The 54690-nt window shown below is 72.7% G+C and carries 56 protein-coding genes and 1 pseudogene (1 of these 57 only partly in view); 30 read left to right on the top strand and 27 right to left on the bottom strand.

Going from position 1 to position 54690, the window contains the following annotated elements; translation table 11 throughout:
• On the bottom strand, positions 1 to 424 hold the start of the coding sequence (locus tag ACWDZ4_RS21005; protein ID WP_451509924.1) for an ATP-binding cassette domain-containing protein. The gene continues 542 nt to the left of window position 1, outside the view; only the first 424 of its 966 coding nucleotides appear in the window; its start codon is at positions 422 to 424; its stop codon lies beyond the left edge, outside the window.
• Positions 425 to 522: 98 nt separating this feature from the next.
• Between ACWDZ4_RS21005 and ACWDZ4_RS21000 the strand changes: the two genes are divergently transcribed.
• Positions 523 to 1311, top strand: coding sequence for a TetR/AcrR family transcriptional regulator (locus ACWDZ4_RS21000; RefSeq protein ID WP_451509923.1), 789 nt, complete (start codon positions 523 to 525; stop codon positions 1309 to 1311).
• A gap of 47 nt (positions 1312 to 1358) precedes the next feature.
• Here the strand turns inward: ACWDZ4_RS21000 and ACWDZ4_RS20995 are convergent, their stop codons facing one another.
• The 3 genes from ACWDZ4_RS20995 to ACWDZ4_RS20985 all read right to left on the bottom strand — a co-directional run bounded on the left by ACWDZ4_RS20995 (position 1359) and on the right by ACWDZ4_RS20985 (position 4326).
• Positions 1359 to 2648, bottom strand: coding sequence for an ATP-binding protein (locus tag ACWDZ4_RS20995; RefSeq protein WP_451509922.1), 1290 nt, complete (start codon positions 2646 to 2648; stop codon positions 1359 to 1361).
• A 326-nt stretch (positions 2649 to 2974) separates the two neighbouring features.
• Positions 2975 to 3166, bottom strand: coding sequence for a DUF6381 family protein (locus ACWDZ4_RS20990; protein WP_450258595.1), 192 nt, complete (start codon positions 3164 to 3166; stop codon positions 2975 to 2977).
• Positions 3167 to 3297: 131 nt separating this feature from the next.
• Positions 3298 to 4326 (bottom strand): WD40 repeat domain-containing protein, encoded by a 1029-nt coding sequence (locus tag ACWDZ4_RS20985; RefSeq protein ID WP_451509921.1) that lies wholly within the window; start codon positions 4324 to 4326, stop codon positions 3298 to 3300.
• Between the two features lie 58 nt (positions 4327 to 4384).
• On the opposite strand from ACWDZ4_RS20985, the gene ACWDZ4_RS20980 reads away from it, so the two are divergent.
• Positions 4385 to 5074, top strand: a complete 690-nt coding sequence (locus ACWDZ4_RS20980) for a GDSL-type esterase/lipase family protein (RefSeq protein WP_451509920.1) — start codon at positions 4385 to 4387, stop codon at positions 5072 to 5074.
• Between the two features lie 150 nt (positions 5075 to 5224).
• On the opposite strand, the gene ACWDZ4_RS20975 is transcribed toward ACWDZ4_RS20980, so the two are convergent.
• Both ACWDZ4_RS20975 and ACWDZ4_RS20970 read right to left on the bottom strand, forming a co-directional pair.
• On the bottom strand, positions 5225 to 6526 hold the full coding sequence (locus tag ACWDZ4_RS20975) for an alpha/beta hydrolase family protein (protein ID WP_451509919.1): 1302 nt from the start codon (positions 6524 to 6526) through the stop codon (positions 5225 to 5227).
• Between the two features lie 74 nt (positions 6527 to 6600).
• Entirely contained in the window at positions 6601 to 6852 is a 252-nt protein-coding gene (locus ACWDZ4_RS20970) for a hypothetical protein (protein ID WP_451509918.1), read from the bottom strand.
• Positions 6853 to 7033: 181 nt separating this feature from the next.
• Here ACWDZ4_RS20970 and ACWDZ4_RS20965 point away from each other — a divergent pair, with 181 nt between their 5' ends.
• Positions 7034 to 7528, top strand: a complete 495-nt coding sequence (locus tag ACWDZ4_RS20965) for a MarR family winged helix-turn-helix transcriptional regulator (RefSeq protein ID WP_451509917.1) — start codon at positions 7034 to 7036, stop codon at positions 7526 to 7528.
• Between the two features lie 52 nt (positions 7529 to 7580).
• Here the strand turns inward: ACWDZ4_RS20965 and ACWDZ4_RS20960 are convergent, their stop codons facing one another.
• Positions 7581 to 7889, bottom strand: a complete 309-nt coding sequence (locus ACWDZ4_RS20960) for a hypothetical protein (RefSeq protein WP_451509916.1) — start codon at positions 7887 to 7889, stop codon at positions 7581 to 7583.
• 95 nt (positions 7890 to 7984) lie between these two features.
• Here ACWDZ4_RS20960 and ACWDZ4_RS20955 point away from each other — a divergent pair, with 95 nt between their 5' ends.
• The gene (locus ACWDZ4_RS20955) at positions 7985 to 8389 is read left to right on the top strand and encodes a peptidase inhibitor family I36 protein (protein ID WP_451509915.1); all 405 of its coding nucleotides are present in this window, start codon (positions 7985 to 7987) and stop codon (positions 8387 to 8389) included.
• Between the two features lie 170 nt (positions 8390 to 8559).
• On the top strand, positions 8560 to 9558 hold the full coding sequence (locus ACWDZ4_RS20950; protein WP_451509914.1) for an aldo/keto reductase: 999 nt from the start codon (positions 8560 to 8562) through the stop codon (positions 9556 to 9558).
• 186 nt (positions 9559 to 9744) lie between these two features.
• Here ACWDZ4_RS20950 and thpR read toward each other — a convergent pair whose 3' ends face one another.
• A complete protein-coding gene (gene thpR / locus ACWDZ4_RS20945) occupies positions 9745 to 10314 on the bottom strand; it encodes an RNA 2',3'-cyclic phosphodiesterase (RefSeq protein WP_451509913.1) in 570 nt (189 codons plus the stop codon).
• A 99-nt stretch (positions 10315 to 10413) separates the two neighbouring features.
• On the opposite strand from thpR, the gene ACWDZ4_RS20940 reads away from it, so the two are divergent.
• Positions 10414 to 10692 (top strand): hypothetical protein, encoded by a 279-nt coding sequence (locus ACWDZ4_RS20940; protein WP_451509912.1) that lies wholly within the window; start codon positions 10414 to 10416, stop codon positions 10690 to 10692.
• The gene (locus ACWDZ4_RS20935; protein ID WP_451509911.1) at positions 10689 to 11063 is read left to right on the top strand and encodes a fic family toxin-antitoxin system, toxin component; all 375 of its coding nucleotides are present in this window, start codon (positions 10689 to 10691) and stop codon (positions 11061 to 11063) included. Before ACWDZ4_RS20940 ends, ACWDZ4_RS20935 begins: the two co-directional genes overlap by 4 nt.
• Before the next feature lie 69 nt (positions 11064 to 11132).
• Here the strand turns inward: ACWDZ4_RS20935 and ACWDZ4_RS20930 are convergent, their stop codons facing one another.
• Complete coding sequence (locus ACWDZ4_RS20930) at positions 11133 to 12506, bottom strand: MFS transporter (protein ID WP_451509910.1); 1374 nt, start codon at positions 12504 to 12506, stop codon at positions 11133 to 11135.
• Between the two features lie 43 nt (positions 12507 to 12549).
• A complete protein-coding gene (locus ACWDZ4_RS20925; protein ID WP_451509909.1) occupies positions 12550 to 12987 on the bottom strand; it encodes a MarR family winged helix-turn-helix transcriptional regulator in 438 nt (145 codons plus the stop codon).
• A 119-nt stretch (positions 12988 to 13106) separates the two neighbouring features.
• Here ACWDZ4_RS20925 and ACWDZ4_RS20920 point away from each other — a divergent pair, with 119 nt between their 5' ends.
• On the top strand, positions 13107 to 13292 hold the full coding sequence (locus ACWDZ4_RS20920) for a toxin-antitoxin system HicB family antitoxin (protein WP_451509908.1): 186 nt from the start codon (positions 13107 to 13109) through the stop codon (positions 13290 to 13292).
• Between the two features lie 69 nt (positions 13293 to 13361).
• Here the strand turns inward: ACWDZ4_RS20920 and ACWDZ4_RS20915 are convergent, their stop codons facing one another.
• Positions 13362 to 14813, bottom strand: coding sequence for an NCS2 family permease (locus ACWDZ4_RS20915; protein ID WP_451509907.1), 1452 nt, complete (start codon positions 14811 to 14813; stop codon positions 13362 to 13364).
• 217 nt (positions 14814 to 15030) lie between these two features.
• On the opposite strand from ACWDZ4_RS20915, the gene ACWDZ4_RS20910 reads away from it, so the two are divergent.
• Complete coding sequence (locus ACWDZ4_RS20910) at positions 15031 to 15402, top strand: DUF2530 domain-containing protein (protein WP_451509906.1); 372 nt, start codon at positions 15031 to 15033, stop codon at positions 15400 to 15402.
• A 68-nt stretch (positions 15403 to 15470) separates the two neighbouring features.
• The gene (locus ACWDZ4_RS20905) at positions 15471 to 17939 is read left to right on the top strand and encodes an HAD-IC family P-type ATPase (protein ID WP_451509905.1); all 2469 of its coding nucleotides are present in this window, start codon (positions 15471 to 15473) and stop codon (positions 17937 to 17939) included.
• Between the two features lie 54 nt (positions 17940 to 17993).
• Here ACWDZ4_RS20905 and ACWDZ4_RS20900 read toward each other — a convergent pair whose 3' ends face one another.
• From ACWDZ4_RS20900 to ACWDZ4_RS20890, 3 genes are all read right to left on the bottom strand, one after another.
• The gene (locus ACWDZ4_RS20900) at positions 17994 to 18827 is read right to left on the bottom strand and encodes a DUF5707 domain-containing protein (protein WP_451509904.1); all 834 of its coding nucleotides are present in this window, start codon (positions 18825 to 18827) and stop codon (positions 17994 to 17996) included.
• 107 nt (positions 18828 to 18934) lie between these two features.
• Positions 18935 to 22141 carry a sacsin N-terminal ATP-binding-like domain-containing protein gene (locus tag ACWDZ4_RS20895; protein WP_451509903.1) on the bottom strand — a complete coding sequence of 1069 codons (3207 nt, stop codon included), beginning with the start codon at positions 22139 to 22141 and terminating at the stop codon, positions 18935 to 18937.
• A gap of 305 nt (positions 22142 to 22446) precedes the next feature.
• Positions 22447 to 23370, bottom strand: a complete 924-nt coding sequence (locus ACWDZ4_RS20890) for a DUF3027 domain-containing protein (protein WP_451509902.1) — start codon at positions 23368 to 23370, stop codon at positions 22447 to 22449.
• A gap of 387 nt (positions 23371 to 23757) precedes the next feature.
• On the opposite strand from ACWDZ4_RS20890, the gene ACWDZ4_RS20885 reads away from it, so the two are divergent.
• The 4 genes from ACWDZ4_RS20885 to ACWDZ4_RS20870 are packed head-to-tail and all read left to right on the top strand — an operon-like array spanning position 23758 to position 27198.
• Positions 23758 to 25152 carry an MFS transporter gene (locus ACWDZ4_RS20885; protein ID WP_451509901.1) on the top strand — a complete coding sequence of 465 codons (1395 nt, stop codon included), beginning with the start codon at positions 23758 to 23760 and terminating at the stop codon, positions 25150 to 25152.
• Between the two features lie 27 nt (positions 25153 to 25179).
• On the top strand, positions 25180 to 25674 hold the full coding sequence (locus tag ACWDZ4_RS20880; RefSeq protein ID WP_451509900.1) for a DUF2771 domain-containing protein: 495 nt from the start codon (positions 25180 to 25182) through the stop codon (positions 25672 to 25674).
• A 2-nt stretch (positions 25675 to 25676) separates the two neighbouring features.
• Complete coding sequence (locus tag ACWDZ4_RS20875; protein WP_451509899.1) at positions 25677 to 26360, top strand: futalosine hydrolase; 684 nt, start codon at positions 25677 to 25679, stop codon at positions 26358 to 26360.
• Positions 26347 to 27198: a 1,4-dihydroxy-6-naphthoate synthase gene (locus ACWDZ4_RS20870; RefSeq protein WP_451509898.1), complete on the top strand. Its 852-nt coding sequence runs from the start codon at positions 26347 to 26349 to the stop codon at positions 27196 to 27198. The genes ACWDZ4_RS20875 and ACWDZ4_RS20870 overlap by 14 nt, the downstream gene beginning before the upstream one ends.
• A 66-nt stretch (positions 27199 to 27264) precedes the next feature.
• Here ACWDZ4_RS20870 and ACWDZ4_RS20865 read toward each other — a convergent pair whose 3' ends face one another.
• On the bottom strand, positions 27265 to 27648 hold the full coding sequence (locus ACWDZ4_RS20865; RefSeq protein WP_451509897.1) for a cold-shock protein: 384 nt from the start codon (positions 27646 to 27648) through the stop codon (positions 27265 to 27267).
• Positions 27649 to 27803: 155 nt separating this feature from the next.
• Here ACWDZ4_RS20865 and ACWDZ4_RS20860 point away from each other — a divergent pair, with 155 nt between their 5' ends.
• A complete protein-coding gene (locus ACWDZ4_RS20860) occupies positions 27804 to 28052 on the top strand; it encodes a hypothetical protein (RefSeq protein ID WP_451509896.1) in 249 nt (82 codons plus the stop codon).
• Here ACWDZ4_RS20860 and ACWDZ4_RS20855 read toward each other — a convergent pair.
• Positions 28028 to 28675: an HAD family hydrolase gene (locus ACWDZ4_RS20855; protein ID WP_451509895.1), complete on the bottom strand. Its 648-nt coding sequence runs from the start codon at positions 28673 to 28675 to the stop codon at positions 28028 to 28030. The genes ACWDZ4_RS20860 and ACWDZ4_RS20855 overlap by 25 nt on opposite strands.
• A gap of 76 nt (positions 28676 to 28751) precedes the next feature.
• Between ACWDZ4_RS20855 and ACWDZ4_RS20850 the strand changes: the two genes are divergently transcribed.
• The 4 genes and pseudogenes from ACWDZ4_RS20850 to ACWDZ4_RS20835 all read left to right on the top strand — a co-directional run bounded on the left by ACWDZ4_RS20850 (position 28752) and on the right by ACWDZ4_RS20835 (position 32858).
• Positions 28752 to 29777 (top strand): FecCD family ABC transporter permease, encoded by a 1026-nt coding sequence (locus ACWDZ4_RS20850; RefSeq protein WP_451509894.1) that lies wholly within the window; start codon positions 28752 to 28754, stop codon positions 29775 to 29777.
• The gene (locus ACWDZ4_RS20845; protein WP_451509893.1) at positions 29774 to 30838 is read left to right on the top strand and encodes a FecCD family ABC transporter permease; all 1065 of its coding nucleotides are present in this window, start codon (positions 29774 to 29776) and stop codon (positions 30836 to 30838) included. Before ACWDZ4_RS20850 ends, ACWDZ4_RS20845 begins: the two co-directional genes overlap by 4 nt.
• Positions 30799 to 31650, top strand: a pseudogene (locus tag ACWDZ4_RS20840) (ABC transporter ATP-binding protein); the annotation flags it as partial. The gene ACWDZ4_RS20845 and the pseudogene ACWDZ4_RS20840, both read left to right, overlap by 40 nt.
• Before the next feature lie 224 nt (positions 31651 to 31874).
• The gene (locus tag ACWDZ4_RS20835) at positions 31875 to 32858 is read left to right on the top strand and encodes an ABC transporter substrate-binding protein (RefSeq protein ID WP_451509892.1); all 984 of its coding nucleotides are present in this window, start codon (positions 31875 to 31877) and stop codon (positions 32856 to 32858) included.
• An 8-nt stretch (positions 32859 to 32866) separates the two neighbouring features.
• Here ACWDZ4_RS20835 and ACWDZ4_RS20830 read toward each other — a convergent pair whose 3' ends face one another.
• Positions 32867 to 33907: a hypothetical protein gene (locus tag ACWDZ4_RS20830; RefSeq protein ID WP_451509891.1), complete on the bottom strand. Its 1041-nt coding sequence runs from the start codon at positions 33905 to 33907 to the stop codon at positions 32867 to 32869.
• A gap of 78 nt (positions 33908 to 33985) precedes the next feature.
• Here ACWDZ4_RS20830 and ACWDZ4_RS20825 point away from each other — a divergent pair, with 78 nt between their 5' ends.
• The gene (locus ACWDZ4_RS20825; RefSeq protein WP_451509890.1) at positions 33986 to 36535 is read left to right on the top strand and encodes a helicase C-terminal domain-containing protein; all 2550 of its coding nucleotides are present in this window, start codon (positions 33986 to 33988) and stop codon (positions 36533 to 36535) included.
• Positions 36536 to 36557: 22 nt separating this feature from the next.
• Here the strand turns inward: ACWDZ4_RS20825 and ACWDZ4_RS20820 are convergent, their stop codons facing one another.
• Positions 36558 to 37082 carry a VanZ family protein gene (locus tag ACWDZ4_RS20820; RefSeq protein ID WP_451509889.1) on the bottom strand — a complete coding sequence of 175 codons (525 nt, stop codon included), beginning with the start codon at positions 37080 to 37082 and terminating at the stop codon, positions 36558 to 36560.
• Between the two features lie 103 nt (positions 37083 to 37185).
• Between ACWDZ4_RS20820 and ACWDZ4_RS20815 the strand changes: the two genes are divergently transcribed.
• On the top strand, positions 37186 to 38841 hold the full coding sequence (locus tag ACWDZ4_RS20815) for a DNA repair helicase XPB (RefSeq protein WP_451509888.1): 1656 nt from the start codon (positions 37186 to 37188) through the stop codon (positions 38839 to 38841).
• Positions 38842 to 38903: 62 nt separating this feature from the next.
• On the opposite strand, the gene ACWDZ4_RS20810 is transcribed toward ACWDZ4_RS20815, so the two are convergent.
• From ACWDZ4_RS20810 to ACWDZ4_RS20800, 3 genes are all read right to left on the bottom strand, one after another.
• Entirely contained in the window at positions 38904 to 39524 is a 621-nt protein-coding gene (locus tag ACWDZ4_RS20810; RefSeq protein ID WP_451509887.1) for a flavodoxin family protein, read from the bottom strand.
• A 108-nt stretch (positions 39525 to 39632) separates the two neighbouring features.
• A complete protein-coding gene (locus ACWDZ4_RS20805) occupies positions 39633 to 40955 on the bottom strand; it encodes a glycosyltransferase 87 family protein (RefSeq protein ID WP_451509977.1) in 1323 nt (440 codons plus the stop codon).
• A 144-nt stretch (positions 40956 to 41099) separates the two neighbouring features.
• Positions 41100 to 41297, bottom strand: coding sequence for a hypothetical protein (locus ACWDZ4_RS20800; protein WP_451509886.1), 198 nt, complete (start codon positions 41295 to 41297; stop codon positions 41100 to 41102).
• Positions 41298 to 41759: 462 nt separating this feature from the next.
• Here ACWDZ4_RS20800 and ACWDZ4_RS20795 point away from each other — a divergent pair, with 462 nt between their 5' ends.
• Entirely contained in the window at positions 41760 to 43742 is a 1983-nt protein-coding gene (locus ACWDZ4_RS20795; protein WP_451509885.1) for a HelD family protein, read from the top strand.
• Between the two features lie 213 nt (positions 43743 to 43955).
• On the opposite strand, the gene ACWDZ4_RS20790 is transcribed toward ACWDZ4_RS20795, so the two are convergent.
• Complete coding sequence (locus ACWDZ4_RS20790; RefSeq protein ID WP_451509884.1) at positions 43956 to 44651, bottom strand: copper homeostasis protein CutC; 696 nt, start codon at positions 44649 to 44651, stop codon at positions 43956 to 43958.
• Positions 44652 to 44841: 190 nt separating this feature from the next.
• Here ACWDZ4_RS20790 and ACWDZ4_RS20785 point away from each other — a divergent pair, with 190 nt between their 5' ends.
• Positions 44842 to 45570, top strand: coding sequence for an HD domain-containing protein (locus ACWDZ4_RS20785; protein ID WP_451509883.1), 729 nt, complete (start codon positions 44842 to 44844; stop codon positions 45568 to 45570).
• 121 nt (positions 45571 to 45691) lie between these two features.
• Positions 45692 to 46918, top strand: coding sequence for a Cmx/CmrA family chloramphenicol efflux MFS transporter (locus ACWDZ4_RS20780; protein ID WP_451509976.1), 1227 nt, complete (start codon positions 45692 to 45694; stop codon positions 46916 to 46918).
• Positions 46919 to 46986: 68 nt separating this feature from the next.
• Here the strand turns inward: ACWDZ4_RS20780 and ACWDZ4_RS20775 are convergent, their stop codons facing one another.
• Complete coding sequence (locus tag ACWDZ4_RS20775) at positions 46987 to 47259, bottom strand: DUF4031 domain-containing protein (protein WP_451509882.1); 273 nt, start codon at positions 47257 to 47259, stop codon at positions 46987 to 46989.
• Entirely contained in the window at positions 47256 to 47615 is a 360-nt protein-coding gene (locus ACWDZ4_RS20770; RefSeq protein ID WP_451509881.1) for a hypothetical protein, read from the bottom strand. Before ACWDZ4_RS20770 ends, ACWDZ4_RS20775 begins: the two co-directional genes overlap by 4 nt.
• A gap of 75 nt (positions 47616 to 47690) precedes the next feature.
• Here ACWDZ4_RS20770 and ACWDZ4_RS20765 point away from each other — a divergent pair, with 75 nt between their 5' ends.
• Genes ACWDZ4_RS20765 through ACWDZ4_RS20755 form a run of 3 tightly spaced genes read left to right on the top strand, consistent with a single transcriptional unit; the run spans position 47691 to position 51273 of the window.
• Positions 47691 to 48653 carry a MurR/RpiR family transcriptional regulator gene (locus tag ACWDZ4_RS20765; RefSeq protein WP_451509880.1) on the top strand — a complete coding sequence of 321 codons (963 nt, stop codon included), beginning with the start codon at positions 47691 to 47693 and terminating at the stop codon, positions 48651 to 48653.
• Between the two features lie 41 nt (positions 48654 to 48694).
• Positions 48695 to 49687 (top strand): N-acetylmuramic acid 6-phosphate etherase, encoded by a 993-nt coding sequence (gene murQ / locus ACWDZ4_RS20760; protein ID WP_451509879.1) that lies wholly within the window; start codon positions 48695 to 48697, stop codon positions 49685 to 49687.
• Positions 49688 to 49743: 56 nt separating this feature from the next.
• Positions 49744 to 51273, top strand: a complete 1530-nt coding sequence (locus ACWDZ4_RS20755; RefSeq protein ID WP_451509878.1) for a PTS transporter subunit EIIC — start codon at positions 49744 to 49746, stop codon at positions 51271 to 51273.
• A 255-nt stretch (positions 51274 to 51528) separates the two neighbouring features.
• On the opposite strand, the gene ACWDZ4_RS20750 is transcribed toward ACWDZ4_RS20755, so the two are convergent.
• From ACWDZ4_RS20750 to ACWDZ4_RS20740, 3 genes are all read right to left on the bottom strand, one after another.
• The gene (locus ACWDZ4_RS20750) at positions 51529 to 51801 is read right to left on the bottom strand and encodes a Uma2 family endonuclease (protein ID WP_451509877.1); all 273 of its coding nucleotides are present in this window, start codon (positions 51799 to 51801) and stop codon (positions 51529 to 51531) included.
• A 76-nt stretch (positions 51802 to 51877) separates the two neighbouring features.
• Positions 51878 to 52099: a hypothetical protein gene (locus tag ACWDZ4_RS20745; RefSeq protein ID WP_451509876.1), complete on the bottom strand. Its 222-nt coding sequence runs from the start codon at positions 52097 to 52099 to the stop codon at positions 51878 to 51880.
• Positions 52096 to 52311 carry a hypothetical protein gene (locus tag ACWDZ4_RS20740; RefSeq protein ID WP_451509875.1) on the bottom strand — a complete coding sequence of 72 codons (216 nt, stop codon included), beginning with the start codon at positions 52309 to 52311 and terminating at the stop codon, positions 52096 to 52098. The genes ACWDZ4_RS20745 and ACWDZ4_RS20740 overlap by 4 nt, the downstream gene beginning before the upstream one ends.
• Positions 52312 to 52427: 116 nt before the next feature.
• Here ACWDZ4_RS20740 and ACWDZ4_RS20735 point away from each other — a divergent pair, with 116 nt between their 5' ends.
• From ACWDZ4_RS20735 to ACWDZ4_RS20725, 3 genes are all read left to right on the top strand, one after another.
• Positions 52428 to 53270, top strand: a complete 843-nt coding sequence (locus tag ACWDZ4_RS20735) for a helix-turn-helix domain-containing protein (protein WP_451509874.1) — start codon at positions 52428 to 52430, stop codon at positions 53268 to 53270.
• On the top strand, positions 53251 to 53517 hold the full coding sequence (locus ACWDZ4_RS20730) for a DUF397 domain-containing protein (RefSeq protein WP_451509873.1): 267 nt from the start codon (positions 53251 to 53253) through the stop codon (positions 53515 to 53517). Before ACWDZ4_RS20735 ends, ACWDZ4_RS20730 begins: the two co-directional genes overlap by 20 nt.
• A 661-nt stretch (positions 53518 to 54178) precedes the next feature.
• A partial coding sequence (locus ACWDZ4_RS20725) for an alpha/beta fold hydrolase (RefSeq protein WP_451509872.1) occupies positions 54179 to 54690 on the top strand: 512 nt, incomplete at its 3' end.

The following is a 54690-nucleotide window of genomic DNA, read 5'->3' as shown; positions in this document are numbered from 1 at the left end:
CACCGCTGTAGGTGGCCACCCCTCTGTCTCCGGCCTCCACCAGGTCGAACTGCTCCAGGAGTTCACCGGCCCGCGCCCTCGCGCGCTTCCCGCCCAGATGGAAGAGGCGGCCGAACATCTCCAGGTTCTGCCGCCCGGTCAGCACCTGGTCGACCGCCGCGTACTGGCCGGCGAGGCCGATCCGGCGGCGTACGAGCCGGGGTTCACGGGCCACGTCCACGCCCCCGACCTCCGCCCGGCCGCCGTCGAACCTGAGCAGCGTGGCCAGGACGCGCACGGCGGTCGTCTTGCCCGCGCCGTTGGGGCCGAGCAGGCCGTGGACGGTGCCGGCGCGGACGGCGAGGTCGAAGCCGTCGAGGGCGGACTTCCCGGCGTACCTCTTCTGGATTCCTTCCGCCCGCACGGCGCAATCGGTGGCACTCACCAAGGGCTCCCTTCCCGTTCACGACACAACTGGGTACGGCGTACCCGAATGAGAGTACACCGTACCCAGTTTTCGTCCAGGAGATTTAAGGTGGCCCCATGAAGAAGACGAGCGGTACGGGCGACACGAGCGGTACAGGCGCTACGAGCGGCAGTGGCGACATCGGCCGCAGCCTCGAACTCCTCTGGGGTACGGGCGACCGCCCCAGCCGCGGCCCCAAGCCCGGCCTCACGCTCGACCGCATCGTCGCCACCGCCGTCGGGATCGCGGACGCCGAGGGCATGGACGCCGTGTCGATGCGCCGCCTCTCCGCCGAACTCGGCACCGGCACCATGTCGCTGTACCGCTACGTGCCCGGCAAGGCCGAACTGCTCGATCTGATGCTGGACCGCGTGCAGGGTGAGCCGCTCGACGCCGTCGACACCCGTGAACCGGTGGACTGGCGGGCCGCCGTCGAGTCCATGGCCCGCACCCACCTCGGCCTCCTGCGGCGCCACCCGTGGCTGCTCAAGATCAACCAGGCGCGCACCGTCCTCGGCCCCAGCGCGGTGCGCGGCCTGGAAGTGTCCCTGGCCGGCCTCAAGGGCATGGGCCTACGCGACGCCGAACTGATCTCGGCGATCATCACTGTCCAGAGCTTCGTCGTCGGCATCGCCCGCATGGAGGCAGAGTCCGACGAGGCGGCCAAGGAGACGGGGCTGAGTCACGAGGACTTCTGGGAGGGCCAGCGGCCGTACCTCGAAAGGGCCATGGCGAGCGGCGAGTTCCCACTGATGGCCGCACTCTCCGAGGACGCCTTCTCCACCGGCTTCGACCACTTCGAATTCGGCCTGCGCCGGCTGATCGACGGCTTCGAGACCCTGGTGGCGGAGCGCGCCGAGGAGTGACCCCCGGCGCCGCCCAGCCACCCGCCCGCCCGGCCACCCGGCCGCCCTCAGAACCTCGCGTGCGCCGTGATGTCCGCGCCGAACTGGTCGATCATCTCGGGCGTCACCGTCGGCCTGCACTGCGCGATCGCCGCCAGGTAGTCCTCGGTGCTCGCGCCCAGCGCGCGCGGGTCGCCCGTACCGGCCCCGATCTCCTCCAGGTCCCGCTCGAACGCGGCCTGGGCGGCGATGCGGGCCGCGTGCTCGATGTCCGCCGGGGTGAACAGTTCGCTGGCCGCGACCAGCACCGCCACGTCCACGTCGGCCCGGCCGTCCGTGTACCGGGCCCAGATCGCCGCCCGCGCCGCCGTGTCCGGCGTACCGATGGGGATCAGGTAGTCGAACCTGCCGGGGCGCAGGAACGCAGGGTCGAGCGACCGGACGGAGTTGGTGGCGCACACCAGCAGGCGCTCGTCGCCCTCCCGGAAGCCCGGTATGAGCTTGAGCAGCTCGTTGGTCACTCCGTGCATCCCGCCCGGCTGGGCGGGTTCGGTCCGTACCGGAGCGATCTCCTCCACCTCGTCGATGAAGACCAGCACCCGCTCCAGTTCCGCGATACGGGCGAACGCGTCGCGCAGGGCCGCCGCGAGATTGCCCTCGTCGGCCAGCCGCGACGGCAGCAGCTCGACGAACGGCCAGCCCAGCTTGGAGGCGATGCCTCTCGCGAACGTCGTTTTGCCGGTCCCGGGAGGCCCGAAAAGAGCGATCGCCCGCGGCGGCCGGACCCCGTGCCGGGCGGCGCGCTCCGGCTGCGCGAGCGGCAGTACGACGCGCCGCTCGATCAGGTCCTTCTCCGCCTCCATGCCGGCCACCTTCGCCCAGAGGTCACCGGGCAGGAACCGCCCGCCCAGGTCCTCCAGGAGATTGGCCGCGGGGCCGTGCAGCGGCTCGACCTTCTCGAAGTACGCCACGGCCGGCTGGCGCGTGTAACCCGCGTTGAGCAGCCCTTCGCCGAGCAGGTCCTCCTCGGGCAGTACATACGCGATACGCCCCACCCGCGCCGCGACGAGCCGCCGCTCCAGCTCCACCAGAAGGGCGCTGGCCAGTCCCCGCCCGCGCCAGGCCGAGGAGATCGCGATGCGCATCACCCAGGCGCGCTCCCCGGCCACGCAGGCGAGCGCCGCGCCGATGGGGACGCCCTGGTGCACGGCGACGACGGCGGGCTGCCGCGAGGTGAGCGCACCGATGCACTCGGCGAGCGAGAAGACCGACTCCTGCCCGAGTTCGGCCGTGGTGTCGATCAGGTGGACCACTGCCGCGAGATCGCTCTCGCGGTAGTCATGGATCAGCCAGTTCACCGGTACCGCCCCTCGTAGGTGCTGGTGTTGTTCCGGTGAGGCTAGGGGCGACGGTGCGGCGGGTCCTGCGCCGCTGTGCACAATCCCCGGCGGGAAACCCGACGTTCCGTCCGTAGCCAGGGCGGCCGGTGAACGAGTGGGGGAACGGGCGAATGGGCCGTCGGTCCGTTCCCGGGAACGGACCGACGGCCCCCCGCCCGCGTGCGCGGAACGGAAGGCCATCGACTCGTGAGGGGGGTGATCGCTCAGGGTGCTGATCACTCAGGGTGCTGATCGCGTACGGCGCTCAGCACGCAGGGCGCTGATGACGCCGAGGGCCGGCTCGACTAGTCGGGCGGGTACTGCCCCTGGCCGCCCATCGCGCCCTCCTGCTGGCTCTGCTCCTGCAGCCGCCGGGCCTTCTCCTGCAGCTTCTGACGCTCCTGCGGGTCGGTCGCACGCTCCGCCGCCTGCTTCAGCTGCTCGGCCTTGTCTCGCATCTGCTGTACGCGGCCACGGGATTCGCCTGCAACGCTCATCGTCACTCCTTGACGCTAGGAAGAGCGGGTCCCCTCCAGCGAAGCAGCAACCCGTCACCCCCGCACGCCGAACCGTCACCCTCCGTTACGCCACCCCCTGGGATCGTCGCCTCTGGGGCCGCCGCCCCCGTCTAGGGCCGCCGCCCCCGCCGCTTCAGCCCGAGGAACGCGGCCACCACGCCCCCGAGCACGACGAGCCCCAGAGTGACCTCGCCGTCACCCTCACCGCCGTCGCCGCTCCCCTCACCGCCACCACTCGAACCCCCTTCCCCGGAAGGGGACTTGGCCCCAGCCCTCTGCCCTCCCCCGCCGCCTTCCCGGCCCTTCACCCCCACCCGCTCGACTTCGCTCCCGACGCCCTCGGAGCCGAACATCATGGCCGTACCGTCGGCGGTGTACGTCACCGACTCGGCCTGCCTCTGGAACGGCGCGCCCACTCCCCGGTCGGCCCCCAGCCGCCCCCCGCCCCCCGCCCCGCCCCCGGCCTTCCACTCGTACGCACGCGCGCTGAGGTAGGAGCGCAGCACCAGCTCCTTCCCGTCCGGCGAGAACGCCCCGTCCGTCACCCACGGCACCTCGCCCACCCGCCGGAAGACGTTCGTACCGCCGGCCGACAGCCGGGCGGGCCCTTCGTAGAGCCCGCCGCCGTCCTCGTTCTTGCTGGCGATGTAGACCCGGCCGGTCCTGGGATGCACCATCAGGGCCTCGGCGTCGCGCGCCCCGTCGGCGTACTCCACCGTGAACTGCGTCGCCTCGACCGTCGCGTCGCCGAGCTTCCCGGGCTCGGGGAAGCGGTAGATCCAGACGTGGTCCCAGGTCCCGCCCAGATTGTCGCCGATGTCGCCGACGTATATGTTCCCGTCGGCTCCGATCGAGATCGCTTCGACGTCGCGCGGCGCACCGACCCCGCGCAGGGTGAGGGTCGCGACCGTCTCTCCGCTCCTGGAGTCCACGGCATAGACGAACGCCCCGTCGTCGCTGTCGTTGTGCGTCCAGTAGACGCCGGGGTGGATGCGGCTGGCGGCCAGGCCGCTGGACTCGGTGATCCGCGGGTCCTTGATCGTGAAGCCGTCGTCGGCGGCGACGGCGGTGCCGGCCGCGCCCAACAGGAGGGCGGCAACAGCGACAACGGGAGCGGCGGCGTACGAGAGCGAGCGCATGGCCCAAGTGTTCATCATCACGTCGCAGGCCACGGCGGTGATCCGGGATGATGACGCAATGCGCTTCCTGTTTGTCGGCGACTCCATGACCGTCGGGCGCGCCGGCGACTTCACGTGGCGCTACCGCATGTGGCAGCACCTGGTGGCGTCATTCGGCGGCCCCTTCGAGGTCGTCGGCCCCCGCACCGAGCTGTACGACGCCTCTGCGGACGCCCCGGTCTCCCGCGCGTACGCCGATCCGGCCTTCCCCCCGCACGCCCGCCGCCACCTGTCGGGCTGGGGCGAGGGCTGGCTGCATATGGCGCCCCTGATCCGGGAGACGGTCGCCTCGTCCGGGGCGGACGTCCTCCTGGTCTCCCTGGGCCTGATCGACCTCGGCTTCTACACGAACGCGGCGCAGACCGCCGACAACGCGGAGCGCTTCGTCGCCGAGGCCCGCGCCGCCAACCCGCGCGTCCGCATCGCGATCCACCCGGTCGTCCCCAACGTCCGGGCCGAGTCCGACGCCCCGTTCGCCGCCGAGTGCGTCCGCTTCAACGAGTTCCTCTCCAAGGCGGTCGCGAACCTCGACGCGCCCGGGACGTCCCCGCTGCTGCTGGCGGCGCCCCACCCGGCGTACGACATCCACCAGGACACGTACGACGGCACGCACCCGGGCCCGACGGGCGAACACAAACTGGCGGCGGCCTTCGCGGACGCGATGCACGCGCAGTGGGGCCTGGGGGCCCCGTACCCCCACCACCCCTGAATTCACCGGGACTTGGGGCCCAGGCGGTCGGCAGGCACCGGCGCCTCGAACTCCGGCACGGGCGGCACGGCCGACTCGGGCAGCCTCCGGAACAGCAGGCAGGCCAGAGCGGGCATCAGGATCAGCGGTGCCAGGGCCGTCCGACCGAGGTCAGCCGACCCTCGACTTCGGCGAACCCGTCGGCCCCACCGGCACGGTCGTCGGACTCACCCCCTCCACCGACGCGTTCCCCCGCGACCGACCGGGCCGGAACTGGAAGTTCACCTCCGGGTTCGCGGACGAAGGCCCGTCCAGCAGCGGCCGGTACATCCCGCGCAGGTGCTGGTCGAAGAAGGCGCCGACGTAATCACGGGTGATCTCACCGGACCGCTTCCCGGGCAGCGGGACCTCGGGGTCGCTTACGCCCAACTGGCCGCCCAGCACCGGCAGATCGATGAAGGTGAAGTGGCCGGAACCGGTCACGGTCAGCCAGCGCTTCCACCCGTCCAGGCGCTTCCACCCCTTGTCCCAGCTCTTGTCCTTGCCGCCGGGGTGGTGGAGCGAATCGGTGCCGAGCATCATGAACGGCCGCCCGTCGAGCCCGCCGACGGGAACAGGGGCGAAGAACGTGCCGTCCATGTTCACCCCGGCCCGGATCCTGCTGTCGTACGCCATGGCACGGGCGGCGCTGTTGCCGCCGATGGAGTGCCCGGCCATCCCGACCCGCTTGCCGTCGATCATCCCCGCGTCCTTCCACACCGGGTGACGACGCGTCAGTTCGTCGAGCACGAAGGAGGCATCAGCCGCCCGGCCGTTCGCGACGGAGGCCAGTACCGCCCTGCTCTCCTTGCCGTCGGGCACCGATTCGACCTTCTCGCACGCGACACAGGTGAGGGTGCGGCCACCGGGGAACGCCGTTCCGACGGACTCGTAGGCATGGTCGATCAGAGCCACGACGTAACCGCGCCCGGCCAGCTCCTCGGCGAGGAGGGTGAGGGTGGCGCGGTTGAGCGAGAACCCGGGCGAGAGCACGACGAGCGGATGCCGGCCCGCTGCCGGGCGGGCGCCCGTGCGCGCGTTGGCGCGGGTGGAGCTGAGCAGTTCGGGCGGGAAGACACCCGCGTACCCCTGACTCTCCAGCAGCAGCCGGGCCTCTTCGGTCGTCATGTACTCAACGACCCGGCCGCCGGTCCCGGGGCGGGCCGGGTAGTACATCGACACCATCAGCTCCCGCGCCCCCGCCGACGGCATCCACGGGTCGCGTCGGCTCTTGTCGGTGAGGTGGAGGGTCTGACGCCCGGTGGCGTACGGGCCGGTGGGCAGAGGGAGTTGGAGCTGGCCGGTGCGGGGGCCGGGCGCGGAAGCGGGCGGGGCAGAGGCCGCGAGGGCCGTGTCCGCCGAGACGACGGGCAGCGACAGCGGCAGCGTGAGCGCGAGTAAGACGGCTGCGGTACGGCGACGAATGTTGACCATGCGGCAACCGTAGGCACCACGGCCCCGGCGCCACATCCGGCGAGGGTCGCCTGCGCCCCCTAGGGGACGCCCGGTCACTGCCCTACTACGGCGGCCCGTTGACCGTTGACCGTCGACCGATGGCCGACCCAGCCCGGTCGGTGCTGTCCGAAGTCGTTCCGCATGGCGGCGGCGCCGGTCGGCGCCTCCGGCTCCCGGCCCCGACCGTCGGCCGTGGCTCGCGACGGATCGGTGAAGGTCAGGGTGCGGGCAATCCCGAGCAGTGTGTTCCGGTAGTCGTCGGCGGAGTCGAGATCGGGTGTCACCATCTGGATCGCATTCCGCATGGGCACGGGGCCGTCCACGGCGGCGTACCACCCGACCGCGGTGCACCGGCCCAGAGCACGTGGCGACAGACCCCGGGCCCCGCCCCTTCGGCCGGTGCCGGGGCTGTGCCACGGCGTGGTGTGAGACGACTGAGCAGGTTCGGGGTGTTCACGTACGCCCAGCAGATATAGCGTCAAGATCATGAACCCGCAGGCGGAAACCACCACCACCGACCAGGCGCCGGCCGATCCTGCCGCCACCGACGACATGCTGGCCACCCAGCCCGTCGGTTACTGGAGCGGCCGCGCCCATGCGGCGGTCACCCGGCATCTGCGGGACGCCATGGCCGGGGTTGACGTCACGCAGCCGCAGTACTGGGTGCTGAACAGCGTGAACGGCGGCCCCGTGCCGCCCAGCCGTGAGGAGGTGGTCGGCCGGCTGACCCCCCTGGCGGACGGGCCGTACGACATCGCGCGGGTCGTCGACCAGTTGCTCCACCGTGGCTGGCTCCGGAACGACGCCGGGCAGCGCCTGCACCTCACCGATGCCGGGGAGGCTGCCAGGGTGCGGCTGCGCGCGCTGGTGACCGAGGTGCGCGCCGTGGTCCACGAGGGCGTCAGCGACGAGGAGTACGTGGCAGCGCTCAAGGTACTGCGCAGAGTGATCGCCAATGCTGAGGCCGCCGGGGACTCCTGAACTCCGCCCACCGTTCGACGGCCCGGGCCGCGCCCCACGCGCCTCACGCGCCTCACGCCGTGCCGGTGGCCGCCGCGACCCGCTCCCGCCAGGTCAGCCGTACGGCCCCCTCCTGCGGCCGGGCGCCGAAGCCCGCCGCTCGGGCCGCCGCCTCCCTGCGGCACTCCCCGCACTCCGTCTCGCCCGCGACCGGCCGGACGGCGTGGTCGTCACCCGGCCCCGCGCACAGCACCAGCTCGGCCCGGTCCCGGCCGGGCGAGGGCGTCGCCGTGGTGATCGTGCGCGCTCTCCCGCAGAGACCGAGGGTGTGGCGTACCGCTCCAACGGCCGCACTCCCGGCGGGCGTTGGCTCATTCGGCACCCTTGTCCGTCTCCTCGCCGCTTCCTTAGCGTGGCCGCGTCGCCCCACTGACCCGGGGCGACGGGGGAAACTCGACGGAGAGGAAGCACCAGACCATGCACAAGACTCGTACGATGCTGGCCGGCCTCGGCACGGCCGCCCTCCTCGCCACCGTATCCGCACCCATGGCGTCCGCGGCTCCGGCCGACGCGCAGGAGTGGGGGGCGTGCGCCAGTGGCAACGTCTGCTTCTACACGGGAACGAGCGGCACCGGCTCCAAGTGTTCCTGGAGCGTCGCCGACGAGGACTGGACCCAGGGCTCCATCCGCTGTTCCTGGTCCCAGACGCACCATGTGAAGTCGGTGTGGAACCGGGGCACCAGCTCGGCCAGCGGCGTCGCCTACTACCAGTGGGCGAACTACAACACCCGCAAGGGCTGCACGCCGCAAGGCGCGCGGGGCAACCTCGCGGGTACGTACATGCTCAAGTCGCACCGGTGGATCAGCGGCTCCTGCGGCTGACCCGACGTCCGTACGGCCATGTGCGCAGAGCCGCCCCGCCACTCACCTGGCGGGGCAGTCGCCGTCGGGCGTCACGGCCGGGCCGGGCTGAGCAGGGCCGGGGAGTCGGTCCCGCCTTCCGCGCACGCCCTCTTGCTTCGAGCGCGCTCGAAGGCGTTGGCTTGGTGCCCATGAAGTACACGCAACTCGGACGCACGGGACTCAAGGTCAGCCGCCTCGTCCTCGGCACGATGAACTTCGGGCCCCAGACCAGCGAGGCCGACAGCCACAGCATCATGGACTCCGCCCTCGGGGCCGGCCTCAACTTCTTCGACACCGCCAACGCCTACGGCTGGGGCGCCAACAAGGGCCGCACCGAGGAGATCATCGGCTCCTGGTTCGCGAAGGGCGGCGACCGGCGGGACAAGACCGTCCTCGCCACCAAGGTCTTCGCCAACATGACGCCGGACGACACACCGACCTGGCCCAACCACGACCGTCTCTCCGCCGTCAACATCCGGCGGTCCGTCGACGCCAGCCTCAGGCGGCTCCAGACGGACTACATCGACATCTACCAGTTCCACCACGTCGACCGGAACACTCCGTTCGAGGAGATCTGGCAGGCCATCGACGTACTCGTCCAGCAGGGCAAGATCCTGTACGCCGGATCGTCCAACTTCGCCGGCTGGCACATCGCGCGCGCCAACGAGACCGCGCGGCGGCTCGGGTCGTACGGGCTCGTGAGCGAGCAGTGCCTCTACAACCTCGCCGAGCGGCGCGCCGAGATGGAGGTCGTTCCGGCCGCGCAGGAGTACGGCCTCGGGATCATCCCGTGGTCGCCGCTGCACGGCGGGCTGCTCGGCGGCGTGCTGCGCAAGGAGCGCGAGGGCGGGGCGGCCCGGTCCTCCTCCGGGCGGTCCGCCGACGCGCTCGCGAACACGACCGTCCGCGCGCAGGTGCAGGCGTACGAGGACCTGCTGGCCAAGCACGGGCTGGAGCCCGGCGAGGCCGCCCTGGCCTGGCTGCTCACCCGGCCGGGGGTCACCGGGCCCATCGTCGGACCGCGTACGGCGGAGCAGCTGGAGTCGGCACTGCGCGCCGTCGAGCTGGAGCTGTCGGAGGAGGTGCTGGCGTCGCTGGACGAGATCTTCCCGGGGCCGGGGCCGTCTCCTGAAGCCTTCGCCTGGTAGGCCCGGCCCGTAGGACGTCGCCGCGGCGGTCCCGGTCGGCCGGCCCTGCCCGGCCGGCCGGTCAGCCGCCGACCGCGGCCGCCACGGCGACGACGACGAACATCAGCACGAGTACACCGGCCATGATCCGGTTTCTGCTTTTCGGGTCCACACGTCGAGCGTAACCGGACGGGGGCAGGGCCTCGGTCAGCGCCCCAGCGGCCAGACCCGCACCGGCTCGTACCGGGGCCGCGCGCCGGGCACCCCGTGCACCGGCAGGCTGCTGCGGACGAGAGCAAGCTCACCCACCGTCCAGGCCGTGCCCTCGAAGGGGGCGAGCACTTCGACGTACGGCCGCAGGTCCGCGTTCAGCCCCGTGCGGCTGCGGGCGATCGTCAGGTGCGCCTTGTACGCCCGGTGCTCGTCCATCGCCACCCCGGCCCGCCGCGCCGCCGCGTCCGCGCGGTCCGCGAGCAGCCGCACCGCGTCGAGGCCGCCCGCCGCCCCGGCCCACAGGGCGCGCTGCCCGAAGCGTCCGCCGCCGTGGATGCGGAGGGGGAAGGGGTCCTGGCGGGCGGCGGCGCGGCCGAAGCGTTCCTCGACGGCCGGCAGGAGCTCTCCGTCCACCTCCCCGAGGAAGGCGAGCGTGAAGTGCCAGCCGTCACGGCCCGTCCAGCGCAGGTCGTCCGCGCCGGGGAGGGCGCGCAGCCGGTCGACGGCGACGGCGAGTTCGTCGACGGCCCCGGCGGGCGGAAGTACGGCGGCGAAGAGTCTCATACGACCAGTTTCCGGTACGTGGTGATCGACTGCGGTCGCCACCCACCCGAACGTATGCTTCGGCTCTCACCTGCGCAGACAACATGCAAGCATGAGCGCATGGCTACCAGGATGCTCAGCGTGCGCATAGACAGTGACTCCCTTGAGGCGATCAAGGAGCGAGCTGCGGCTCGCGGCATGACGGTCCAGGAGTACGTCGTCACGACGCTCCAGCGAGACGAGTTCGAGGAGCGGTTCAAGGCGGCGTTCCGCGAAACGATGGAGCTGTACGGCGACGTACTCGCGGAAATCGACGCGGCCGACAGGGTGGAGGAGGCGGCGCAGCACACGGAGGACGACGCCGGCGCACCGCCCCGTACGCAGTCCGTTGCCGCATGACGACGAACCATCTGGACCTCGGCGATCTGCTCTGGGCGGCCGAGGAGCTTCGCGGCGATCCCCAGCCGGACGGTCTCGGCTCCCTGATCGCCGCCTGCGCCCGCACCAGGGCCGAGGCCTTCGGTTACGAGGTGTACCAGTCCGTGCACCTCAAGGCGGCGGCTCTGATGCAGACGATCGCCCTGCTCGAACCCCTTGAGCACGACAACAAGACCCTGGCGTTCGGCGCGGCGCGTTCCTTCATGGGGGCGAACGGCTTCCGGCTGCGCCCCGAGCCGGAGCAGTTGCGGGAGGCCCTGACCGCAGTCCGGCCCGGGGCCAAGGGCGTGCGCGTCCTCGCCAGGCATCTGGACCGCTGGGCCCAGCAGTAGCCGGAACGATCGCGGCCCCGGACATTCCGTGTCCGGGGCCGCGATCGTCAGACAGAACGCGCGAACACGTCACGCCACCGTCGCGAGTTCCTTCCGGCGTACCGGCTCATCGGACTCCTTCGGGACGAACGCCACGTGCTGGTGGCCCCGGCGCAGGTCCACCTTGAGGCGCAGGCCCCCCAGGCGCGCCAGGACGATCGCCACGCCGATGCCCGCCAGCAGCGAGATCGCACCGCCCGTCGCGAAGCCGACGCGCGCGCCGTAGGTGTCGGTGACCCAGCCGAGGAGCGGCGCGCCCACCGGCGTACCGCCGGCGAAGACCATCATGTAGAGGCTCATGACACGGCCCCGCATCGCCGGGTCGGTCGCCATCTGAACGCTCGTGTTGGCGGTGATGTTGACCGTCAGGCCGAGCATGCCGATCGGCACCAGCAGCATCGCGAACAGCCACAGGGCGGGCGAGAACGACGCCGCGATCTGGAGCGCGCCGAAAGCCATCGCGGCGGCGACCAGCATCCGCAGCCGCGAGGAGCGGCGGCGGGCGGAGAGCAGCGCGCCGACCAGCGAACCGGCCGCCATCAGAATGTTGAAGAAGGAGTACAGCCCGGCGCCGCCGTGGAAGACGCCGTCGGCGAAGGCGCTCAGCCAGATCGGGAAGTTGAAGCCGAACGTGCCGACGAAACCGACGAGGACGATGGGCCACATCAGCTCGGGGCGGCCCTTGACGTACCGCAGGCCCTCCCGCAGCTGGCCCTTGCCGCGCGGCACTCTCTCCACCTTGTGCATCTCGCTCTGGCGCATCAGCAGCAGGCCGGCGAGCGGTGCGAGGAAGGACAGGCCGTTGAGCATGAACGCCCAGCCGCTGCCGATCGTCGTGATCAGCACGCCCGCGACGGCGGGGCCGATCAGGCGGGCGGACTGGAAGTTCGCCGAGTTGAGGCTGACGGCGTTGCGCAGCTGGCCGGGGCCGACCATCTCGGACACGAAGGACTGCCGGGCCGGGTTGTCGACGACCGTGACCATGCCGAGCAGGAACGCGATCAGGTAGACGTGCCAGACCTGGATGTGGCCGGAGAGCGTCAGGGCGGCGAGCGCGACACCGCACAGGCCGAGGGCGGCCTGGCTGAAGAGCAGAAGGGTGCGCTTGGGATACCGGTCGGCGATGACACCGCCGTACAGGCCGAAGAGCAGCATCGGCAGGAACTGGAGGGCCGTGGTGATGCCGACGGCGGCCGCGGACCCGGTGAGGTCGAGGACCAGCCAGTCCTGGGTGATGCGCGACATCCAGGTGCCGGTGTTGGACACGACGGCGCCGGTCGCGAAGAGCCGGTAGTTGCGGATCTTCAGGGACGAGAACATGCTCGGCCCTTTGCGTTCCCTGGTGGGTATCTCGTGGTGGGTGTTCGGTGCGGGGGCGGAGTCTGCTCCGGATCCCGTACTCAAAGTGGGTTCGCCTCCTTGGCGGCGCGCGGGGTCGGTGGTGCGGTCAGAGGTGTGCGAGCTTCTCCAGGACGGGGGCGGCAGCGCGCAGCTTCGCCCATTCGTCCTCGTCCAGACCTTCACAGAGGCCGGCCAGCCAGGCGTTCCGCTTGCGGCGGCTCTCCTCGAGCATCGCCTCGGCGGTCTCGGTCGGGCTGACCACCTTCTGCCGGCGGTCGTCGGGATGCGGCTCCAGCCTGACCAGTCCCTTGGCTTCGAGCAGCGCCACGATGCGGGTCATCGAGGGCGGCTGCACGTGCTCCTTGCGGGCCAGCTCACCGGGGGTGGCCGAGCCGCAGCGGGCGAGGGTGCCGAGTACCGACATCTCGGTGGGGCTCAGCGATTCGTCGACGCGCTGGTGCTTCAGGCGCCGGCCCAGCCGCATGACGGCCGAGCGCAGGGAGTTCACAGCGGCAGCGTTGCCGGCGTGCGACAGGTCAGGCATCTATTTAGCCTAACTCATTACCCACGCTAAATACAGTCGGAGCATCACTTCACCCGTACGAGTGAGCCCACTCCGGAAAGTGACGTACGGCCGGGGGCCGGACGGCGACGCTGTCCCGCATGGGATCAACAGTGCTCAGCCTGCGGATAGACGGTGAGCTGCACGACCGCCTCCGGGACCGTGCCGCCAAACGCGGAATGAGCGTCCAGGACTATGTGGTCCGGACGCTCATTCGCGACGACTTCGACGAACGCTTCAAGACGGCGGTCGACGAGACGGAGAAGTTCTACGACGGCATTGCGTGAGGCCGCTTGCGTGAGGCCGCTTGCGTGAGGCCGCTTGCGTGAGATCGCTTGCGCGAGGCGGCTTGCGCGTTACGTGAGGTTGAGCGCCGGCATCAGGTAGTAGAAGGCGAAGACCGCCGACACCGCGTACATCGCCGCCGGCACCTCGCGCCCGCGCCCGGCCGCCAGGCGCAGCACGCAGAAGCTGACGAAGCCGATGCCGATGCCGTTCGTGATCGAGTACGTGAACGGCATCATCAGCATGGTCAGGAACGCCGGGATCGCGATCGTGTGGTCCGCCCAGTCGATGTCCTTGACCGAGCCCGACAGGATCAGGAAGCCGACCGCGAGCAGAGCCGGGGTGGCGGCCTGCGACGGCACCATCGTGACCAGCGGCGTCAGGAACAGACCCACGGCGAAGAGGCCGCCGGTGACGACGTTCGCGAGGCCGGTGCGCGCGCCCTCGCCGACACCGGCGGTGGACTCCACGAAGCAGGTGGTGGCGGAGCTGGAGGTCGCGCCGCCCGCGGCGACGGCGATGCCGTCGATGAGCAGCACCTTGTTGACGCCGGGCAGGTTGCCCTTCTCGTCCAGCAGCTTGGCCTCGTCGCTGACGCCGAGGATCGTGCCCATCGCGTCGAAGAAGCAGGACAGCAGCACGGTGAAGACGAAGAGGACGCCGGTCAGCAGGCCGACCTTCTCGAAGCCGCCGAACAGGCTGACCTGGCCGACCAGGCCGAAGTCCGGGGCGGCCACCGGATTGCCGGGCCACTCGGGGGTGGTCAAGCCCCAGGACGGGATGTCGGCGACGGCGTTGACGACGAGGGCGACGACGGTCATCACGACGATCGAGATGAGGATCGCGCCCGGCACCTTGCGGACGATCAGCGCGAGCGTGAGCAGCACGCCGAGGACGAAGACCAGGACCGGCCAGCCGTTGAGCTGGCCGGTGGCGCCGAGCTGGAGCGGGACGGTGGTGTGCGCGGCGTCCGGCATGCGGGAGACGAAGCCCGAGTCGACCAGGCCGATCAGCATGATGAAGAGGCCGATGCCGATCGCGATGCCCTTGCGCAGGCCGATCGGCACCGCGCTCATCACGCGCTCCCGCAGGCCGGTCGCGACGAGCAGCATCACGACGAAACCGGCGAGTACGACCATGCCCATCGCGTCGGGCCAGCTCATGCGGGGCGCGAGCTGGAGCGCGACCACGGTGTTGACGCCGAGGCCGGCGGCGAGCGCGATCGGCACGTTGCCGATGACGCCCATCAGCAGCGTCGAGAACGCGGCCGTCAGCGCGGTGGCGGTGACCAGCTCGCTGCCGTCGAGCTGGTGCCCGTACATGTCCTTCGCGCTGCCCAGGATGATCGGGTTCAGCACGATGATGTAGGCCATCGCGAAGAAGGTGGCGAGACCGCCCCGGATCTCGCGCGGAACGGTGGAGCCCCGCTCGGAGATCTTGAAGAAGCGGTCGAGACCGTTCTTCGGTTCCGGGGAAGACGGCGGCTGCTTGGCGTCGACCGGAGCCGTGGCCGAGGGAGACATGCGTGACCTCATGCGGAAGGAGGGGACTAAAGGGCAGACAAGGGGCACGTCGGATACATCTGGAAGCGATCGACATTGGATGTTCAGACGAACAAAACCAGTCAGACGAAACCTGTTTCAGTATGAATACATAAGGGAAAGATCGCTATCTCCGCGCGTAGACCCTTGGGCCGCCTGGCCCGGCCGCCCGTGTGCGGGTGCCGCCTACACTGTCCCCATGGCGAAGTGGACCCCCCAGCACGAGGCACCCGAGCCCCTTGAAGGGCCCGTCGTCGCCACCGTCGTCGGCGGCACGCTCATCTGGTTCGCCCTCTTCCTGGTACAGCTCCCCTTCTACGCCTGGTTCGACGACCGCGGCTGGACGTGGTGGGTGTGGACCTGCCTGGCCGGCGCCGGTCTCGGACTGATCGGCATCTGGTACGTGCGCGGGCGCGAAGCGGCGATCAAGCGCGCGGAGGCCGAGCACGCGAAAGCCGAGCACGCGAAGGCCGCGGGGCCGGAATCCGCCGGAGCGGAATCCGCGGGGCCGCAGGCCGCGGGGCCGCAGGCCGCGGGAGCGAGCACCCGCGCCGCCGGTCCGGACGCGTAACCCGGACAGGCGAAGAGCTCCGGCCGCTCGACGGGTCGATCCGCACGTCCGGTCGTACCGTCGGAACCATGACGCAGCGGGCGAAGGTCGACGCGGACGGGTCCGAGCCGGGCGGCCCCGTGATTGACGCGGGCGCCGAACTCGACCCCGTACACCCCGTGGAACTCCCCAGATCCGCCGCGGGACACCCCGGGCTCACCACGGCCGAGGCCGCCGAGCGGGTCGCCCGGGGCGAGGTCAACGACGTGCCGGTGCGCAGCTCGCGCTCCGCCGCCGAGATCGTCCGGTCGAACGTCTTCACCCGCTTCAACGCGATCATCGGCGTGCTGTGGGTGATCATGCTCTTCGTCGCGCCCGTCCAGGACAGCCTCTTCGGCTTCGTCATCGTCGCGAACACGGCCATCGGCATCGTCCAGGAGCTGCGCGCCAAGAAGACCCTCGACAGCCTCGCCGTCATCGGCGGGGCCAGGCCGAAGGTCCGCCGCGACGGGACCGCCGTCGAGGTGTCCACCTCGGAGATCGTCCTCGGCGACCTGGTGGAGCTGGGACCGGGCGACAAGGCCGTCGTCGACGGCGAGGTCGTGGAGACCGACGGCCTGGAGATGGACGAGTCGCTCCTCACCGGCGAGGCCGATCCGGTGCTCAAGCGCCCCGGCGACCAGGTGATGTCCGGCAGCTTCGTGGTCGCGGGCGGCGGCGCGTTCACCGCCACCAAGGTCGGCCGTGCGGCGTACGCCACCCGGCTCGCCGAGGAGGCGTCCCGCTTCACGCTCGTCCACTCCGAGCTGCGCAACGGCATCAACCGGATCCTCACGTTCGTCACCTGGCTGATGGTCCCGACCTCGGCCGGCCTCGTCGTCAGCCAGCTGGTCGCCAAGGAGACCGGCTTCAAGGACTCGATCGCGCGCACCGTCGGCGGCATCGTCCCGATGATCCCCGAGGGCCTGGTGCTGCTCACCTCGGTCGCCTTCGCGGTCGGCGTGATCAGGCTCGGGCGCAAGCAGTGCCTCGTGCAGGAGCTGCCCGCGATCGAAGGGCTCGCGCGCGTGGACGTCGTGTGCCTCGACAAGACGGGCACGCTCACCGAGGGCGGCATGGACGTCACCGAGGTGCGGCTGCTGGACGGCTCGGGCACCGAGGAGGCGTACGTACGCACCGTGCTCGGCGCCCTGGGCGGGTCGGACCCGCGGCCCAACACCAGCCTCCAGGCGATCAAGGACGCCTGTCCGGACGACGGCTCCTGGCGCTGTACGGAGTCGCTGCCCTTCTCGTCGGCCCGCAAGTACAGCGGGGCGAGCTTCACCGGGAAGGACGGCAGCACCAGCTCGTGGCTGCTCGGCGCGCCCGAGGTGCTGCTGCCGCGGGACGACCCGCACCTCGACGAGATCGATCTGCTCAACGCACAGGGCCTGCGGGTGCTGCTGCTCACCCGCGTCGGCGGGGGCCCGGGAGGGCTCGACGGCCCGCGGGCCGAGGACGGCTCGCACGCGACCGCCCTGGTCGTCCTGGAGCAGCGGCTGCGCCCGGAAGCCGCCGCCACCCTCCAGTACTTCGCCGACCAGAACGTCGCAACGAAGGTCGTCTCCGGCGACAACGCGGTGTCCGTCGGAGCGGTCGCGGCCAAGCTCGGCATGCCGGGCGCCGCGAACACCGTCGACGCCCGCACGCTGCCCGCCGGGCGCGCGGAGATGGCCGGGGCGCTGGACGAGAACGCGGTCTTCGGCCGGGTCACCCCGCAGCAGAAGCGCGACATGGTCGGAGCGCTCCAGTCGAAGGGCCACACGGTCGCCATGACGGGCGACGGCGTCAACGACGTACTGGCCCTCAAGGACGCCGACATCGGGGTCGCGATGGGGTCCGGGTCGGAGGCCACGCGGGCGGTGGCGCAGATCGTGCTGCTCGACAACAGCTTCGCGACGCTGCCTTCGGTGGTGGCCGAGGGGCGCCGGGTCATCGGCAACATCACCCGGGTCGCGACCCTCTTCCTGACGAAGACGGTCTACTCGGTGCTGCTGGCGATCCTGGTGGTCTGCTCGCAGGTCGAGTACCCGTTCCTGCCGCGCCACCTGACGCTGCTCTCGACGCTGACGATCGGGGTGCCCGCGTTCTTCCTCGCGCTGGCGCCCAACAAGGAACGGGCCCGGCCGGACTTCGTACGCCGGGTGATGCGGTACGCGGTCCCCGGCGGCGTCATCGCCGCGTCCGCGACCTTCTGTACGTACCTGCTCGCCCGGTCGCACTACTCCGGCCCCGGGGCCCTGGCCGCCGAGACGAGCACGGCGACGCTCACGCTCTTCCTGGTGTCGGTCTGGGTGCTGGCGATCATCGCCCGCCCGTACACCTGGTGGCGCGTCGGCCTGGTGGCCGCGATGAGCCTCGGCTTCGTGGTCGTACTCGTGGTCCCGTGGCTCCAGGACTTCTTCGCGCTGAAGCTGGTGGGTACGACGATGCCGTGGGCGGCGGTGGGCATCGCGGCGGTGGCGGCGGCCGCCCTGGAGCTGGTGTGGCACCGGGTCGGCCGCCGCTTTCCCGCGTAGCGGGGGTACTGCCTGTACTGCCTGGGGTACTGCTGGGGTTACTGCCCCGGGTGCTCAGCGCACGTCGAGGTAGTCACCGCCCGCGGAGATCGCGGGGGTGGTGGACGTACCCGCGAACGAGTAGCGCCAGTAACCGTCGGAGGCCGCCGTGACGGTCGTCTTCAGGTCACCGGTGCTGCTGGAGGTCACCGTCTTGACGGTGGTGTACGTGCTGGTGCCGGCCTTGCGGAACTGGAGCTTCACCGGCTGCTGGGTGTAGCCCGCGTAGGCGGAGGTCTCCCAGTTGGCGCGGGACAGCTTGCCCGTGACCGTGATGGTCTTGCCCTTCACGACCGGCTCGGGCGAGGCGTTGACCGTCAGCTTCGCGTAACGCTGGACGCGGGTGGTGCCGGCGACCTCCTTGAACACGTAGTCGCCGTCACTGGCGTAGACGGACGCCCACACCTTCCACGTGCCGGCCAGGGCGTTCTTGTACAGGTCGAGCTGGGGGTCGACCGTCACGGTCACGGTGCAGGTGGAGGTGGTGGCACTGGCCTTGACGCAGTCCGCCTCCTCCTGCTCCGAGATGAGCGCGCCGTCGATGTCGTTCTCGTTGAAGGCGGCGCCGTGCCAGAGGAACTGGTCACCGCCCTCGATGCCGGACGGGTCGGTGGCCGTGACGGCGATCTTGAAGGTCTTCGCGGCGGTGGTGCCGACCACGATGTTCTTGCCGCCGTTGACGACGACCTTCGTGATCTTGATGTCACCCTCGATCTCGTCCTGCGGCGCGTTGGCGACGAAGGGCGAGACGCGGTAGTCCGACTTGTCCTCGGCCTGGGCGGCCGGTACGGCAAGGGCGGACAGGGCCAGGGCGCCCGAAACGGCGGCCACGGTGGCACGTATGCGCATGTATGTAAGTCCCCACATGGATGCGATCCCGCCGTGTTTCCCCCCGGCGGGATCTTTGAGTGTCGAACGAAGTGTAGGGATAGCGTAGAGAGTTCGTAAACAGAGAATCAGTCGAACCAGCGATCGCGCGCCAGTTCCTCCGTGCGCGACGGGTCCTCGATCAGCGCCGCCACCTCGAAGCGGCGCGGCCACTGACCCGTCGACCAGGCAAGACCGGCCGCCACGCCCTCCAGGGTGGCCGCGTGGACCACGCCGTCGGGGGTACGGCGCCAGTCCAGTTCGACGCCGCCCGCGAGGAGTTCCTCGTGTTCGACGTACGTCGCCGGGGTGGCGTCGCCGAGCAGGGCCCGTACCGCTTCCGGAACCTCGCGCTCCACGCCCTCCGAGTCCACCTCGGCCCGGTCCGACTCGCTGAGGCGGCGCACCTGGAGGAGTTCGGCCAGGTCGGCGGCGCGGGACGGGGCCACCGGCAGCAGCGGCAGTCCGGCGGTGAGGGGCAGCAGGTCGGGGGCGTCCGCGACCACGGCGTCCGCAGCGTCGACCACCCGCACCTCACCGTCCACGACCGCGCGCAGCTCGTCGGGGAGCGTGACCTGCTCGGGGTCGAGGTCGGCCAGGGCGCCGTACAGCGCGTGGAGTCGGGGCGCGGTGACCGTACGGTCCGGGTCCGCGAGGCGGCCGAGGAGCTCGGCGGCGCCGCCGGGCTCGTCCAGCAGCGCGGCCACGGAGGTGCGTACGCCCAGCGCCCTCAGCACCTGCTCGTCGTCGAAGCCGGTCGCGTCCGCGGAGGTGTAGAGCCCGTCGAGGAGCGGGTCGCCGCCCGCCGCGCGCAGACCGGCCGGACGGCGCCCGTCGAGCACGGGGTGGTCGCGCAGCCACCACGCGGTGTACGGGCGTACGGACTGCGTCGTCCCGTCCGGCAGCAGGACGCGCACGGGCTGGGTCAGCGCGTCCCGCAGCGGCGGCCGGGCGAGCATCGCGAGGGCCTGCGGCCACTTGTCGTCGTCGACCAGGTCCAGGTCCCGCACGGCGACGATCTCGGTGGCGACCGGCGGCACGGAGGTCTCCGGCAACTGGTCGAGGATGTCCTCGCACCACACGTCCACGGCGTCCAGCAGGCCCGCGTCGTCGGGCTCGGCGAAGTCACCGTCGCGCGGCTCGAACTCGTCGGGGTCCAGGACGACGTCGGTGGCGCGTACGAGTGCGAAACCCGCCAGGACACCGCAGGCGGTGAGCGGCTGCTCGCCCCAGCGGGCGGCCAGTTCGGCGTCGCACAGGGCCAGTTCGCCCTCGCGCATGATCTGAGCGAACGGGCTGCCGGGCAGGACGAGTTCACCGGCGGGCGAGAGCTCGCCGTCCTCGTCGGCCAGGGCGAGCGCGCCGAGCCACGGCTCGTCGCCGGGCGACAGGTCGGCGTCGCGCACCAGCGCCAGGACGGTCTCCGCCAGCTCCTCGGCGTCGGGGGCGTCCTCGTCCCAGATCTGGCCGCCCTCGTCCATGGATGCGGCGACGGCGGCCCGCACCTGCGGGGTGGTGAGGACGGCGCGGGGGGTGGCGGGGAGCGCGCCGAGCTTTTCGAGGAGGGGGTGGGCGGCGTCGGGGTGGGCGACCTTCAGGCCGAGGCGGGTGAGCTGCCCGGGGGCGGCGGCGGTGTCCGCGCCGGTGCCCGTGCCTGTGCCTGTGCCTGTGCGCGTATCCGTGCCCGTGTACGTGTCCGCGCCGGCGAGCGGCAGCAGGACCTGGCGCGGGCCGATCACCGTACGGCCGCCGGCCAGCGGGACCGGCAGACCGGACAGGCGGTCCGGGTCGACACCGGCCAGGGACTCGTACAGCCGCCGCCACCAGGAGGGCTCGCGCTCGGCGCCCGCGAGGCGTTCGATGGCGTCGCCCAGCGGCAGCCGGCCGACGCCGAGGGTGCGCAGCTCGGTGCGGCGTTCGAGCCCGGCGGGCAGCAGGGTCGGCAGCACCTCGGCCATGACGCGGACGGTGTCCGCGCCCGCGCCCTCGACGACCTCCGCCTCGAACGGGCGCAGCGCGGTGAACTCCTCGGACGGCGCCGCCGGCGCGAGGAACGCGACGCGGGGCAGCCGTTCGACGACGGCCGCGCGCAGTGCGCCGTCCAGTTCGCCCTTGCCGAGCGGCCCGGGGACGAGGTCGACCGTCCCGGTGGAGACCGGCTCCCAGTCGCCGAGCAGTTCGGCGTACGCGTCGGCGGCGCGCTGTACGAGGAAGTCGGTGAGCGGGCCCGGCGCGGGGTGGCGGCGGGCCGTGTCCAGCGGCAGCGACGCGATCAGCAGGGCCGGTACGCCGAGGGGCTCGTCGGTCGGGGTCGGGGCGTGCACGACGGGCGCGGTGGCGGGCCGCTGCGGCGCGCCCTCGCTGTCCACCGGCACGGCCCAGGTGACGGACCAGTGGGGGCGCAGGCGCTCCTCGACGGGCCGGTCGGCGAGGAGGGCGGTGGCCAGGGCTCCCGAGCGGGTGAGGGTGCGCCAGCGGGTGGTGCGGGTGGCGGGCGTGGCGCCGCGGGCGGTGTCCTCGATGTGTACGTACGCGTCCTGCTCGTACCGCGTCAAGGTCCGCGTGGAGTCCGGGGTTTCGACGACCACCTCGGCGAGGCCGGGGAGGGTGAGGAGCAGGGCGTCGTCGATGGCGTCGAGCAGGTGCCGGGCGAGGTCCACGGCGCCGCCGTCGCGCAGGGGCAGGACCACGACGGTGTCGTAACCCTCGGGGGCGGAGCCCTCGGCGGGGAGCGGGAGCCGCAGGAGGGGCACGTGACCGTCGCGGCGCCGCAGCTCCTCACCGAGGCCGGGCGCGGTGCCGGCGGCGTCCACGGCCAGCTCCCTGGCCTCCGCCAGGGACCAGCGGACACCGCCGTGGCGGCCGAGGACGGCGGGCTCGTCGCTGACGGCCAGTACGGCGGCGAACCCGACGCCGAAGCGGCCGACCGCGCCGCCGGGACCCGCTTCGTACTCCCGCTTGGCGGACGCGCGCAGCGTGCTGAGGGACTCGACGCCGGCGGCGTCGAGGGGGGCGCCGGTGTTGGCGGCGGCGAGGATCGCGGGGGCGCCGTGTTCGGTGGCGGCGTGCAGGGTGAGCCGGAGCCTGCCGGTGACGCCGGCGCGGGCGGCGGCGTCGGCTGCGTTCTGGGCCAGCTCGACGACGAGGCGGTCCCGGTAGCCGCCGAGGGCGAGGTCCTCCTCGGCGTTGGCGTCCTCGCGGAACCGGGCGGGGCTCGCGCTCCACGCGTCGAGCACCCCACGCCGCAGCCGCGCCGTCCCGAAGGGGTCTGCCTCGTCGGTGGCCCTGACGCTCACGCTTGTCTCCGCTCGTCCTGAGGTACGGGTGCTGGGGTGCTGCCCGCCGGTCGGCTCATCTCGTCAACTGGCGCCTACCCGTGTCTGCGCGGCGCAAGTATCGCGTGCGGACGGACCTGCGACGTCCGCCTGCCCGCCGGGTCGTCGCGGTGCGGGTCCGGGTGCGGTGGGGTGTGCCGCTGCGCGGGGCTGTTCCCCACCCCGCCCGCCCCTTCCCGGCCCGGGGCGCTGCCCCGGGCCCGGTCCTCGAGCTCCCCCGGACTCCGTCCGGGGGGCTTGAGCGCACGCCCGGAGGGCGCCCGGGGTCAGGAGTGGCCCAGGTCCTCCGCCGGGTCCGGCGTGGCCGGGACCGAGCCGCCCTCCGGGTCCGGGCGGAGCGGGAACACGTCCGTGGCCATCGAGTCCAGGACCGGGGGCGGCGGGCGCAGCGGCTTCGGCATGACCGCTGCCTCCGAGTGCCCCCCGCAGCCGTAGGCGAGCGAGACGACATGGCCGTCCGCCGGCGAGAACTCGTTCGCGCAGACGCCGAACGCCTGGCGCAGCGACCCGGCCATCGGCACGAGGAAGGCACAGGAGACACAGGTGGCGGGGGCCGCCTGGGCCATGGGGGCCTTCGCTCCGTACGCCTCGTCCCAGCGGTCCGCCGCGATGTGCAGCCCGTACCGCGACAGGACGCGCGCACGCCGCATCCCGAGCTCTTCGGCGACCGCCGCGATCGAACCCCGCGCGGGAGCCAGCGGCAGCGCCGCCGGCGCACCGCCCGTGACCTCGGCGTCCTCCGCCTCGACGAGCTGCGCCATCTCCTCCGAGACCGGGGAGTCCGGCGGCGGCGCGTCGGCGCCCGTGTAACCGGGCTCCAGGCGCAGGTCGTCCGCCTCGGTGGGGAGCAGGTCGCCCGGCCCCAGGTCCCCGGGGCGCAGCCGCTCGCTCCACGGCACCCACTCCGGCGCCAGCAGGGAGTCCGGCCCCGGCAGGAGGACCGTCTCGTTGAGGGTGACCAGCTTGGCCCGCGAGGCGCGGGTGACGGTCACCGCCCAGCGCCAGCCCCGGTAACCGGGTTCCTTGCATTCGAAGAGGTGGGTGACCACCCGGTCACCCTCGGCGAAGAGGGAGACATGCTCGCCGACCACCCCCGGGAAGGCGGCCTCCTCGGCCGCCTCACGGGCAAGGTCTACCGCCTCGGCGCACAGGCGGTCAGGGGTTCGGCTTCGCGTCGTCGCAGCACTCACAGGTCTCGCTTCTCTCCTACGCCGTCTCACGGGTGCGCCAACGGATGCCCGTACGAGGTACGAGATACGAGGTGCGAGCTGCGGGCGGAGCGGACCGAAGGGCCGCGTCGACGTCCACGCCTCGCCCGACTCGTCTCGGTCTCGGGCGCACTTTCCACCACCCATTCTGCGGGATGACGGAGAGGCGCGCGGCCGAGGACAACCGCCGGTGGCGCGCTACGCACGCTACCCCCTCTGCCGCCCCGGTCCCACCTGCACGCCGTGTTTGGGACCGGAAGGCCCGGGAGAGACCCGGCAGAGAGTCCCAAATGCCCGGAGTGGCGGCTCATCGGCCCCGTCCGCCCCGTTTCAGGTTCGGGCCGGGGAGGTGTGGGGCACTATGGCGGGGTGGCTGCCGCAAATTCGTCCGACGGATCCGGTCCACTGCGCAGGACCGGCCGGGCGGTGGGCCGCGCCCTCCACCTGCCCTTCACGGGTACGGCGAAGGGCATCCGCCGCGCCACGCACGCGCAGGGCGCGGGCGAGTCGGGCCTCGGCAAGCTGATCGAGCTGCACGCCGTGAACGGCGCGGGCGACGTCATGATCACGGTCGCCCTCGCCTCCACGGTCTTCTTCTCCGTCCCCACCGACGAGGCCCGCGGCCGGGTCGCCCTCTACCTCGCGATCACCATGGCGCCCTTCACGCTCCTCGCCCCGGTGATCGGCCCGCTCCTGGACCGGGTGCCGCACGGCCGCAGGGCCGCGATGGCCGCCGCGATGCTGGCCCGGGCGCTGCTCGCGCTGGCGTTGTCGGGCGCGGTGGCGACGGGCGGGATCGAGCTCTATCCGGCGGCCCTGGGCGTACTCGTGTCCTCGAAGGCGTACGGCGTCGTACGGAGCGCCGTCGTACCGCGCCTCCTGCCGCCCCGCTTCTCCCTCGTGAAGGCCAATTCGCGGGTGACCCTGGCCGGGCTGCTGGCGACGGGCGCGGCCGCGCCGATCGGGGTGGGGCTCCAGCAGGTCGGGACCGCGTGGCCGCTGTACGGGGCGTGCGCGCTGTTCGTCGTCGGTACGTTCCTGGCGTTCACGATGCCGCACAAGGTGGACTCCGCGAAGGGCGAGCGGAAGGCCAGGCTGCTGGAACACGGGCACGGGTACGTGCACCGGCCCGGCCACGGCCACCAGAAGCAGGAGGCGCCGCGCCGCCCCGGCCTGCGCACGGTCGGCCCCTCCGTGCTCCACGGCCTCCAGGCCAACGCCGCCCTCCGCGCCCTCTCCGGCTTCCTGATCTTCTTCCTGGCGTTCCTGCTGCGCGAGCACCCGCTCTCCGGGCAGAGCGCCGCCGTGTCGCTGGCGGTCGTCGGCGTCTCGGCCGGCGTGGGCAACGCCTGCGGGACGGCGGTGGGGGCGTGGCTCAGGGACCGCGGGCCCGAGGCGATCATCGCGACGGTGCTGGGGCTGACGCTGGGCGTGGCCGTCTGCGCTGCGTTGTTCTTCGGCGGGCTGATGGTGGCGGTGCTCGGCGCGACGGCGGGCCTGTGCCAGGCGCTCGCCAAGCTGTCGCTGGACGCGCTGATCCAGCGGGACGTGCCCGAGGAGGTGCGGACGTCGGCGTTCGCGCGGTCGGAGACACTGCTCCAGATGGCCTGGGTGGTGGGCGGCGCCGTCGGGATCGCCCTGCCGCTGAACGGCGCGCTCGGCATGTCGGTCGCCGCCTGCCTCCTCGCGACCGGCGCGGCCCTGTCCGTACGGGGCCTCCTGAGCGCGGCGCGGCGCGGCTCGCCGCACCCCCGCGTGGCGTGAGGCGGGGCGGGCGATAGCCTTCGCCCCATGACCGTTGCGCTCCTCTCTGGTAAGGCCCGCCGCACCGCCACCGTGATCGGTGCCGTGTCGGCCGGACTCCTCGTCCTGTCCGCATGCGACAAGCCGACGCCGCTCGCGACCGTGACGGTCGGCACGGAATCGGTGCACACCGAGGCCGCGTGCTACAACGACGGCTCCGCGATCAAGGAGTCCCTGCTCCAGGGCTGCCTGAACAAGAAGGCCGAGAAGACCGTCAAGGTCTCCATGGAAGACAAGGTCCGCTTCGGCGTCGACCCCGAGATCGCGGACAAGGGCTGGACGCTCTTCATCAACGGCCAGCAGGCCGAGCAGGAGCCGTTCAAGAAGACGTACCGGACCATCCCGGGCAGCGCCTTCTTCGCCCAGCAGCAACAGCAGCAGCCGGGCGCGCCGAGCCCCGACGAGGCGCAGGTCAGCGTCGTCGAGACCAAGGGCAAGAAGCTCACCGGCATCTGGCACTTCAAGCTGGAGAAGACCTCCTGACGATGCGTGTCCTGGTCGTGACCGCGGTTCCCGCCGAGCGGGACGCGGTCACGCGCGCGTTCGCCCCCGGTGACGCCGACGTCGACGTCATCGCCTGCGGGGTCGGCCCCGCCGCGGCCGCGGCCGGGACCGCGACAGCGCTGGCGTCCGCGGCCCGCCCGTACGGGCTCGTGATCTCCGCCGGCATCGGCGGCGGTTTCGGCCACCTGGCCCCGCTCGCCTCCCTCGTCGTCGCCGACGCCATCGTCGCCGCCGACCTGGGCGCCGAGACCCCCGACGGCTACGTCCCGGTGACCGCCCTGGGCTTCGGCGCCGTGGAGCACCTGCCGCCCGCCGCCCTCGTACGGGCCGTGGCCGGCGCGACCGGCGCCGTCACCGCCGCCGTGCTGACCGTCTCCACGGTGACCGGCTCCGCCGCCCGCGCCGCCGAGCTGCGCGCCCGGCACCCGTACGCCGCCGCCGAGGCGATGGAGGGCTTCGGCGTCGCCGAGGCCGCCGCCCTGCACGGGGTACCGGTGCTGGAGATCCGCGCGGTCTCGAACACCGTCGGGCCGCGCGACCGGGCGGCCTGGCGCATCGAAGAGGCGCTGGAGGCGCTCACCGGTGCGTTCGGGAAGCTCGTGCCCGTACTCGAGACCTGGGAAGACCCGAACGAAGACCGGGATGAGGAACATGACGACGTCTGACGCGCTGAAGATCGCTTACTCGCCCTGCCCGAACGACACCTTCGTCTTCGACGCCTGGGCGCACGGCCGGGTGCCGGGGGCGCCGGCGCTCGACGTGACGTTCGCGGACATCGACATCACCAACGGGATGGCCGAGCGCGGGGAGTTCGACGTGCTCAAGGTGTCGTACGCCGTGCTGCCGTGGGTGCTGGAGGAGTACGCGCTGCTGCCGTGCGGCGGGGCGCTCGGCCGGGGCTGCGGGCCTCTCGTCCTTACGTGCGAGCCCGGGGCCGACCTCACCGGCAAGCGGGTCGCCGTGCCCAGCGAGCGCTCGACGGCGTACCTGCTGTTCCGGCTGTGGGCGGCCGATGTCGTGCCGGACGGGGTCGGCGAGATCGTCGTCATGCCGTTCCACGAGATCATGCCGGCGGTGCGCGACGGCAAGGTCGACGCGGGGCTCGTCATCCACGAGGCGCGCTTCACGTACCAGGACTACGGTCTGCACTCGCTCGCCGACCTGGGCGGGCACTGGGAGGACACGACCGGCCTGCCCATCCCGCTGGGCGCGATCATCGCCAAGCGCTCGCTGGGCGCGGAGCGGCTGCGCGAGCTGGCGGACGCGGCGCGCACGTCGGTGCGGATGGCCTGGGACGATCCACTGGCGTCGCGGCCGTACGTACGGGAGCACGCGCAGGAGATGGACCCCGCGGTGGCCGATCAGCACATCGGTCTCTACGTCAACGAGTTCACCGCCGACCTGGGCGAGAGCGGCTACGCGGCGGTGCGCGGACTGCTCACGCGCGCCGCGGCCGAGGGGCTCGTACCGCCCCTCGGCCCCGACGCGCTGGAGTTCGTCTGATCCCCGGCTGTCCGATCCCCGGCTGTCCGATCTCCGGCTGTCTGGTCCCGGCTGTCCGGTCCCCGGCTAGACGTCCAGCTGGTCGGCCACCGCGCGCAGCAGGCCCGCGATCTTCGCGCCCGCCGCCCTGTCGGGGTAGCGGCCGCGCTCCAGCGCCGGCGTGATGTTCTCCAGGAGCGTCGTCAGGTCCTGCACGATCGATGCCAGTTCGTCGGGCTTGCGGCGCTGCGCCGCGGCGACCGACGGGGTCGGGTCGAGGATCGTCAACGAAAGCGCCTGGTCACCGCGTTGACCGGCCACGACACCGAATTCGACGCGCTGGCCGGGCTTGAGCGCGTCGACTCCGGCAGGGAGCACCGACGAGTGGACGAAGACGTCGCCGCCGTCGTCGCGGGAGAGGAAGCCGAAGCCCTTCTCATTGTTGAACCACTTGACCTTGCCGGTAGGCACGTCTGTCCTCGTCCTCGTACTCGTCGTTGAAAACGGCTCTGGATAGCACTACAGCGGGTCGTAGGACCCGCCACCACCAAGGCTAATGGTCCAGGGGCTGGTGACAAGACGTCGCCGGGTGGTTCCTCAGGGCAGGGAACTACCCTGGTCAGGTGATGACTGAAACCCCCTCGTCCGAGGCCGGCCCCGGCGACCGGCTGGTACGTACCGGAGCCGTCGTCTTCTTCGTCGGCGCACTGGCCACACTGGTCACCGTGGCCCCGCTCTTCCTGGGTACGGAGCCCTTCCCCCCGGTGGCGTACGCCGTGTGCATGCTGATGGGCGCCGGCTTCGTGATCGCCGCCGCCGGAGTGCTCAGGTCGATCGCCGCGCAGCGCCGTCAGGCACGCGCCGCTTCGCAGTAGCCGCTCAGCCAGGCGGGGAAGGCCGCGAGGTCGTCCAGGACCACGTCCGCACCGGCTTCGCGCAGCTCAGCGGCGTCGCAGGGCCCCGTCGGCACGGCGACGGACAGGGCGCCGGCCGCCCGCGCGCCGCGTACGTCGCCGACGTGGTCGCCGACGTACACCGAGGCGCCGTACTCGCGCAGCGCCTCCGCCTTGGCCTCCGCCCACAGCCAGCCGACGACCGCGTCCGGCTCGATGCCGAGGTGCGCGAGGTGGAGCTTGGCGTTCGGTTCGTGCTTCGCCGTGACGACGACGGCGCGCCCGCCCGCCGCCCGTACCGCGGCCACCGCCTCGCGGGCGCCGGGCAGCGCGGGAGTTGGCGTGATCGCGTACGTCGGGTAGATCTCGCGGTAGCGGTCGCCCATCTCCTGGATGCGGTCCTCGGGGAACCAGAACGCCAGCTCCTGCTCCAGCGGCGGGCCGAGCCGGGTGACCGCCAGGCCGGCGTCGATGTGCGTGCCGGTCTCGGCGGCGAGCACTTCGTACGTGGCCCTGATGCCGGGCCGGGAGTCGATGAGCGTCATGTCGAGGTCGAAGCCGACCGTCAGCGGGGTCGTGGACAGGTGAGTGGGCATAAGGGCCATTGTGCCTACGGGGGCTCCGCGACCCACCCTTACACTTAGCCACCCCTTACCAACCTTCGGACGCGGAGGGGACCAGATGCGAGCCGCCACCGGCCGTCCCGGGCGCGCCCCGGTGGCCCGCCGCGTCGGCTGGACGGCCGCGGCTGTCGTGGCCCTGCTGGTCTCCGCCCTGCTGAGCCTCGCGGTCGGGGCGCGCTCCCTCGCCCCGTCCACCGTCTTCGACGTCCTGCTCAACGGCGGCCCCGGCGACGCCGCCGAGATCGTACGGACCATGAGGCTGCCGCGCACGGTCATCGGCCTGATGGTCGGCGTCGCGCTGGCGCTCGCGGGGACCGTCCTCCAGGGCATCACCCGCAACCCGATCGCCGACCCCGGCATCCTGGGCATCAGCCAGGGCGCGTCCGTGGGCGTGGTCCTCGCGATCGCCTTCGCCGGCATCCACTCGCTGTCCGGATACGTGTGGTTCGCCTTCGCGGGCGCCGCCCTCGCCTCGGTCGCGGTGTACGCCATCGCGGCGAGCGGACGCGGCGGCGCGACCCCGGTGAAGCTCGCGCTCGGCGGCGCCGCGATCAACGCGCTGCTCGCCTCCGTCACGATGGCGGTCCTGACGACACAGGCGGCCGCGCTCGACGAGTTCCGCTTCTGGCAGGTCGGGTCGGTGGCCGGCCGCGACGCGGAGGTGGTGGGCCAGATCTGGCCGTTCCTGCTGCTCGGTGGGGTCCTCGTCCTCTCCGTCGCGCGCGGGCTCGACGCCCTGGCACTGGGCGAGGACGTGGCGAGGGGACTCGGCCGGAACGTCGCGGCCGTACGGATCGTGGGCGGCGTCGGCGCGACGGTCCTGACCGGCGCGGGCGTCGCCGCGGCCGGCCCGATCGCCTTCGTGGGCCTCGCGGTCCCGCACATCGCGCGGGCGATCGTGGGCGGCGACCACCGGTGGGTCCTGCCGATGGCGGCGCTGATCGGCCCGGTCATGCTGCTGGTGTCCGACGTGGTGGGCCGTGTGGTCTTCCCGCCGAGCGAGGTCCCGGCGGGCGTGACGACCGCGCTGATCGGCGTGCCGTTCCTGGTCGCCCTGGTACGGCGGAAGGCGGTGCCGGCGTGACCACGAACAGCGCGGCTGCCGGGATACGGCCCGCCGGACACGCACTCGTGCGCGTCGGACAAGGACGGTTCCTGCTGCACCGGCGGGCCGCCGCCGTCGCCGGCGCGCTCGCGCTCCTGCTCGCCGGGGCGTGTGTCGCGTACCTCTGCGTCGGCGAGAGCAACGTCCCGCCCGCCGAAGTGCTGAAGGTCCTCTTCGGCCGGCCCTCGCCGGACGAACTCGTCGTAGGAACCCTCCGCCTGCCGCGCATGACCGCCGGGGTGCTCGTCGGGGCGGCGTTCGGCGTGGCCGGCGCACTGATCCAGACCGTCGCGCGCAACCCGCTCGCGAGCCCCGACATCATCGGCGTCAGCCAGGGCGCGAGCGCGCTCACCGTCGGGGCGATGACCTTCGGGATCACCTCCTACGCCGTACTCCCCTACCTCTCCGTGGCCGGCGGAATCCTCGCCGCCGCCCTCGTCCACGCCTTCGCCTGGCGCGGCGGACTGCACGCCACCCGCTTCGTGCTGATCGGCATCGGTTTCGCGATCGCCCTGCGCTCCCTCACGCACCTCTTCCTCACCAAGGGCGACCACCTCGTCGCCCAGCAGGCGCAGATCTGGATGACCGGCTCCCTCAACGGCCGCGGCTGGGACGAGGCCGCCCCCCTGGGCTGGGTGCTCCTCGCGCTGCTCCCCGCCGTCCTCTGGGCCGCCCGCGCCCAGCGCGCGGTGTCGATGGACGACGACACCGCGACCGCGCTGGGCGTACGGCTGGGGCGCGTCCGCCCGGGCCTGGTCCTCACCGGAGTCGTACTCGCCTCCGTGGCCACCGGAACATCCGGCCCCGTCGACTTCGTGGCGCTGCTCGCTCCGCAGATCGCCCGCCGCCTGACCCGCACCGCGCAGATCCCGCTCCTCTGCTCGGCCCTGCTGGGCGCGCTGATCGTCGTACTGGCGGATCTGTCGGCCCGCCGGCTCCTCTCGCCCACCGAACTGCCGGTGGGCGTGCTGACAGCGGCCGTCGGCGCCCCGTACCTGATCTGGCTGATCGTCAGGGGCCGCACGGGAGGCAAGGCGTGAGCAGGCTCACCGCGCGCGAGCTGACGCTCGCCTACGAGGACCGTACGGTCGTGCACGGGCTCGACCTGGCCGTGCCCGACGGCCGGGTGACCGTCATCATCGGCCCGAACGCCTGCGGGAAGTCCACCACCCTGCGCGCGCTCGGCCGGCTGCTCAAGCCCAGGACCGGCGCGGTGCTGCTGGACGGCGCCGAACTCGCGAGAATCCCGACCAGGAAGATCGCCCAGTCGATCGGCCTGCTGCCCCAGACCCCCGTCGCCCCCGAGGCCATCACCGTCGCCGACCTCGTCGCGCGCGGCCGCCAGCCGCACCAGCGCTGGTGGCAGCAGTGGTCCGGCGAGGACGAACGCGCGGTGACGGACGCCATGGCGCGCACGGACGTCACCGCACTCGCCGACCGCCCCGTGGACGCGCTCTCCGGCGGACAGCGCCAGCGCGTGTGGATCGCGATGGCCCTGGCGCAGGAGACGGACCTCCTCCTCCTGGACGAGCCCACGACGTACCTCGACATCTCCCACCAGGTGGAGGTGCTCGACCTCGTCCGCCGGCTCGCAGCGCCGACTCCCGGGGGCGACCGGGGCCGGACCGTCGTCGCCGTCCTGCACGACCTCAACCAGGCGGCCCGGTACGCCGATCACCTGATCGCCATGAAGGAAGGCCGCATCGTAGCCGAGGGCCACCCGAGCGACATCGTCACCACGGACCTCGTACGCGAGGTCTTCGGCCTGGCCTCGGTCGTGATCCCGGACCCGGTGACGGGCTCCCCCCTGGTGGTCCCGGGTCCGCCGTGGAGCCCGGCACCCGCCGCGCCGCATGCCGCGGTGGCGGGAGGGGGCGCGTCGGGGCGCTCCCCGCAGGGCGTCGAACGCAACCGCCCCGAAGCGCACGCCGTACCCGGACGTTCGGCGCCCGAGGAGACGCCCCGGCGCGGCACCGACCCCGAAGCCCCCGCCTCCGGGGGCACCGGCGCCGAAGGCACCGCCCCGCCCCGCGACCCCGCCGACACCCCCGGACAACCTGAAAGGCGCCCCTTCACATGACCGGAACCCCTCGCCGCCGCGGCTCCCTCGCCGTCACCGCCGTCGCCGCCGTCCTCGCGCTCTCCGCCTGCGGATCCCCCGACGCGGGCACCGACAAGGCACCGTCCTCCGCCGAAGGCGAAACGCACACCGTCAAGACCGCCATGGGCGACGTGCGGGTCCCGGACGACCCGAAGCGCGTCGTCGTCCTGGACACCGCCGAGCTGGACTCCGTGATCACCCTCGGCGTGAAGCCGGTCGGCGCGACGCACACCACCGCCGGGCCCGGCTTCCTGAGCTACCTGCCCAAGGACGAGGTCGCGGGCATCAAGGACGTCGGCGAGATGACGGCCCCCAACCTGGAGGCCGTCGCCGCCCTCGAACCGGACCTGATCCTCACCAGCAAGATCCGGCACGGCGCCCTGTACGACGAGCTCAAGGCGCTCGCGCCGACCGTGATGACGGAGAACACCGGTTACCCCTGGAAGGAGAACTTCCAGGTCCACGCCGAGGCGCTCGGCAAGAAGGCCGAAGCGGAGCAGGTGGTCGCCGACTACACCGCGCACGCCGCGAAGGTCACCGACGCGATCGGCGGCAAGGGCAGGGCCGCGAAGACCGATGTCAACGTGGTGCGCTTCATCGAGGGCGCGGACATCCGCATCTACGGCAAGCAGAACTACATCGCGACCGTCCTGGCCGACGTCGGCCTCGGCCGCCCGGCCATCACCGACAAGGCGAAGGACGGCTTCTCGTACGACGTCAGCCCCGAGAAGGTCGACCTCGCGGGCGAGGACGCCGACGTCGTCTTCCACTCGACGTACGGCGATCCGAAGAAGGCCAAGCAGACGCAGACCCTGAACAGCGGCCTGTGGAAGAACATGCCCGCCGCCAGGGCGGACAAGGTCTTCGGCGTGGACGACGAGCTGTGGATCCAGGGGATCGGCTACACCGCCGCCCACAAGATCCTCGACGAGATGCAGGCCCACCTCACGAAGGAGTAAGGGCGCGCCTACCGCCTCCGCGCCCGCCACACCAGGTAGAGCGCGGAGGCGACGGCCGCCGTCCGTACGACCCCGGGCCACATGCCCGAGACCGCCTCGCCCAGCGCGTCCCGCGCGAGCGGCTCGCCCCACCGCCCCTCGGTCCTCCCCCACAGCCACACGGCCGCGCCCGCCACGACCAGTCCGGGCAGGCCCAGCACCACCCCTTTCGCCTCGGCGCGGCTGAGGCGGTGCGAGGCGTACGCGAGGAGCCAGCCGCCGCCCAGCGCGAGCCAGTTGCCGAGGGCGGCGCCGGCGACGAGCAGCGCGGCGGCGAGCAGGAGCAGGACATGGGCGGGCCGGCGCACCACAGCCGCTGCCACCGCCGCCTCGTCCTGCCCGGCCGTACGACGCCGAGGCCGGAGCCGGAGCCGCAACCGGCGGCGGCCCGGAGGAACTTCCGCCTCGACGCCCGCTCCGCCACCGCCCTCGCCCTCGCCCTCGCCCTCGCCCTCGGTCGGCGGAGGCTTGAGTATTTCGGGAATCTCCACGCCGCCGACGAATCCCGGCACGGTGGCACCCATGCCGAGCGGCCCCGGTTCGACGCGCCACCAGTCGGGTTCGCTGCCCTGCGGGCCGAGTTCGTCCGACCCCGCGAGGTGGGGCGGCGAAGCGACGGGCCCGTCCACCGCGCCCACCGCGTCCGCCCGCTCGTGGTCCCGGCCGCGGGGCCGCGGAACCCACCGGCCGCGTCCGCCGCGCCCGCCGCCCTCCACCGACTTGTCGCGCTGCTCCGGCAGTACGGCCTGCCGCGCCGCGGGCCCCGGCTCCGGCATCGCGCCGCCCGACGCCGCCGCCACCAGATCGGCCGGGGGCCCGATCCGGTCCAGGATGCGCCGTACCGCCGCAGGAGAGTCCGGCGTACCGAACCCGGAGCGCCGGCGGTCGATTTCGTCGCGCAACGTGGCCACCAGCCGCATCCGCGTCGCCGCGGGCAGCTTGTGCTGCTGCGCCAGGTCGCCGACCCGGCTCAGATAGTCGTAGACGAGCTGATCGCTCTCGATCCCCACGCGCCGTTCCGTCCCCTCGCCCTCCAACCTCCAACTGCCTGCACCGACCGTAGCGCCACACCGGCTACCGTGGGGCGGATGGGGACCGGCGAGCGCAACCAGGAGGCGCACGTGTCCGAAGGATCAGGCGCAACGCCACCGCGCACGCTCGCGGAAGCCCTGCGCACCCGCGACGACGCGTCGCTGGCCGTGCTGTTGCGCGCCCGGCCCGACCTGCTCTCGCCGGTGCCCAGCGATGTGTCGCAGCTCGCCACCCGGGCGGGCACCCGCGCCTCCGTCGTACGGGCGCTGGAGCGGCTCGACCGGTTCACCCTCCAGGCCGCGGAGGCCCTGGCGGTGGCCCCCGACCCGGCTCCGTACGAGGCGCTGCGCGCGCTGATGACCGGCGACGAGGGCGACCCCGAGGTCGAGGCGGCGCTGCCCGGGGCCGTCGCCACGCTGCGCGACCAGGCGCTGCTCTGGGGCGCCGACGACCGGCTGCGCCTGGTGCGTACGGCGCGCGAGCTGCTCGCCCCCTCCCCCGCGCACCCGTCCCCCACCGGCCTGGGCCCGACCGTCGCCGAGGCGACCGCCGGGATGTCGCCGGGCCGCTGGCAGGAGACCCTCGCGGCGGCCGGACTGCCGCCCACCCACGACCCGGTGTCGGCGGTGGCGGCCCTGGCGGCGCTCTTCAACGACCGCACCCGCATGTCCGCGCTGCTCGACACGGCCCCGCCCGAGGCGCTGATGGTGCTGGAGCGGCTGGTGTGGGGGCCGCCGTACGGCGAGGTGACCTCCGACCCCGCGCCGCCCGTGCGGTGGCTGCGCGACCGGGGGCTGCTGCTGCCGACGAGCCTGCGTACGGTCGTGCTGCCGCGCGAGGCCGCGCTGCATCTGCGCGCCGGGCGCGCGCACCGGGTGCCGGAGCCGGTGCCGCCCGCCGTCGTGCCCCTGGCCGAACACAGCTCGCGGGTCGTGGACGGTACGGCCGCCGGCCAGGCGTACACGGCACTGTCCACCGTCGAGGAACTGCTCAAGGGCTGGAACGGGGGCGGCCCGGCCGTCCTGCGCTCCGGCGGCCTGAGCGTGCGCGACCTGAAGCGGACGGCCGCCGCGCTCGACGTGCCCGAGCCCACGGCCGCCTTCTGGATCGAACTCGCCTACGCGGCCGGGCTGCTGGCGTCCGACGGCGAGGCCGCCGAGCGGTACGCCGCCACGCCCGCGTACGACGACTGGCTCGGCCTCCCGCCGCAGGACCGGTGGACCCGCCTCGCCACCGCCTGGCTGCACGCCACCCGCACGGCCGGCCTGGTCGGCAGCCAGGACACGAAGGGCCGCGTGCTGGCGGCGCTCGGCCCCGACCTGGACCGCTCGGCGGCCCCCGAGGTGCGCCGCCGCGTCCTCGGTCTCCTCGCCGCGCTCCCCGAGGGCGCCGTGCCGGCCCCCGAGCAGGTACTGGCCCGGCTGCGCTGGGAACGGCCGCTGCGGGGGGCGGGTGCCGGCGCCGGGGGTGCGGGGCCCTCCACGGGCACCCCGGGCGACCTGCGGTCCCGTATCGCGCTGTGGACCCTCACCGAGGCGGAGCTCCTGGGCGTCACCGGACGCGGCGCGCTCTCCTCCCACGGCCGCGCACTGCTGGCCACCGCCTCTGCCACTTCCACCCCCTCCACCGGCGCCGAGGACGCCGCGGCCGCCGCGCGCGCCGCCGAGCTGCTCGCGCCGCTCATCCCGGAGCCCCTGGACCACGTACTCCTCCAGGCGGATCTCACCGCGGTCGCCCCGGGGCCGCTGCGACGGCCGCTCGCGGACACCCTCGACGTACTCGCCGACGTGGAGTCGAAGGGCGGGGCGACCGTGTACCGCTTCACGCCCGCGTCCGTACGCCGCGCGCTGGACGCCGGGCGGGCCGCGTCCGATCTGCACGCCTTCCTGGCCGAGCACAGCCGTACGCCCGTGCCGCAGCCGCTCAGCTACCTCATCGACGACGTGGCCAGGAAGCACGGGCACCTGCGGGTCGGCGCCGCCTGCGCCTACGTGCGCTGCGACGACGACGCGATGCTCGGCGAGATCCTCGCCGACAAGCGGTCGCAGCCGCTGGGCCTGCGGCGCCTCGCGCCCACGGTGCTGGCGGCGCAGGCCGACCCGGCGGCGCTGCTCGAAGGGTTGCGCACGATGGGCTTCGCGCCGGCCGCCGAGTCGGTGGCCGGAGACGTACTGATCACCCGGACCCACTCCTACCGCACCCCGCCGCGCACCGCCCCCGCGCCCGTCCCCGAGGGACCGCCGACCCCGGACGACACGCTGCTGGGCGCCGCGCTGCGGGCGATCCGGGCCGGGGACATGGCGTCCACGGCGGTACGCAAGGAGACCCCGGCGACGGCCGCGTCGGGAACCGGGACGACGGCCCCCGGCGGGCTGCCGCGCACCACGTCCGCGGAGACGCTCGCCACGGTCCAGGCCGCCGCCCTCACCGGCTCCGCGGTGTGGATCGGATACGTCAACGCGGACGGCGCGGCGAGTCAGCGCGTGATCGCGCCGGTGCGGGTGGAGGGCGGTTTCGTGACGGCGTACGACCACACGGCGGACGAGGTCCGCACGTACCCCCTGCACCGGATCACGGGCGTGGCGGAACTGGCGGACAGCCCGTAGGCGGGTACCGGTCCTCGCACGGTCACTTGCCGGAAGGCACCGTGTCCCCCGCGTCCTCCGCCCCGCGCGGCGCGCGCCGCGTGTGCACCGCGCGGCCGATCCGGCGGCCGAGGAGGAAGTAGCCGATCAGCGCGCCCGTCGTGTTGAGGATCACGTCGTCCACGTCGAACGCCCGGCCCGTGACCATCGCGCCCTGCGCCAGCTCCACCAGCACCATCACCACCACCGTGAGAACCACCACGCGCAGCAGCCGCAGCGAGCGCGGCACGAGCACCGGCAGCAGCAGCCCGAAGGGCATGCCCAGCAGCAGGTTGCCGCCTATCTGCTTGCACGCGGCGAGGAAGGTGTAGTCCTCGGCGTACTGCCGCAGCGAGGCGCCGGGCGTCAGGTTGGTGGTGACCAGGTCCTCCGAGGCGTGCGAGGGAACGAGCGTCAGCCGTGCCAGTACGGCCGAGAACAGGACGAGTCCAACAAAGGCCGCAACCACCGCGAGGGCCCGCAGGACCGTCCGCCACCAGGGGACACGAAGTTCCGCTTCAGCTGTCATGGACGTCCGTCTACCCGCGGTCCCGTCCCGTATCGCACGCGGTACGGCACACTGGACGTTTGGCCGTACGGGCCGACCTGCCGCAGAAAGGGCCGAAACCCGCGTGAACGGACCCCTCATCGTCCAGAGCGACAAAACCCTGCTCCTGGAAGTCGACCACGAGCGCGCCGACGCCTGCCGCCGGGCCATCGCGCCCTTCGCCGAGCTGGAGCGCGCCCCCGAGCACATCCACACCTACCGGGTGACGCCGCTCGGCCTGTGGAACGCGCGGGCCGCCGGGCACGACGCCGAGCAGGTCGTGGACGCGCTCGTCGAGTTCTCCCGCTACCCGGTCCCGCACGCGCTGCTCGTCGACGTCGCCGAGACGATGGACCGCTACGGCCGCCTGACCCTCTCCAAGCACCCCGTGCACGGCCTCGTCCTGACGACCACCGACCGCCCGGTGCTGGAGGAGATCCTCCGCTCCAAGAAGGTCCAGCCGCTGGTCGGCGCCCGGATCGACGCGGACACGGTCGCCGTGCATCCCTCCGAGCGGGGCCAGATCAAGCAGACGCTGCTCAAGCTGGGCTGGCCGGCCGAGGACCTCGCGGGTTACGTCGACGGTGAGGCCCACGCGATCGACCTCGCGGAGGACGGCTGGGCGCTGCGCCCGTACCAGAAGCAGGCCGTCGAGGGCTTCTGGCACGGCGGCTCGGGCGTCGTGGTCCTGCCCTGCGGCGCGGGCAAGACGCTGGTCGGCGCGGGTGCGATGGCGCAGGCCAGGGCGACGACCCTGATCCTGGTCACGAACACCGTCTCGGCCCGCCAGTGGAAGCACGAGCTGGTGAAGCGGACGTCGCTGACCGAGGAGGAGATCGGCGAGTACAGCGGTACGCGCAAGGAGATCCGCCCGGTCACCATCGCGACGTACCAGGTCCTGACGACGAAGCGGAAGGGCATCTACCCGCACCTGGAGCTCTTCGACTCCCGCGACTGGGGCCTGATCGTGTACGACGAGGTGCACCTGCTGCCCGCGCCCGTCTTCAAGTTCACGGCCGACCTCCAGGCGCGGCGGCGCCTGGGCCTGACGGCGACGCTCGTGCGGGAGGACGGCCGCGAGTCGGACGTCTTCTCCCTCATCGGCCCCAAGCGTTTCGACGCTCCGTGGAAGGAGATCGAGGCACAGGGCTACATCGCGCCCGCCGACTGCGTCGAGGTACGGGTCAACCTCACCGACAGCGAGCGGCTCGCGTACGCGACGGCGGAGCCGGAGGAGAAGTACCGTTTCTGCGCGACGACCGCGACCAAGCGGAAGGTGACGGAGGCGCTGGTACGGAAGTTCGCCGGCCAGCAGATCCTCGTCATCGGCCAGTACATCGACCAGCTCGACGAGCTGGGCGAGCACCTGGACGCACCGGTCATCAAGGGCGAGACGCCGAACGCGCAGCGCGAGAAGCTCTTCGACGCGTTCCGGCAGGGCGAGATCAGCGTGCTCGTCGTGTCGAAGGTCGCGAACTTCTCGATCGACCTGCCGGAGGCGACGGTCGCCATCCAGGTGTCGGGCACGTTCGGGTCCCGTCAGGAGGAGGCGCAGCGCCTGGGCCGGGTCCTGCGGCCGAAGGCTGACGGCCACCAGGCCCACTTCTACTCGGTGGTCGCGCGCGACACGATCGACCAGGACTTCGCGGCGCACCGCCAGCGGTTCCTGGCGGAACAGGGCTACGCGTACCGGATCGTGGACGCGGACGAACTGATGGCGGAGGACGGCACCACGTCGTAACGCGGCCTCGGGGCCCCGGGCCAGGGTCCCCGGCCCGGGGCCCGGCCGCGAACCCGGTGCGGCTACCGCTGCCGCCCGGCCTCCTCCTCGTGGGGGAACCGGGCGAGCGGGGCCTCGCGCTGGAAGAACGTCTTGGCGCGGATCGCCGCCCGCTCGTCGTCGCGGACCTGACCGGGCCGGGAACCGTTGCCGAACAGCACCCCGCCGAACCGCATCCGCAGGTACGCCGCCGAGTGGTTGAGGGTGGTCGTCAGCCCGTCGGCGACGACCTCGTCGTCGTCCGCCATGACCGTCACCCCCCACAGGGTCCGGCCGGCCATCCGCTCCTTGAAGTCCGAGCCGGGGTCCCCCAGCCAGCCCGACCAGTAGTCGAGGTAGCGCTTGGCCTGCGCGGAGAGGGTGTACCAGTACAGGGGCGAGGCGATGACGATGTCGGTGGCCGCCAGCGTGGCCTGCCGCAGCGTCTCCTCGTTCTCCCCGGCGGCCCAGGTGTCGGTCTCGTGCCGGCCGTCCTGGAAGTCGGGCAACGGCAGCCGGGCCAGGTCCACCCAGCGCTGCGGAACACCGGCGGGCAACTGCTCGGCGGCGGCCCGCGCGAGGATCTCGGTGTTGCCGTCGGGGCGGGAGCTGCCGAGGACGAAGAGGAACGAACGGTCCGTGCCACGGGGTGTGTCGGTGGTCATGTCTGCTCCGGTCTCGGCCCCTGGACGCGCCCGCCGAAGGGGTGTGAAGCCGGCCGCGGCCCGGGGAAATCGGTGAGTTCCCCGCTTCCAACTCCCTTGCTCACGAGGCTATTCCGGCAGGTGCCGGGCCACTTCGCCCGCCGGGCCGCTTCGCCGCCGGCCCTGTTCGCCCGCCGTACTCACCTGGTCCGCCCGGGCGGCTTCGTCCCGCCCGGTGGTCCCGTCCGACGGAGGGCGGGGTTCCGGCCCGTCCGGTGGTGTGCGGGGCCAGGCGGCCGAGCCGCTCGTTCCACTGCGGGTGCGGGCAGGGGCGGGGCGGGGGAGGGAGAGGGCAGGGGTCCGCCGGGTACCCGCCGGTCCCGCCGCCGCGTACGCCAGCAGCGCCAGCCCCAGCAGCGGGTACGGGGACGCGAACGGCTGCTGCCACCACGAGATCCGGAGGTCCAGTGCCCCGTCGTGCGGCACGAGCCACAGCGTGCGCGCCGTGAAGGCGACGGCCACCGCTCCGGCCACCCTCCACCGCCCTTCCGCGGCGAGCACCGCGAGCACCGGCACGCACCACACCCAGTGGTGCGACCAGCTGATCGGCGAGATCAGCAGCCCCGTCGCGGCGGCGGCCAGCACGCCCCACGGCTCGCGGCCCGCCACGACCGCCGCCCGGCGCGCGGCCCACAGCCCCGCCACCGCGACGCCCGCCGCGACCGCGAGCCATACCGGACCCGGCTCCGGGGTGTGCAGGACGCGGGCCAGCATCCCTTGCAGCGACTGGTTGTCAACGATCCACGCCTTGCCGACCCGGCCGGTCTCGAAGAGCCTGCGGGTCCAGAAGTCGACGCTGGCGTGCGGCAGTACGAGCGCGCCGAGCAGGACCGTACCGGTCAGCGACGCGAAGGCGGTGAGGCCGGCGCGTACCCGCCCCGTCAGCAGCAAGTACACGATGAAGATCGCGGGTGTCAGCTTGACGCCCGCCGCGACACCGAGCGCGAAGCCCTTGCCGATCGCGTCGTCCGTACGGGTCAGGTCCCACAGGACGAGGCAGGCGAGGGCGAGGTTGATCTGGCCGAAGAGGATGGTCTGGAAGACCGGTTCGAGCCACAGGCCGACCGCGGTGGCCGCGAGGACGAGGGCGGGCGCGGCCGGGAGCCGGGCGAACCGGCAGGAGAGGTGGACGAGGAGCGCGAGGAGCGCGGCGTTGCCGGCGGCGAAGGCGATCTTGAGGGCGCCCAGCGGCAGCCAGGTGGTCGGCACGAAGAGGATGGCGGCGAACGGCGGGTAGGTGGCGGGCAGTTGCCACTGGGTGACGGTGAAGCCGTACAGGTCGGTGCCGTTCGCGACCGCCGCGCCTTCCGCCCGGTAGACGAGGGCGTCGACCATGGGGATGCGCTGGAGTACGCACAGCGCGCCCAGCGCGGCCAGCGACACGGCGAGCAGGAGGCCGGCGGCACCGGTGATGCCGGTACTGCCGGCGGGCGTCCGGGCCGGTACGTCCGGTGATCGGGGTGTCACGCTGCGGAGTTCCACGGCCGCGACCCTAGTGGATGGCGGATCGACAGGTGACCTTGCGGAGCGGCGTGGTCAGCGGCGCTTCACGCCCGCTTCCTGCGCGTACTCGCCGAGGACGGCCACGCCGAACGCGGCGCCCACGAAGACCTTGACGGCGCGCAGGACGGCGCCGATCCGGTGACCGGGGTGGGGGGCGGCACCTGTGGCGGTGGCGCCGGCGGGGCGGTTGCGGTGGGCGGAGGGGCCTGGGGTGAAGGTTGCTGAAGCCATGCCTCCAGCATGAAGGCCGGACATTCTGCGCACAACGGTCTACGGGCTGAACTCCGGGCCACCGCCCTCCTCCTGAGGACCGACCCCGACCCCGACCCCACCCCGACCCCCCTCCCGGCCCCACCCCGACAGCCGGCTCCGGGAGCCACCACCGGGGCGAAAACCCATTGGCCCGCGGCGCGGCACCGCGGCTACAATCCCCGGTCTTCCCGCCTCCCTCCGTGGAGCGCCGCCGCCCGGACGGAAACCGGCCGGCCCACGTCGTGATCCCCCGGAGGCAACACCGTGTCCGCGCCCAGTCCCAGCCATGCCCCTACGCCCGAGTCCGAGCCCGAAAGGGGTCCTGAGTCCGAAAGCGGTCCTGAGTCCGGGCCCGGAAGCGGTCCCGAGTCCGGCCCCGAAAGCGACCCTCTGGGCCGCGAGCGTGCCCACCTCGCCGCCTCGCGCGCCGCGCTGCGCGCCATGCGCGAGGACGCCGAGGCCCTCGACATCCGCGACGTCACCGCGAACTGGGTGAACGCCGCCGTCCTCGGCGCCCAGATCGACGAACGCATCAAGTCGCTGGCCGACCTCTCCCACACCCCGCTCTTCTTCGGCCGCCTCGACTACCTCCACAGGGTCGGCGCGGACCAGGCGGAGGGCGCGGAGGGGGAACGCTTCTACATCGGCCGGCGCCACGTCCACGACGCGGACGGCGACCCGATGGTCATCGACTGGCGCGCGCCCGTCTCCCAGCCCTTCTACCGCGCGTCCCGCAAGGACCCGCTCGACGTCGGGCTGCGCCGCCGCTTCGGTTACACGGGCGGTGAGCTCACGGCGTACGAGGACGAGCACCTCTCCGACCCGGCGGAGTCCGAGGAGCGGACCAGCAGGCTGCTCCAGGCGGAGATCGAGCGCCCGCGCGTCGGCCCGATGCGGGACATCGTGGCGACGATCCAGCCCGAACAGGACGAGATCGTACGGTCGGGCCTGTCCGGCAGCGTCTGCGTGCAGGGAGGGCCGGGGACCGGAAAGACGGCGGTGGGCCTGCACCGGGTCGCGTACCTCCTCTACGCGCACCGCGAGCGGCTGGCCAGGACCGGCACGCTGGTCATCGGTCCGAACACGTCCTTCCTCCACTACATCGAGCAGGTCCTGCCCGCGCTGGGCGAGCTGGAGGTCAGGCAGGCCACGGTCGACGACCTGGTGGCGCCGCACGCCGAGGTGCGCGGCGCGGACGGGGCGGACGCCGCGGTGATCAAGGGCGACGCGCGGATGGCGGAGGTCCTGCGGCGGGCGCTGCGCTCGCACGTCACCGTCCCCGCCGAGCCGGTGGTCGTGGTGCGCGGCTCGCGCCGCTGGCGGGTCCCGGCGTACGAGCTGGAGGAGATCGTGGCCGAGCTGCTGGCCCGGGACATCCGTTACGGCGCCGCCCACGACGCGCTGCCGCAGCGCATCGCCCACGCGGTCCTCGTACGGATGGAGGAGGCGGGCGAGGCTCCCGACGACCGGGTGCAGGACACGGTGGCCCGCGCCCCGGCGGTGAAGGCGGCCGTCAAGGCGGTCTGGCCGGCGGTCGACCCGGCGAAGCTGGTCCTGCGGCTGCTGTCGGACGCGGGGTTCCTGGCGGAGCACGCCGAGGGGCTGCTGAGCGCCGACGAGCAGAAGGCGATCCTGTGGCCGAAGCCGCCGAGGAGCGTGAAGTCGGCGAAGTGGTCGGCGGCGGACGCGGTGCTCATCGACGAGGCGGGCGACCTGGTCTCGCGTACGCACTCGCTCGGCCATGTCGTACTCGACGAGGCGCAGGACCTGTCACCGATGCAGTACCGCGCGGTGGGCCGCCGCTGCACGACGGGTTCGGCGACGGTACTGGGCGACCTGGCCCAGGGCACGACGCCGTGGGCCACGGCGAGCTGGGCCGAGGCGCTGCGGCACCTGGGCAAGCCGGACGCGGCGGTCGAGGAACTGACGGCGGGCTTCCGGGTGCCGCGCGACGTCATCGCGTACGCGTCGCGGCTGCTGCCGTCGATCTCGCCGGGGCTGGCGCCGGTCTCGTCCGTGCGGGAGAGTCCGGGCTCGCTGTCGGTGCGGCGGGTGGAGTCCGGGGCAGTGGTGTCCGAGGCGGTGGTGTCGGCCTGTGCCGAGGCGCTGCGCCACGAGGGCTCGACGGGACTGATCGCGGCGGACGCGCGCGTCCCGGAGCTGGCGGCGGCCCTCGCCGCTGCGGGCCACGCGTACCTCTCCCCCGGCGAGGAGACGACGGCGCAGGCGCGGCTGACGCTGGTGCCGGCGTCGCTGGCGAAGGGTCTGGAGTACGACTACGTGGTGCTGGACGAACCTGCGGCGGTGGTGGAGGGCGAGCCGGACGAGCGGACGGGGCTGCGGCGGCTGTACGTGGCGCTGACCCGAGCGGTGTCGGGCCTCACCATCGTCCACCGGGCCCCTCTCCCACCGGCCCTCGGGTAACCGGGGCTCCACCCCGGGCCCGGACGCCCTTCGGGCGTGCCCTCGATCGCCGGACGGGCTTGAGCCGGCCGCACTGAATGTGCCGCGCGGCAACTCCCAGCCCGTCCGGCGATTGAGGACCGGGGTCTGGGGCGGAGCCCAGTTCGGGAAGGGGCGGGGAGGGGAACAGCTCCGCGCAGCGGCACCACAACCCCGCGCCCCGCACCCGCCCCCCTACGCGTCCAGCGTCGCCCGCCAGGTCCGTACCGCCTCCGCCGACACCGGCCCCGCCCAGCCCCCCGGCCGCGCCGCCCCACCGATGTGGAAGGCGTCGATGCCCGCCGCCCGAAGCTCCGGCAGGTGGTCGAGGCGCAGGCCGCCCCCGACCAGGATCTGCGGCTCGTACCCCGGGGCGCCGCGCCTCGCCGCCTCCGCCTCCGCCACGAGCACCGGCAGGCCCGCGTCGACGCCCTCCACCGCGCCGGCGGTCAGGTACGCGTCCAGGCCGGGCAGCTCCGCGAGCCGCTTGCGCAGCGCGTCGCGGTCCGCCGCGCGGTCGATCGCCCGGTGGAACGTCCACCGGCATCCCTCGATCTCCGCCACGATCCGCTCGACCGCGACCAGGTCGGGATTCCCGTCCGCGTCGAGGAAGCCCAGTACGAACTCCTCGGCCCCCTCCGCGCGCATCCCCCGCGCCGCCCGCACCAGCGCGGCGACGTCCCCCGCGGCGAATCCGTCCGTCAGCCGCAGCATCACGCGCAGCGGGATGTCCACCGCCGCGCGGATACGTCCGAAGGTCTCGCGGGACGGGGTCAGGCCGTCCGCCGCCATGTCGGTGACCAGCTCCAGCCGGTCCGCCCCTCCGGACTGGGCGGCGATCGCGTCCTGCGTGTCGAGGGCGATCACCTCCAGGACTGCACGGTTGCTCATGGGACCCCATTCCTCGGGAAACAACGACTACAGGTCTAGTCCAATGTCCACCCTAGAGCCCGCGCCCCGCCGGCGCATCAACGCACGCCGGTGAAGACGGCGGGGAGACCGCAGGGACACTGCGGGAACACCGCGGGGAACGGGCCGGGCCCCCTCCTGAACCGGCGCACCCGACGGCAGAATGAGGGGCATGAACGCCACGGCCGCCACCCCCGCCGACGACCGGCACCCCGCGTACGACGACCTGATCCGCCGGTGGCTGGACACCGTCTCCGCCGGAGCCCGAGCCGGAGCCGGAACCCGAGACGGAGCCGGAACCGGAGCCGGAGGCCACGACGGCCGGGCCGCCGACCCCCGCCCGTACGCCGAGAACCTCCTCGCCCGCTGGGCCGAACCGCAGCGGCGCTACCACTCCACCGACCACCTGGTCGCGGTCCTGAACCACCTCGACGTACTCGCCCCCCACGCCGACGACCCGGCCGCCGTCCGCCTCGCCGCCTGGTTCCACGACGCGGTCTACCGCCCCGACCGCTCCGAGAACGAGGAGCGCAGCGCCGTACTCGCCGAGCGCGCCCTGTCCGAGCTGGGGCTCGACGACACCCGTACGGCCGAAGTCGCCCGCCTGGTCCGGCTCACCGCCGGCCACGACCCCGTCCCGGGCGACACCAACGGCGAGGCCCTGTGCGACGCGGACCTGGCGATCCTGGCCGCGCCCCCGGCGTCGTACGCCGCCTACGCCGCGGCGGTGCGCGAGGAGTACGGCTTCGTCCCCGACGACACGTTCCGCGAGGGCCGCGCGGCGGTACTGCGACAGCTCCTGGAGCTGCCCACGCTGTTCCGTACGCCGCACGGGCGGGCCGAGTGGGAGGCGCGGGCGCGGCAGAACCTGACGACGGAGCTGGACCTGCTCACCGTCTGACCCGGAGCACCCGGCCCGGAGCACCCGGCCCGGAACTACGCCAGAACCACCGGTGGGAATGCGAGCGCCGCCCGTGGTGTTTTCAACTGCCATGCCTGACTCAGCCGATCGCCGCACCCGCATGCCCCTGGCCGTGTACATACTCGGAATGGCGGTCTTCGCCCTCGGAACGAGCGAGTTCATGCTCTCCGGGCTGCTGCCGCCGATCGCCGACGACATGGGCGTGTCCATCCCCCAGGCCGGGCTGCTGATCTCGGCCTTCGCCATCGGCATGGTGATCGGCGCCCCCCTGCTGGCCGTGGCGACGCTGCGCCTCCCCCGCCGTACGACCCTGATCACCCTGATCACGGTCTTCGGCCTCGGGCAGGTCGCCGGCGCGCTGGCCCCGACGTACGAGCTGCTCTTCGCCTCGCGCGTCGTGAGCGCCTTCGCCTGCGCCGGGTTCTGGGCGGTGGGGGCGGCGGTCGCCATCGCGATGGTGCCGGTGAACTACCGGGCGCGGGCGATGGCCGTCATGATCGGCGGCCTGAGCATCGCGAACGTGCTCGGCGTGCCCGCCGGTGCGTTCCTCGGCGAGCACTTCGGCTGGCGGTCGGCGTTCTGGGCGGTGGGCGCCGCCTCGGCCGTCGCGTTGGCGGGTGTCGTGACGCTGATCCCGCGCATCCCGCTGCCCGCCCAGAAGCCGCAGCTCAAGCGGGAGCTGGCGATCTACCGCGACGGCCAGGTCTGGCTCGCGATCACCATCACGGCGCTCGCGGCGGGCGGCGTCTTCTGCGCCTTCAGCTACCTCGCGCCGCTGCTGACGGACGTGGCGGGGCTCGACGCGGGCTGGGTGCCGACGGTCCTGGCGCTGTTCGGGATCGGCGCGCTGGTGGGTACGACCATCGGCGGCCGGGTCGCGGACGCGCACCTCTTCGGCGTACTGATCAGTGGTATCGCGGCCTCGACGGCCTTCCTGGCCGTGCTGGCCCTCTTCGCCTCGACCGCGGTGGTGGCCGTGGCGCTGTCGTTCCTGCTCGGCCTCTCGGCGTTCTACACGGCGCCCGCCCTCAACGCCCGGATGTTCAACGTGGCCGGCGCGGCCCCCACCCTGGCGGGCGCGACCACGACGGCCGCGTTCAACCTGGGCAACACGGGCGGCCCCTGGCTCGGCGGCACGGTGATCGACGCGGGCTTCGGCTTCTCCTCGACCGCATGGGCGGGCGCGGCGATGACGGTACTGGCCCTGGTGGCGGTGGTGTTCTCGCTGCGGCTCCAGCGCGGAGGCGGCTCACGCCTGATCGCGGGTTCGGCCCCGGCCCCGGCGGCGGCCCCGGACCCCGACACGTCGGAGCGCACGGGCGCGTAGGGGGCTTCGCGCAGGGGGGCTTCGCGGAGAGGGCTTCGCGAGATCCGGCCCGCACGCGCCCCGGCCGGCTAACCCGGCGCCGGCCGCCCCTTCGGCCGCCGCAGCCCCGCCGCGGTGAGCCGACGTACCAGCTCCTTCGAGCCGACCTCCACCGCCCCCGCCGCCACCGCGTCCGCGTACCGCACGTCCGGCACGTCGTAGTGATCGCGGTCGAACGCCCGCGCCGGGCACCCGACGACGGCCGCGAACGCGTGCAGTTCCTCGTACGAGACGTCGCTCACCAGGTGCGACCACATGCGGCCGTGCCCCGGCCAGGTCGGCGGGTCGATGTACACCGTCATGTCAGGCTGCCGACCGGCGCCACGATCACGGACGCCTTCGCGCACACCCAGTGCGGGTCGGCCCCCAGCTCCGGCTCGACCTCCAGGGCGTGCGGTTCCCCGTCCGTACAGACCGGGCAGAGCGGCCAGCGGCCGTACCGCACCAGAAGCGCGTCCTGCACGTCCTGAGCTATCAGGCCCGTGACGTACGCCGTGCCCTCGGGCCACTGCTCCACCCACCACCGGCGTTGCGCGACCGCGTCCTCGACCATCGACACGACGTCCGCCTGGGCCACGTCACGGGCCGTGAGGTCGGCCATGACCAGGGCGCGGGCGATGTGCAGGGCCTGTTCGAGCGGAGACGCGACGGGTTCCATGAGGCCATTGTCCCGCGCCCCGCACAGGGCGGACGCGGGGTTGACGGCCCACCAGCCCGAAAATATCTTTCAAGAGTGACCAATGAAGTGAAGGAAATTTTCACCGGCGCCGTCCCTGCCGCCGGCGCCGGAAAGGGCGGCAGCGGCTCCGCCCCGCCCGCCCCCGCCGCCCTGGCCGCCAAGGTACGGACCCTCGCCCCGTCCATGACCCGCTCCATGCAGCGCGTCGCCGAGGCCGTCGCGGCCGACCCGGCCGGCTGCTCCGCCCTCACGGTCACCGGTCTCGCCGAGCTCACCGGCACCAGCGAGGCCACCGTCGTCCGTACCGCACGCCTCCTCGGCTACCCCGGCTACCGCGACCTGCGCCTCGCGCTGGCGGGGCTCGCGGCGCAGCAGCAGTCGGGCCGGGCGCCCGCCGTGACCGCCGACATCGCCGTCGACGACCCGATCGCGGACGTCGTCACCAAGCTGGCGTACGACGAACAGCAGACCCTCGCCGACACCGCCGCCGGTCTGGACACCGTCCAGCTCGGCGCCGCCGTCACCGCTCTCGCCGGGGCCCGCCGCATCGACATCTACGGCGTCGGCGCCTCCTCCCTCGTCGGCATGGACCTGGCCCAGAAGCTGCTGCGCATCGGCCTCATCGCGCACGCGCACACCGACCCGCACCTCGCCGTCACCAACGCCGTGCAGCTGCGCTCCGGCGACGTGGCCGTGGCCATCACGCACTCGGGGTCGACCGGTGACGTCATAGAACCCCTCCGCGTCGCCTTCGACCGGGGAGCGACGACGGTCGCGATCACCGGCCGCCCGGACGGGCCCGTGTCGCAGTACGCCGACCACGTCCTCACCACCTCGACCGCCCGCGAGAGCGAACTGCGCCCGGCCGCCATGTCCAGCCGTACGAGTCAACTCCTCGTCGTGGACTGCCTGTTCATAGGCGTGGCCCAGCGTACGTACGACACGGCCGCCCCCGCCCTCGCCGCCTCCTACGAAGCCCTCGCGCACCGCCACACCCCGCGCGGCAACCACCGTTAGCAGCCCGTACGACGGGAAGACCAGAAAGAGCCGCACTCTTCATGACCTCCACCAGCACGAACGCGAACTCCAGCACGGACACGGACTCCACCACGGACACGGACTCCCGCACCTACGGCGAACTGCGCGCCCAGCTCGCCACCCTCACCACCGAGGCGTTCCGCCCCGAGCTCGCCGACATCGACCGGCTCCCGACGGCCGAGATCGCCCGCATCATGAACGGCGAGGACCGCACCGTCCCCGAGGCCGTCGCCGCCCAGCTCCCCCGGATCGCCGCCGCCATCGACGCCACCGCCGAGCGCATGGCCCGCGGCGGCCGCCTGGTCTACGCGGGCGCCGGCACGGCCGGACGACTCGGCGTGCTGGACGCGAGCGAGTGCCCGCCCACCTTCAACACCGACCCGTCCGAGGTCGTCGGCCTGATCGCGGGCGGCCCGGCCGCGATGGTCAGGGCCGTCGAGGGCGCGGAGGACTCCGGGGAACTGGCGGCGGCGGACCTGGACGCCCTCGCCCTCACCCCGGACGACACCGTCGTCGGCATCTCGGCCTCCGGCCGCACCCCCTACGCCATCGGCGCCGTCGAGCACGCCCGCGCCGTGGGCGCCCTCACCATCGGCCTGTCCTGCAACGCGGACAGCCCGCTCGCGGCCGCCGCCGAGCACGGCCTGGAGGTCGTCGTGGGCCCCGAGCTCCTCACCGGCTCCACCCGCCTCAAGGCGGGTACGGCCCAGAAGCTCGTCCTCAACATGATCTCGACCATCACGATGATCCGGCTCGGCAAGACGTACGGAAACCTCATGGTCGACGTCCGCGCCTCCAACGAGAAGCTGCGCGCCCGCTCCCGCCGCATCGTCGCCCTGGCGACGGGCGCGCAGGACGCGGAGATCGAGGCCGCGCTCGCCGCCACCGGCGGCGAGGTCAAGAACGCCGTCCTCGTACTCCTCGCAGGAGTCGACGGCCCCACGGCCACCGCCCTGCTCAAGGAAGCGCGGGGCCACCTCCGCGCCGCGCTCCAGGCGGCCCGTACCACCTGAACCACCTGAACCACCCGCACCTCCTCCCCCCTCCCGCACAGCAAGGCACCCGCACCATGACCGAACCCAAGAACCGCGCCACCGCCGCCGCGATCCTTCCGCTCGTCGGAGGCGCGGGGAACGTCACCTCCGTCGCCCACTGCATGACCCGGCTCCGCCTGGGCCTGCGCGACCGCGCCCTCGTCCGGGACGAGGAGTTGAAGGCCCTGCCCGCCGTCATGGGCGTGGTCGAGGACGACACGTACCAGATCGTGCTCGGACCGGGCACGGTCGCCCGGGTCACCCCGGAGTTCGAGGCCCTGGTGGCGGAGGAACGGGCAGCCGCCCCCACTCCGGCCCCCACCTCCACCCCCGCGGCCGACGGACCGGCCGCACAGGGCGCCGCGCTCAAGGCCCGGCAGAAGGCGAGGAACGCCACCCCCTTCAAGCTGTTCCTGCGCAGGATCGCGAACATCTTCGTCCCGCTGATCCCGGCCCTGATCGGCTGCGGCATCATCGCCGGCCTCAACGGCCTGCTGATCAACCTGGGCCGGCTCCCCGCGATCACCCCCGCCCTCGCCGCCATCGCGACCGGCTTCATGGCCCTGATCGCGGTCTTCGTCGGCCTGAACACGGCGAAGGAGTTCGGCGGTACGCCGATCCTGGGCGGCGCGGTCGCCGCCATCATCGTCTTCCCGGGCGTCGCCGACGTCGACGCGTTCGGGCAATCCCTCTCCCCGGGCCAGGGAGGCGTCCTCGGCGCGCTCGGCGCGGCGGTCCTCGGGGTGTACGTCGAGAAATGGTGCCGCCGCTGGGTCCCGGAGTCCCTGGACGTCCTGGTCACCCCCACCCTGACCGTCCTGGTCTCCGGCCTCGTCACCGTCTTCGGCCTGATGTTCGTGGCCGGTGAGATCTCCACGGCCATCGGCGACTTCGCCGGCTGGCTGCTGGCCACCGGCGGCGTGGCCGCCGGCTTCGTCCTCGGCGGCCTGTTCCTCCCCCTCGTGATGCTGGGCCTGCACCAGGCCCTGATCCCGATCCACGCCACCCTCATCGAGCAGCAGGGCTTCACCGTCCTCCTGCCGATCCTCGCCATGGCGGGCGCGGGCCAGGTCGGCGCCGCCGCCGCGGTCTACCTGCGCCTCCCCCGCAACACCTCGATCCGCCGCACCGTCAAGTCCGCGCTCCCGGCCGGTTTCCTCGGCGTGGGCGAGCCCCTGATCTACGGCGTCTCGCTCCCCCTGGGCCGCCCGTTCGTCACCGCGTGCGTCGGCGGCGCCTTCGGCGGCGGCGTCGTGGGCCTGCTCAACCAGCTCGGCGACTCGGTGGGTTCGACGGCCATCGGCCCGTCCGGCTGGGCCCTGTTCCCCCTCCTCGACGGCGACAAGGGCCTGGCCACGATCGCCGCGGTCTACGCCGCCGGACTGGTCGTCGGTTACGTCGCGGGCTTCCTGGCCACGTACTACTTCGGCTTCACCCGGCAGATGCTGACCGATCTCAACGTCTCCACGGACGACCCTGCGACGCCCCCGGTGACCCCGGGCACCCCGACGAAGGAACCGGTCCCGGCCGGCCTGCCCCACGGCGGGGAACCTCGGTCGCCGTAAGCACACAGCCCGACGTCACCCGAAGGGCGCCGACGCCGTTCCGACACTCACCCTGCTGCGGCGACTGGCCCACGCGTTGAACGCCTCCCTCAGCATCGCCCTGGACGACGACCACGAAGAGGTGGCCTTCGTCGCCCGCCCGGCGGCCTGACCTTCTACGGGGGCGTCGCTCTCGCCAGACCCCGGGCACATCAGCCCGCTTCGCCCCTCGGGACGACTCGGCAAGACCGCGACGGGCGCCGCGCTCACGATTGCTCAACGAGGAAACGCCGCTGTGTGCGACGTGGTGCAGAACGGGTCCGGCAAGGCCGGCGTCTCACCGAACGGCACGGGACCGGAGTGCTTGCAGGTACCGTCCCGGGGCTCCGTGAACAGCGTGACCCTCGGGCCTCGCGTGTCCAACCTGTCGATCAGCACATACATCGGGGCCAAAGCACGCGCGGACGCCCGGCACTTCTTCGTCCGGTCGTCCTTGGCGTTGCGCTTCGACGTGATCTCCACGATCAACAGAGCCTCCGCCGCGTCCACCGGATCGTTGCTGTCCGGATCGCCTGCCTCTGGCGGCGTCCCACGACCGCGTGAGGAGCGCACCGACCCGCACCGCTCACGGCAGCCGCCCTTGCGCGTTGACCTCCCGTACCCGCGCCCTCAGCACCTCCCCGAGCGCGACCGGCCGCACGTCCTCCGGCGGACAGTCCCACTCCCGGCCCCCGCCCGCCGGCCGCAGCTGTACGTACGTCCCCACCTGCCCCATCACCTTCCCCACCCGCCCGTCCCGGACATCCACGGCGTACGACCCCGGTTCCGGCGGCCCGCCGCCCGTCACGGCTTGAGCCCGTGCAGAACGGCGGCGAGCCGCATCGCCGTGTCGAGGTTGCACCGCCCCAGGTCCACCAGCGGATACGGCGCCTCGCTCGCCAGCGACACCACGTCCACCCGCAGCGACGGCAGCGTCACCGACACCACTTCCAGCCCCTCCTGCAACTGGGCCACCACTTCTTCCGCAGCCCGCAGCCGCTCCGACGATCGCACCACCATGACCAGGCACCTCCACACACTGAGTGTTCGCTTTCCTCACACAGAGTGGCCGAAAGCGCACTAGCCTGACCAGTCACAGCGGTCCAACAACACCGCATGTCGCACAGGGAGTTGCCATGCCCCGACCCAAGGGCCTCGACCCGTCCTCCTCCCCACGGGCTCTGCTCGGCGCGGAACTGCGCCACGCCCGCGAGAAGGCCGGACTCACTCAGGAGGAGCTGGGCCAGCCGCTTTTCGTGAGCGGCTCGTTCATCGGCCAGCTGGAGGCGGGCACGCGCCGGATGATGCCGGAGTACGCGGTGAAGATAGACGAAGTCCTGGGAACGGGCGGCTTCTTCGAGCGGAACTGCGAGGCGTCGACGAAGTCGAAGTACCCGGACCACTTCGCGGAAGCGGTGGAAGCGGAAGCGATGGCGACAGTGATCAAGCAGTACGCTCCACTGCTGATCCCGGGCCTGCTGCAGACGAAGGCGTACGCGAAGGCGCTGTGCCGCGCATACCGACCCACGGCGCTGGACACGGAAATCGACGAATTGGTCGATGCACGACTTCACCGTGCACGCATACTCGACGATCCAACAACGCCGCTGTTGTGGACCGTCTTGGACGAGGCGACACTGCGACGGCCGGTAGGCGGGTCAGCGACGATGGCAGAGGCGTTGGGCCACGTGTGCCAGCAGATCAGGCGCCACAGAATCATCGCGCAGGTGCTCCCGTTCAGTGCGGGTGCCATCGCCGCCATCGGCGGTGGAATCAAGTTGATGCACTTCCCCGACGCGCCCCCGCTCGCCTACATCGACGGCGTCGGCACAGGCCAGTTGCTGGACGACCCGGCAACGGTCGCTCGGCACGAACTGACCTACGATTTGCTCAGGGCCAGCGCATTGTCACCGGAAGCCTCCCTGGCTCTGCTCGAATCAGCGGCGGAGGATTACGCCCATGAAGATCAGCAGCCCTGAGTACGACCTCTCCACCGCGAACTGGCACAAGTCCAGCTACAGCGGCCCCGATGGTGCCGACTGCCTGGAGGTAGCCACCTGGCGCAAGTCCTCGTACAGCGGCGGCGAGGGCGGCAACTGCCTCGAAGTAGCCGACGGCCACCCCGGCATCGTCCCCGTCCGCGACTCCAAGAACCCCGATGCCCCGGCGCTCGTGTTCCGGGCCGCCACCTGGTCCGCGTTCGTCGCGGACCTCAAGCGGCACTAAGCCGTTCCCCACTCACAGGCACCGTCTGAGCCGGCCGGCCGGGTTGACGGTGCCTGTGAGGGATGCCGCCGTGCAACTGGGCTGCCACATGCCTTCAGATGGGGTGGCGGCGGCCCCACAGCCTGTTCACCAGTGGGGCCGTGGCTCCGACGAGTGCCATGACCGAGGCGGCGACCCAGTACCGCCGCCCGTCCCCCAACGTCAGTACCGAGACAATTCCTGCAACGGCTCCGAGACTCAGGCTCAAGGCCGGCCACCACTCTTTGCGGCGCAGTAGACCAGGGACGGAGTACATCGTCACGACGAATCCACCGACCATGGCGAACTCGTACCACCCGCCCCCCTCGGGAAGGCTCCACCCGTCGCGGCGCCCCCCGTTGCTGTGGTAGACGAACCGCAAGTGCACTGCACCAGCTGCCCCCCAGCACAGCGCACTGGCGCCCACCACGCCTATCAGCGCTCTCCACTCCCTGTTCCCCATGGCCAAGAGGGTAGATCCCGTCCCCGGCCACCCGTCTGATCAGGCGGGCCGCCAGCCGGAGCAGCGCAGGGGCTCGTTGCAGGCTCAGCCACTTCGGCCTCGCTCGGAACGGCCGATGAGTTTCGCCGGCCACTTCGGTCTGCCTTCCCGTGACCAAGTGGTCCGGAGAAGGGTGAGGTTGTGAGCTACGCCGACGTCAACGGACTGTCCCTGTACTTCGAGGAGCACGGTTCGGGTCCGGGTGTGCCCCTGGTGCTGCTGCACGGCGGGGTGGGGGCGGGTGAGCTGTTCGCGCCCCGGCTGCCCGGACTGACCGAGGGGCGGCGGGTGATCCTGGCCGACCTCCAGGGGCACGGCCGTACGGCGGACGTCGACCGGCCACTGCGCATGGAGTCGATGGCGGACGACGTCGCCGCCCTGCTCAAGCACCTCGGCCTGGACCGGGCGGACGTGCTGGGCTACTCGCTGGGGGCCGGGGTCGCCCTGCGCACCGCGATCCAGCACCCGGATCTGGTGCGCCGCCTGGTGGTGGTCTCCATACCGGCCCGGCGCGGCGGCTGGTTCCCGGAGGTCACGGCGCAGATGGACCGGATGAGTCCGGCGGTCGCGGAGGTGATGAAGCAGTCACCGATGTACGAGCTGTACGCGCGGCTGGCGCCCCGGCCGGCGGACTGGCCGGTCCTGATCGGCAA

Source organism: Streptomyces sp. NPDC003016 (assembly GCF_053591455.1).
The sequence above is the reverse complement of the archived record's forward strand: the minus strand, read 5'-3'. Positions and strand labels throughout refer to the sequence as shown.

Coding starts and splice junctions, on each gene's coding strand:
- ACWDZ4_RS20955 (WP_451509915.1), top strand. CDS start 7,985: ATGCACAAGACTCGTACGATGCTGGCCGGCCTCGGCACGGCCGCCCTC.
- ACWDZ4_RS20825 (WP_451509890.1), top strand. CDS start 33,986: ATGGGGACCGGCGAGCGCAACCAGGAGGCGCACGTGTCCGAAGGATCA.
- ACWDZ4_RS20790 (WP_451509884.1), bottom strand. CDS start 44,651: ATGAGCAACCGTGCAGTCCTGGAGGTGATCGCCCTCGACACGCAGGAC.
- ACWDZ4_RS20855 (WP_451509895.1), bottom strand. CDS start 28,675: ATGGCCCTTATGCCCACTCACCTGTCCACGACCCCGCTGACGGTCGGC.
- ACWDZ4_RS20990 (WP_450258595.1), bottom strand. CDS start 3,166: ATGAGCGTTGCAGGCGAATCCCGTGGCCGCGTACAGCAGATGCGAGAC.
- ACWDZ4_RS20860 (WP_451509896.1), top strand. CDS start 27,804: ATGACTGAAACCCCCTCGTCCGAGGCCGGCCCCGGCGACCGGCTGGTA.
- ACWDZ4_RS20795 (WP_451509885.1), top strand. CDS start 41,760: ATGCGCGAGGACGCCGAGGCCCTCGACATCCGCGACGTCACCGCGAAC.
- ACWDZ4_RS20850 (WP_451509894.1), top strand. CDS start 28,752: ATGCGAGCCGCCACCGGCCGTCCCGGGCGCGCCCCGGTGGCCCGCCGC.
- ACWDZ4_RS20920 (WP_451509908.1), top strand. CDS start 13,107: ATGGGATCAACAGTGCTCAGCCTGCGGATAGACGGTGAGCTGCACGAC.
- ACWDZ4_RS20820 (WP_451509889.1), bottom strand. CDS start 37,082: ATGACAGCTGAAGCGGAACTTCGTGTCCCCTGGTGGCGGACGGTCCTG.
- ACWDZ4_RS20775 (WP_451509882.1), bottom strand. CDS start 47,259: ATGACGGTGTACATCGACCCGCCGACCTGGCCGGGGCACGGCCGCATG.
- ACWDZ4_RS20905 (WP_451509905.1), top strand. CDS start 15,471: ATGACGCAGCGGGCGAAGGTCGACGCGGACGGGTCCGAGCCGGGCGGC.
- ACWDZ4_RS20730 (WP_451509873.1), top strand. CDS start 53,251: ATGAAGATCAGCAGCCCTGAGTACGACCTCTCCACCGCGAACTGGCAC.
- ACWDZ4_RS20785 (WP_451509883.1), top strand. CDS start 44,842: ATGAACGCCACGGCCGCCACCCCCGCCGACGACCGGCACCCCGCGTAC.
- ACWDZ4_RS20965 (WP_451509917.1), top strand. CDS start 7,034: ATGAACCCGCAGGCGGAAACCACCACCACCGACCAGGCGCCGGCCGAT.
- ACWDZ4_RS20970 (WP_451509918.1), bottom strand. CDS start 6,852: ATGCGGAATGCGATCCAGATGGTGACACCCGATCTCGACTCCGCCGAC.
- ACWDZ4_RS20910 (WP_451509906.1), top strand. CDS start 15,031: ATGGCGAAGTGGACCCCCCAGCACGAGGCACCCGAGCCCCTTGAAGGG.
- ACWDZ4_RS20900 (WP_451509904.1), bottom strand. CDS start 18,827: ATGCGCATACGTGCCACCGTGGCCGCCGTTTCGGGCGCCCTGGCCCTG.
- ACWDZ4_RS20985 (WP_451509921.1), bottom strand. CDS start 4,326: ATGCGCTCGCTCTCGTACGCCGCCGCTCCCGTTGTCGCTGTTGCCGCC.
- ACWDZ4_RS20810 (WP_451509887.1), bottom strand. CDS start 39,524: ATGACCACCGACACACCCCGTGGCACGGACCGTTCGTTCCTCTTCGTC.
- ACWDZ4_RS20950 (WP_451509914.1), top strand. CDS start 8,560: ATGAAGTACACGCAACTCGGACGCACGGGACTCAAGGTCAGCCGCCTC.
- ACWDZ4_RS20975 (WP_451509919.1), bottom strand. CDS start 6,526: ATGGTCAACATTCGTCGCCGTACCGCAGCCGTCTTACTCGCGCTCACG.
- ACWDZ4_RS21000 (WP_451509923.1), top strand. CDS start 523: ATGAAGAAGACGAGCGGTACGGGCGACACGAGCGGTACAGGCGCTACG.
- ACWDZ4_RS20755 (WP_451509878.1), top strand. CDS start 49,744: ATGACCGAACCCAAGAACCGCGCCACCGCCGCCGCGATCCTTCCGCTC.
- murQ (WP_451509879.1), top strand. CDS start 48,695: ATGACCTCCACCAGCACGAACGCGAACTCCAGCACGGACACGGACTCC.
- ACWDZ4_RS20915 (WP_451509907.1), bottom strand. CDS start 14,813: ATGTCTCCCTCGGCCACGGCTCCGGTCGACGCCAAGCAGCCGCCGTCT.
- ACWDZ4_RS20780 (WP_451509976.1), top strand. CDS start 45,692: ATGCCCCTGGCCGTGTACATACTCGGAATGGCGGTCTTCGCCCTCGGA.
- ACWDZ4_RS20940 (WP_451509912.1), top strand. CDS start 10,414: ATGGCTACCAGGATGCTCAGCGTGCGCATAGACAGTGACTCCCTTGAG.
- ACWDZ4_RS20735 (WP_451509874.1), top strand. CDS start 52,428: ATGCCCCGACCCAAGGGCCTCGACCCGTCCTCCTCCCCACGGGCTCTG.
- ACWDZ4_RS20875 (WP_451509899.1), top strand. CDS start 25,677: ATGCGTGTCCTGGTCGTGACCGCGGTTCCCGCCGAGCGGGACGCGGTC.
- ACWDZ4_RS20870 (WP_451509898.1), top strand. CDS start 26,347: ATGACGACGTCTGACGCGCTGAAGATCGCTTACTCGCCCTGCCCGAAC.
- ACWDZ4_RS20740 (WP_451509875.1), bottom strand. CDS start 52,311: ATGGTGGTGCGATCGTCGGAGCGGCTGCGGGCTGCGGAAGAAGTGGTG.
- thpR (WP_451509913.1), bottom strand. CDS start 10,314: ATGAGACTCTTCGCCGCCGTACTTCCGCCCGCCGGGGCCGTCGACGAA.
- ACWDZ4_RS20770 (WP_451509881.1), bottom strand. CDS start 47,615: ATGGAACCCGTCGCGTCTCCGCTCGAACAGGCCCTGCACATCGCCCGC.
- ACWDZ4_RS20880 (WP_451509900.1), top strand. CDS start 25,180: ATGACCGTTGCGCTCCTCTCTGGTAAGGCCCGCCGCACCGCCACCGTG.
- ACWDZ4_RS20800 (WP_451509886.1), bottom strand. CDS start 41,297: ATGGCTTCAGCAACCTTCACCCCAGGCCCCTCCGCCCACCGCAACCGC.
- ACWDZ4_RS20935 (WP_451509911.1), top strand. CDS start 10,689: ATGACGACGAACCATCTGGACCTCGGCGATCTGCTCTGGGCGGCCGAG.
- ACWDZ4_RS20925 (WP_451509909.1), bottom strand. CDS start 12,987: ATGCCTGACCTGTCGCACGCCGGCAACGCTGCCGCTGTGAACTCCCTG.
- ACWDZ4_RS20980 (WP_451509920.1), top strand. CDS start 4,385: ATGCGCTTCCTGTTTGTCGGCGACTCCATGACCGTCGGGCGCGCCGGC.
- ACWDZ4_RS20835 (WP_451509892.1), top strand. CDS start 31,875: ATGACCGGAACCCCTCGCCGCCGCGGCTCCCTCGCCGTCACCGCCGTC.